The organism is Streptomyces sp. NPDC052236, assembly GCF_044548015.1.
Taxonomy (GTDB): Bacteria; Actinomycetota; Actinomycetes; order Streptomycetales; family Streptomycetaceae; genus Streptomyces.
Genome location: NZ_JBIUBL010000019.1, coordinates 113,180 through 170,850, shown reverse-complemented (window position 1 = coordinate 170,850; position 57,671 = coordinate 113,180). Strand labels below are relative to the sequence as shown.

At 69.5% G+C, this 57,671-nt stretch carries 42 protein-coding genes (2 of these 42 running past the window's edge); 17 read left to right on the top strand and 25 right to left on the bottom strand.

Annotated elements, in window-relative coordinates; translation table 11 throughout:
• Window positions 1-592, bottom strand: the 5' portion of a protein-coding gene (locus tag ACIHCQ_RS28490; RefSeq protein ID WP_399668214.1) for an LLM class F420-dependent oxidoreductase. The gene continues 299 nt to the left of window position 1, outside the view; the window shows 592 of its 891 coding nt (coding positions 1-592); the start codon lies at window positions 590-592; its stop codon lies beyond the left edge, outside the window.
• A 263-nt stretch (window positions 593-855) separates the two neighbouring features.
• Between ACIHCQ_RS28490 and ACIHCQ_RS28485 the strand changes: the two genes are divergently transcribed.
• Window positions 856-1,983 (top strand): cytochrome P450, encoded by a 1,128-nt coding sequence (locus tag ACIHCQ_RS28485; RefSeq protein WP_399668210.1) that lies wholly within the window; start codon window positions 856-858, stop codon window positions 1,981-1,983.
• A gap of 114 nt (window positions 1,984-2,097) precedes the next feature.
• Entirely contained in the window at window positions 2,098-11,142 is a 9,045-nt protein-coding gene (locus tag ACIHCQ_RS28480; RefSeq protein ID WP_399668207.1) for an amino acid adenylation domain-containing protein, read from the top strand.
• Window positions 11,143-11,230: 88 nt separating this feature from the next.
• On the opposite strand, the gene ACIHCQ_RS28475 is transcribed toward ACIHCQ_RS28480, so the two are convergent.
• The gene (locus ACIHCQ_RS28475; protein ID WP_399668204.1) at window positions 11,231-12,460 is read right to left on the bottom strand and encodes an alpha-hydroxy acid oxidase; all 1,230 of its coding nucleotides are present in this window, start codon (window positions 12,458-12,460) and stop codon (window positions 11,231-11,233) included.
• A gap of 201 nt (window positions 12,461-12,661) precedes the next feature.
• Between ACIHCQ_RS28475 and ACIHCQ_RS28470 the strand changes: the two genes are divergently transcribed.
• Window positions 12,662-14,944, top strand: coding sequence for an ATP-binding cassette domain-containing protein (locus ACIHCQ_RS28470; protein WP_399668201.1), 2,283 nt, complete (start codon window positions 12,662-12,664; stop codon window positions 14,942-14,944).
• 210 nt (window positions 14,945-15,154) lie between these two features.
• On the opposite strand, the gene ACIHCQ_RS28465 is transcribed toward ACIHCQ_RS28470, so the two are convergent.
• From ACIHCQ_RS28465 to ACIHCQ_RS28430, 8 genes are all read right to left on the bottom strand, one after another.
• On the bottom strand, window positions 15,155-16,048 hold the full coding sequence (locus tag ACIHCQ_RS28465) for an anchored repeat-type ABC transporter permease subunit (RefSeq protein WP_399668198.1): 894 nt from the start codon (window positions 16,046-16,048) through the stop codon (window positions 15,155-15,157).
• A complete protein-coding gene (locus ACIHCQ_RS28460; RefSeq protein ID WP_399668194.1) occupies window positions 16,045-16,788 on the bottom strand; it encodes an anchored repeat-type ABC transporter ATP-binding subunit in 744 nt (247 codons plus the stop codon). Before ACIHCQ_RS28460 ends, ACIHCQ_RS28465 begins: the two co-directional genes overlap by 4 nt.
• Complete coding sequence (locus ACIHCQ_RS28455; protein ID WP_399668191.1) at window positions 16,785-18,380, bottom strand: choice-of-anchor M domain-containing protein; 1,596 nt, start codon at window positions 18,378-18,380, stop codon at window positions 16,785-16,787. Before ACIHCQ_RS28455 ends, ACIHCQ_RS28460 begins: the two co-directional genes overlap by 4 nt.
• 5 nt (window positions 18,381-18,385) lie before the next feature.
• Window positions 18,386-19,918 carry an anchored repeat ABC transporter, substrate-binding protein gene (locus ACIHCQ_RS28450; protein WP_399668188.1) on the bottom strand — a complete coding sequence of 511 codons (1,533 nt, stop codon included), beginning with the start codon at window positions 19,916-19,918 and terminating at the stop codon, window positions 18,386-18,388.
• A complete protein-coding gene (locus ACIHCQ_RS28445) occupies window positions 19,915-20,991 on the bottom strand; it encodes a choice-of-anchor M domain-containing protein (protein WP_399668186.1) in 1,077 nt (358 codons plus the stop codon). The genes ACIHCQ_RS28450 and ACIHCQ_RS28445 overlap by 4 nt, the downstream gene beginning before the upstream one ends.
• Window positions 20,992-21,095: 104 nt before the next feature.
• Window positions 21,096-21,755, bottom strand: a complete 660-nt coding sequence (locus tag ACIHCQ_RS28440; RefSeq protein WP_399668183.1) for a choice-of-anchor M domain-containing protein — start codon at window positions 21,753-21,755, stop codon at window positions 21,096-21,098.
• Between the two features lie 220 nt (window positions 21,756-21,975).
• Window positions 21,976-22,911 (bottom strand): hydroxymethylbilane synthase, encoded by a 936-nt coding sequence (hemC, locus tag ACIHCQ_RS28435; RefSeq protein WP_399668180.1) that lies wholly within the window; start codon window positions 22,909-22,911, stop codon window positions 21,976-21,978.
• 67 nt (window positions 22,912-22,978) lie between these two features.
• Entirely contained in the window at window positions 22,979-23,998 is a 1,020-nt protein-coding gene (locus ACIHCQ_RS28430) for a GlxA family transcriptional regulator (protein ID WP_399668177.1), read from the bottom strand.
• Window positions 23,999-24,069: 71 nt separating this feature from the next.
• On the opposite strand from ACIHCQ_RS28430, the gene ACIHCQ_RS28425 reads away from it, so the two are divergent.
• The 3 genes from ACIHCQ_RS28425 (at window position 24,070) to ACIHCQ_RS28415 (ending at window position 27,178) form a co-directional block, all read left to right on the top strand.
• Window positions 24,070-25,302 (top strand): MFS transporter, encoded by a 1,233-nt coding sequence (locus tag ACIHCQ_RS28425; protein ID WP_399668174.1) that lies wholly within the window; start codon window positions 24,070-24,072, stop codon window positions 25,300-25,302.
• A gap of 62 nt (window positions 25,303-25,364) precedes the next feature.
• Entirely contained in the window at window positions 25,365-25,979 is a 615-nt protein-coding gene (locus tag ACIHCQ_RS28420; protein ID WP_399668170.1) for a TetR/AcrR family transcriptional regulator, read from the top strand.
• On the top strand, window positions 25,976-27,178 hold the full coding sequence (locus ACIHCQ_RS28415; RefSeq protein WP_399668167.1) for a cytochrome P450: 1,203 nt from the start codon (window positions 25,976-25,978) through the stop codon (window positions 27,176-27,178). The genes ACIHCQ_RS28420 and ACIHCQ_RS28415 overlap by 4 nt, the downstream gene beginning before the upstream one ends.
• A 95-nt stretch (window positions 27,179-27,273) precedes the next feature.
• Here the strand turns inward: ACIHCQ_RS28415 and ACIHCQ_RS28410 are convergent, their stop codons facing one another.
• Both ACIHCQ_RS28410 and ACIHCQ_RS28405 read right to left on the bottom strand, forming a co-directional pair.
• Window positions 27,274-30,624, bottom strand: coding sequence for a S8 family peptidase (locus ACIHCQ_RS28410; RefSeq protein ID WP_399668164.1), 3,351 nt, complete (start codon window positions 30,622-30,624; stop codon window positions 27,274-27,276).
• Between the two features lie 148 nt (window positions 30,625-30,772).
• Window positions 30,773-31,549, bottom strand: a complete 777-nt coding sequence (locus tag ACIHCQ_RS28405) for an SDR family oxidoreductase (RefSeq protein ID WP_399668160.1) — start codon at window positions 31,547-31,549, stop codon at window positions 30,773-30,775.
• Window positions 31,550-31,673: 124 nt separating this feature from the next.
• On the opposite strand from ACIHCQ_RS28405, the gene ACIHCQ_RS28400 reads away from it, so the two are divergent.
• Window positions 31,674-33,308, top strand: a complete 1,635-nt coding sequence (locus ACIHCQ_RS28400) for an alkaline phosphatase D family protein (protein WP_399668158.1) — start codon at window positions 31,674-31,676, stop codon at window positions 33,306-33,308.
• Here ACIHCQ_RS28400 and ACIHCQ_RS28395 read toward each other — a convergent pair.
• Window positions 33,295-34,323: a Gfo/Idh/MocA family protein gene (locus ACIHCQ_RS28395; protein ID WP_399668156.1), complete on the bottom strand. Its 1,029-nt coding sequence runs from the start codon at window positions 34,321-34,323 to the stop codon at window positions 33,295-33,297. The genes ACIHCQ_RS28400 and ACIHCQ_RS28395 overlap by 14 nt on opposite strands.
• Before the next feature lie 66 nt (window positions 34,324-34,389).
• Here ACIHCQ_RS28395 and ACIHCQ_RS28390 point away from each other — a divergent pair, with 66 nt between their 5' ends.
• Window positions 34,390-35,727 (top strand): multidrug effflux MFS transporter, encoded by a 1,338-nt coding sequence (locus ACIHCQ_RS28390; protein ID WP_399668153.1) that lies wholly within the window; start codon window positions 34,390-34,392, stop codon window positions 35,725-35,727.
• Between the two features lie 60 nt (window positions 35,728-35,787).
• On the opposite strand, the gene ACIHCQ_RS28385 is transcribed toward ACIHCQ_RS28390, so the two are convergent.
• A complete protein-coding gene (locus tag ACIHCQ_RS28385; RefSeq protein ID WP_399668149.1) occupies window positions 35,788-37,131 on the bottom strand; it encodes a hypothetical protein in 1,344 nt (447 codons plus the stop codon).
• Window positions 37,132-37,213: 82 nt separating this feature from the next.
• Between ACIHCQ_RS28385 and ACIHCQ_RS28380 the strand changes: the two genes are divergently transcribed.
• Window positions 37,214-38,251 carry a small ribosomal subunit Rsm22 family protein gene (locus ACIHCQ_RS28380; RefSeq protein ID WP_399668146.1) on the top strand — a complete coding sequence of 346 codons (1,038 nt, stop codon included), beginning with the start codon at window positions 37,214-37,216 and terminating at the stop codon, window positions 38,249-38,251.
• A 4-nt stretch (window positions 38,252-38,255) separates the two neighbouring features.
• Here ACIHCQ_RS28380 and ddaH read toward each other — a convergent pair whose 3' ends face one another.
• Window positions 38,256-39,092 carry a dimethylargininase gene (gene ddaH, locus ACIHCQ_RS28375; RefSeq protein ID WP_399668143.1) on the bottom strand — a complete coding sequence of 279 codons (837 nt, stop codon included), beginning with the start codon at window positions 39,090-39,092 and terminating at the stop codon, window positions 38,256-38,258.
• 229 nt (window positions 39,093-39,321) lie between these two features.
• Between ddaH and ACIHCQ_RS28370 the strand changes: the two genes are divergently transcribed.
• From ACIHCQ_RS28370 to ACIHCQ_RS28360, 3 genes are all read left to right on the top strand, one after another.
• Window positions 39,322-39,690: a hypothetical protein gene (locus tag ACIHCQ_RS28370; RefSeq protein WP_399668140.1), complete on the top strand. Its 369-nt coding sequence runs from the start codon at window positions 39,322-39,324 to the stop codon at window positions 39,688-39,690.
• 99 nt (window positions 39,691-39,789) lie between these two features.
• Entirely contained in the window at window positions 39,790-40,419 is a 630-nt protein-coding gene (locus ACIHCQ_RS28365) for a TetR/AcrR family transcriptional regulator (protein ID WP_399668137.1), read from the top strand.
• 151 nt (window positions 40,420-40,570) lie between these two features.
• A complete protein-coding gene (locus ACIHCQ_RS28360) occupies window positions 40,571-41,323 on the top strand; it encodes a bifunctional DNA primase/polymerase (protein WP_399668135.1) in 753 nt (250 codons plus the stop codon).
• Window positions 41,324-41,428: 105 nt separating this feature from the next.
• Here the strand turns inward: ACIHCQ_RS28360 and ACIHCQ_RS28355 are convergent, their stop codons facing one another.
• The 4 genes from ACIHCQ_RS28355 to efeO form a co-directional block, all read right to left on the bottom strand.
• Complete coding sequence (locus tag ACIHCQ_RS28355) at window positions 41,429-42,394, bottom strand: hypothetical protein (RefSeq protein WP_399668281.1); 966 nt, start codon at window positions 42,392-42,394, stop codon at window positions 41,429-41,431.
• Window positions 42,312-43,319 carry an iron uptake transporter permease EfeU gene (gene efeU, locus ACIHCQ_RS28350; protein WP_399668132.1) on the bottom strand — a complete coding sequence of 336 codons (1,008 nt, stop codon included), beginning with the start codon at window positions 43,317-43,319 and terminating at the stop codon, window positions 42,312-42,314. Before efeU ends, ACIHCQ_RS28355 begins: the two co-directional genes overlap by 83 nt.
• A gap of 84 nt (window positions 43,320-43,403) precedes the next feature.
• Window positions 43,404-44,672: an iron uptake transporter deferrochelatase/peroxidase subunit gene (gene efeB, locus ACIHCQ_RS28345; RefSeq protein ID WP_399668129.1), complete on the bottom strand. Its 1,269-nt coding sequence runs from the start codon at window positions 44,670-44,672 to the stop codon at window positions 43,404-43,406.
• A gap of 11 nt (window positions 44,673-44,683) precedes the next feature.
• Window positions 44,684-45,826, bottom strand: coding sequence for an iron uptake system protein EfeO (efeO, locus tag ACIHCQ_RS28340; protein WP_399668126.1), 1,143 nt, complete (start codon window positions 45,824-45,826; stop codon window positions 44,684-44,686).
• A gap of 339 nt (window positions 45,827-46,165) precedes the next feature.
• Here efeO and ACIHCQ_RS28335 point away from each other — a divergent pair, with 339 nt between their 5' ends.
• Window positions 46,166-46,507: an ArsR/SmtB family transcription factor gene (locus tag ACIHCQ_RS28335; RefSeq protein ID WP_399668124.1), complete on the top strand. Its 342-nt coding sequence runs from the start codon at window positions 46,166-46,168 to the stop codon at window positions 46,505-46,507.
• The gene (locus ACIHCQ_RS28330; protein ID WP_399668121.1) at window positions 46,504-48,240 is read left to right on the top strand and encodes a SulP family inorganic anion transporter; all 1,737 of its coding nucleotides are present in this window, start codon (window positions 46,504-46,506) and stop codon (window positions 48,238-48,240) included. The genes ACIHCQ_RS28335 and ACIHCQ_RS28330 overlap by 4 nt, the downstream gene beginning before the upstream one ends.
• A gap of 113 nt (window positions 48,241-48,353) precedes the next feature.
• On the opposite strand, the gene ACIHCQ_RS28325 is transcribed toward ACIHCQ_RS28330, so the two are convergent.
• The 3 genes from ACIHCQ_RS28325 to ACIHCQ_RS28315 form a co-directional block, all read right to left on the bottom strand.
• Window positions 48,354-48,761, bottom strand: a complete 408-nt coding sequence (locus ACIHCQ_RS28325) for a hypothetical protein (RefSeq protein WP_399668118.1) — start codon at window positions 48,759-48,761, stop codon at window positions 48,354-48,356.
• Between the two features lie 206 nt (window positions 48,762-48,967).
• Complete coding sequence (gene mtnK, locus ACIHCQ_RS28320) at window positions 48,968-50,227, bottom strand: S-methyl-5-thioribose kinase (protein ID WP_399668115.1); 1,260 nt, start codon at window positions 50,225-50,227, stop codon at window positions 48,968-48,970.
• 29 nt (window positions 50,228-50,256) lie between these two features.
• Window positions 50,257-51,945: a flavin monoamine oxidase family protein gene (locus ACIHCQ_RS28315; RefSeq protein ID WP_399668112.1), complete on the bottom strand. Its 1,689-nt coding sequence runs from the start codon at window positions 51,943-51,945 to the stop codon at window positions 50,257-50,259.
• Between the two features lie 70 nt (window positions 51,946-52,015).
• Here ACIHCQ_RS28315 and ACIHCQ_RS28310 point away from each other — a divergent pair, with 70 nt between their 5' ends.
• Together ACIHCQ_RS28310 and ACIHCQ_RS28305 are read left to right on the top strand one after the other, a co-directional pair.
• On the top strand, window positions 52,016-52,735 hold the full coding sequence (locus ACIHCQ_RS28310) for a hypothetical protein (RefSeq protein ID WP_399668110.1): 720 nt from the start codon (window positions 52,016-52,018) through the stop codon (window positions 52,733-52,735).
• Window positions 52,732-53,898, top strand: a complete 1,167-nt coding sequence (locus ACIHCQ_RS28305) for a hypothetical protein (RefSeq protein WP_399668107.1) — start codon at window positions 52,732-52,734, stop codon at window positions 53,896-53,898. The genes ACIHCQ_RS28310 and ACIHCQ_RS28305 overlap by 4 nt, the downstream gene beginning before the upstream one ends.
• A 303-nt stretch (window positions 53,899-54,201) precedes the next feature.
• Here ACIHCQ_RS28305 and ACIHCQ_RS28300 read toward each other — a convergent pair whose 3' ends face one another.
• From ACIHCQ_RS28300 to ACIHCQ_RS28290, 3 genes are read right to left on the bottom strand one after another with little or no spacing between them, the layout of a single operon-like run.
• Window positions 54,202-55,038 carry a heme ABC transporter ATP-binding protein gene (locus tag ACIHCQ_RS28300; protein ID WP_399668104.1) on the bottom strand — a complete coding sequence of 279 codons (837 nt, stop codon included), beginning with the start codon at window positions 55,036-55,038 and terminating at the stop codon, window positions 54,202-54,204.
• Window positions 55,035-56,219, bottom strand: coding sequence for an iron chelate uptake ABC transporter family permease subunit (locus ACIHCQ_RS28295; RefSeq protein WP_399668101.1), 1,185 nt, complete (start codon window positions 56,217-56,219; stop codon window positions 55,035-55,037). Before ACIHCQ_RS28295 ends, ACIHCQ_RS28300 begins: the two co-directional genes overlap by 4 nt.
• Before the next feature lie 2 nt (window positions 56,220-56,221).
• Window positions 56,222-57,220, bottom strand: coding sequence for a hemin ABC transporter substrate-binding protein (locus tag ACIHCQ_RS28290; RefSeq protein ID WP_399668278.1), 999 nt, complete (start codon window positions 57,218-57,220; stop codon window positions 56,222-56,224).
• 162 nt (window positions 57,221-57,382) lie between these two features.
• Between ACIHCQ_RS28290 and ACIHCQ_RS28285 the strand changes: the two genes are divergently transcribed.
• Window positions 57,383-57,671 carry the start of an HtaA domain-containing protein gene (locus tag ACIHCQ_RS28285; RefSeq protein WP_399668099.1) on the top strand. Its footprint extends 1,121 nt past the window's final position, so only the first 289 of its 1,410 coding nucleotides appear in the window; it begins with the start codon at window positions 57,383-57,385; its stop codon lies beyond the right edge, outside the window.

The following is a 57,671-nucleotide window of genomic DNA, read 5'->3' as shown; positions in this document are numbered from 1 at the left end:
GCTCGCTGAGCGCCTCCGGGGTGGACAGCTGCGGAAGCCCGTTGGAGCCCTTGGCGATGCCGGTGAAGCCGATGATGTCGGCGCGCTCGGCAGCCAGTCGCAGCACCCGGTCGCCATTGCCCGCCACCAGCAGGGGCGGCCCGTCGGGCCGGGCGGTCTGCGGCTTGTGCTCGGGATCGGCGAACAGCCTGCGCAGCTCGGCGACCGTACGCCCGAGCTGGTCGACCCGCTCGGCCGGAGACGGGAACGGCACGCCGTCCGAGCCGGTCCCCTCCCTGATGGACCCGGCCGACAGGCCTATTTCGAGCCGGCCGTCGGTCAGCGTGTCGGTGGTGGCCACCTCGCGGGCCAGCAGCACCGGATTGTAGAAGGCGGAGTTGAGCACAAAGGTGCTCAACCGCACGTGGTCGGTGGCTTCCGCGGCCGCCACCAGAGCCGGGAAAGGGGCCGGCGCACCCAAATGGTCCGGTACAGCCAGCACGTCGAAGCCGAGGTCCTCGGCCTTCCGTGACTTCTCGGCCCACTCGCGTCGCGGACTGGGGCTGACGAGAGTGACGCCGAATCGGAATGAGCGGTTCTCTGATTCCGTCATGTGTTTGAAGATAGCAGCGCGCATGCTTTTCAGCTGCACCGAGCGTCGTGCATCGAGCGCCATGCACCGGGCCTGCTGCATATACGAGTCCGACAGGCCGTCCCTTGACAGACACACGCCCGTGATCGAGTCTCGGATATGAATGAGAGGGGACCCCTGTGGAGCTCAATCAGGGAAAATCAGAAATGACTCCGGGATCGATCCCACCGCCTCCGCCTTACTCACTCGACGACGGACGAGCACTGCACGCATGGCTGCGCACCATGCGTGATGAAAACCCTGTATTCCTGGATCCCGCGACCGGAGTCTGGTCGATTCTTCGCTATGCGCATGTGGCGGCGGCGAGCGCGGATCCGGTCACGTTCTCCTCCGAGCTCTGGCGCGCGTATCCCGCCGAGTGGGGCAAAGGGAGCGAGTGGGGTCAGGGCAGGCTGACCGAGATGGATCCGCCCCGGCACCGGGTGCTGCGCTCCCTGATCAGCAAGGCGTTCACCACCAGGACGGTCACGAAACTCGCCCCGGAGATCGAGGCAACCACCAACGAACTGCTGGACGCTCTCGACGGACAGGACGAGATCGATGTGGCCCGGGATCTCGCCGATCCCCTCCCCGTCATGGTCATCGCCGAGCTGATCGGACTCCCGCGCGAGGACCGCGACCTGCTGCGCGGCTGGGCGGCCGGCCTGCTGGCTTTCGAGTCCGGAGACCTCCAGGGCGAGAGTCTCGTGAAGGCGATAGACGCGGCCAGCGCGGAACTGCTTGAGTATCTGCGGAAGCACTACCGCCGTCGGCGGTCCGCCCCTCAGGACGACCTCTTCAGCAGGCTGGCCACGACCGAGGTCGACGGCGAGACCCTCACCGAGGACGAAGTCGTCAACCTCGGCAAACTCCTCCTCATCGGCGGTCACGTCACCACGGCGTGTGTGCTCGCCAGTCTCGTCTTCTCACTCGTCGAGAACCCCGATGCGATGACGGAGATCCGTCATGACGAAAGTCTGATCCCCGGCGCGGTCGAAGAAGTTGTCCGCCACCGGCCGGCCGTCGTGAACAGCCTGCGGCTGACCACCAGGGAGACCGAGATCGGCGGGACCGTCATCCCGGCCAAGCAGTTCGTCTCACTGTCGACGCTGTCGGCCAATCACGACGAGCGCCAGTTCCCCGACCCGGAGCGCTTCGACATCCACCGGCAGCCCAACCAGCACATCGGTTTCGGCCATGGAGTCCACTACTGTCTGGGCGCACCGCTCGCCCGGATGGAAATCCGCATCGCCCTCACCGCGCTGCTGAACCGGTACGGCTCGCTGGAGCGGACCGACACACCACTGCGCTACTACAACAACCCGAGCCTGGCCGGGCTCAAGGAGTTCCGCCTCGCGGTGAGCCGCGCCTGAACGCGACTTCCTCACGTCGTCCGAACGTTGATCGGCGCCCTGCATTCCATCAAAACGGTCATACAAGAATCCTCGTGCGGCCTTCGGTGAGCAGCGAAGGGCGGACGCTCCGACGTGCGCTCCGACCGGGGCCGCGAGGATTCGAAGATCCTCAAGGGGAGCGATTTCTTCATGGGACATGTCGACGAGCCGGCAGTGGGCGCGCGCTCCTCCAACCAGCGCACCGAGGTCGTTCCCTTGTGGGAACGCCTCGGTGCGACCTGGGCGAGGAACGGCCACGAACTGCCCGTGGTGACACTGCCGGACGTGTTCGACGCGCAGGCGGCGGTCACACCGCGAGCCGTCGCGCTGACAGGCGGCGACGTCTCATGGACGTACGCCGATCTCGGGGCGCGAGCCAACCGGATCGCCCGGTGGCTGATCGGCCGAGGCGTCGGACCGGAAGACGTGGTCGCGGTCGCCCTGCCCCGCGACACCGGCCACTTCGCGGTGCTGCTCGGCATCATGAAGGCCGGCGCCGCATACCTGCCGATCGACACCCGCCTCCCCGCGGAACGCATCGCGTACGTCCTGGGCGATGCGGCACCCACGCTGGTACTCACCCGCCGCTCCCTCGTACCGCTGCTCCCCGCCGACCGCGCCGACCTGGTCCCCGTCGACGACCCGTCAGTGGCCGAAGCCTGGGCCCGGGGCACGGACTCGTCACCCGGCGACGCCGACCGGACGCAGCCCCTGTCGGCCCTCAACCTGGCCTACCTCGTCTACACGTCGGGCTCCACCGGTACGCCCAAGCCCGTAGGCGTGCCCCACACCGGAATCGCGAGCCTGGTGACGACGGTGGTGCGCCGGTACGCGTCGAATGACCCCATCAGGGTGCTGCAACTTGCCCCGCTGACCTTCGACGTGGCGATCTGGGAGCTGCTGACAGCCTTCGCCACCGGCGGTACGTTGGTGCTGCCCGACCAGGAACAGCTGGTCGGCGACGAGCTGGCGGGCGCCCTGTCCGCGCAGCGCATCACACATGTCACCATCCCGGCATCCGTACTCGCGACCTTGCCGCCGGGAACCGAGGCGAACCTTCCGTCCCTGCGGACTCTCAACACTGGCGGCGAGACATGCCCGCCCGAGGTCGTACAGCGGTGGTCAGCACACCAGGAACTGATCAACGGATACGGCGCGACCGAATGCTCCGTCGCCACCACCCTGAGCGAGCCGCTGTCGGGACGGACCCCCGGCCAGGCGCCCATCGGCTTCCCCATCACCAACACCACGGTGCACCTCCTGGACGACCTCCTGCGGCCGGTCCCGGTCGGCGAGCCCGGCGAACTGTACGTGGCGGGCCCCGGGGTGGCACGTGGCTACCTCGGACGGTACGGCCTGACCGCCGGCCGGTTCGTGGCCAACCCGTACGGCCCGGCCGGCGAGCGCATGTACCGCACCGGGGACCTCGGACGGTGGACCGAGGACGGCCAGATCGTCTACGTCGGCAGGACCGACGACCAGCTGAAGATCCGCGGCTTCCGGGTCGAGCCGGGCGAGCTCGAAACAGTGCTCCAGCAGCGACCCGGCGTCACGCAGGCCGCGGTGGTGGCCCACGAGACCCGCCGGGGAGACCACCGACTGGTCGCGTACGTCGTCCCCGCCACAGGCACCCTCCTCCCGGACGACGTACGTGCCGAACTGCGCACCCTGCTGCCGGACTATCTGGTGCCAGAAGTCGTCACCGTTCTTCCCGAGATGCCGCTGACCTCCAACGGGAAGATCGACCGTGCCGCGCTTCCGGAGCCCGAATTCACCCGCGCCTTCGGGCGCAGGGCCAGGACGGCACGCGAAGAGGTCCTCTGCACGCTCTTCGCGGACGTGCTGGGCGTCCCGGACATCGGCATCGACGACAGCTTCTTCGATCTTGGCGGTCACTCGCTGCTCGCCACCCGGCTCATCAGCAGAATCCGCGCGGTGCTCGGTGCCGAGGTGTCCCTGCGCACCGTCTTCGACGCTCCGACCGTGGCCGCCCTGGCGCACCGGCTGACCGACAAGACCGACACGGCCGACATGGCCAGGGCAGCCCTGGTGCCGAGGCCGCGACCGGAGGTGCTGCCGCTGTCGTACGCGCAGCAACGGCTGTGGTTCCTGCACCGCTTCGAGGGCCCGTCGGCCACGTACAACATGCCGCTGGCCCTCTGGATGGAGGGAGAGGTCGACCGCGACGCGCTGGAAGCCGCGCTGAACGACCTGGTAGAGCGGCATGAACCCCTGCGCACCGTGTTCACCGAGGCCCAGGGCATGACGCAGCAGCACATCCTGCCTCCGGACCAGGCGAGGATCGACCTTCAGGTCACCACCCGGATCGACAGGAACGACCTCGACGCCGCCGTGCGGAAGGCGGCCCGCTACGAATTCGACCTCGCCACGCAAATCCCGGTGAAGGCATGGCTGTTGGTGGCTGATTCGGGTGATTCGGTGTTGGTTTTGGTGTTGCATCATATTGCGGGTGATGGGTGGTCGATGGGGCCGTTGGCGCGGGATGTGGTGGGTGCGTATTCGGCTCGGTTGGGGGGTGTGGGGCCTTCTTGGTCTGCGTTGCCGGTGCAGTATGCGGATTACACGTTGTGGCAGCGTGAGTTGTTGGGGGATGAGTTGGATGGGGGGAGTTTGTTTGCGCGTCAGTTTAGTTATTGGGAGGAGCGTTTGGCGGGGTTGCCGGTGGAGGTGACGGTTCCGTTGGATCGTCCGCGTCCGGTGGTGGCTTCGTTTGCTGGTGATGTGGTGCGGGTGGGTTTTGATGCGGGGGCGCATGCGGGTTTGCGGGAGTTGGCGCGTGGGTCGGGTGCGACGTTGTTCATGGTGTTGCATGCGGGGTTGGCGGCGTTGTTGACGCGTTTGGGTGCGGGTTGTGATGTTGTGGTGGGGAGTGGGGTGGCTGGTCGTACGGATGAGGGTCTGGATGATTTGGTTGGGTTTTTTGTGAATACGGTGGTGGTGCGGACTGATACGTCGGGGGATCCGTCGTTTGTTGAGTTGTTGGCTCGGGTGCGTGAGGTGAGTCTTTCGGCGTTGGTGCATCAGGATGTGCCGTTTGAGTTTGTGGTGGAGAAGCTGAATCCGGTGCGGTCGAATGGGCGGCATCCGTTGTTTCAGGTTGCTTTGGTGTTGCAGAACACGGAGGATGCCGGTTTTGATTTGCCGGGTTTGCGGGTGCGTTCTGAGTCGATGGTGACGGGGACGTCGAAATTTGATGTGACGGTGAGTGTTGCCGAGACCTTCGACGCCGAGGGGAATCCGGCGGGGGTGACGGGGTTCATCGAGTACGCCACCGATCTGTACGACCGGACGACGATTGAGGCGTTCGGTGAGCGGTGGGTGAGGCTGCTGGGTGCGGCGGTGGCCGATCCGGGCCGTCCGATCGGAGCGCTGGAGATTCTCGCCGCCGGGGACCGGGAGCGGCTGCTCGAGGGTTGGGGCCGGTGTGAGCGGGACGTGGCGGAGCTGACCCTGCCGGCGTTGTTCGAGGAGCGGGTGCGTCGGGCGCCGGAGGCGGCGGCGGTGGTTGTGGCGGGCGGGGAGGATCTGTCGTACGGGGAACTGAACGCGCGGGCGAATCAGGTCGCGCGGTGGCTGATTGCCAGGGGTGTGGGTCCTGAGCAGCTGGTCGGGATCGCTGTTCCGCGTTCGTGTGCGCAGATTGTGGCGGTGCTGGGTGTTCTGAAGGCGGGGGCGGCGTATCTGCCGATCGACCCGGAGTACCCGGCCGACCGGATCGCGTACATGTTGCGGGACGCGGCTCCGTCGTTGGTTCTGGCCTGCGGTGATGTGGTGGGTGACCTGCCGGTGGATGCGGTGGCCGTGGACGATCCGGGGACGGTGGCTGCGTGGGATGCGTTGTCGGCGGACGATATTGAGGATGGTGAGCGGGTTGTTCCGTTGCGGGTGGATCATTCGGCGTATGTGATTTATACGTCGGGTTCGACGGGGGTTCCCAAGGGTGTCACGGTGACGCATGCGGGTGTGGCGGGGCTGGCTGCGGTGCTGGGTGAGCGTGGTGAGGTCGAGGCGGGTAGCCGGGTGTTGCGGGTGGCGTCGTTGAGTTTTGATGCGTCGGTGCTTGAGTTGCTGATGGCGTGGGGTTCGGGTGCGGCTCTGGTGGTGCCGGGTGGTTCGGCTCTGGTGGGGGATGAGCTGGAGGGCGTGCTTGCTGCGGGTGGGGTGACGCATGCGTTTTTGCCGCCGTCGGTGGTGGCGACGTTGTCTCCCGGTGCCCCCGAGCGGTTGGGGGGTCTGCGGATGCTGATGGTGGGGGCGGAGGCGTGCCCGCCGGATCTGGTGGAGCGGTGGTCTGCGGGCCGTCGGATGATCAACGCGTATGGTCCGACGGAGATCACGGTGGCCGCGGCGATCAGCGGGCCGCTGGAGGGGGCAGCCGCTCCGATCGGCTCACCGGTACCCAACGCCCGGCTGTACGTACTCGATGAGCGTCTTCGTCCGGTCCCGACGGGTGTCGCGGGGGAGCTGTATGTCTCGGGTTCGGGTTTGGCGCGGGGTTATCTGGGGCGGGCGGGGCTGACCGCGGAGCGGTTCGTGGCGTGCCCGTTCGGTGCTGCGGGTGAGCGGATGTACCGCACCGGGGACCGGGTTCGTTGGAACCCAGACGGCCAACTCGGCTTTGTCGGCCGCGGTGATGATCAGGTCAAGGTGCGTGGTTTTCGCGTCGAGCCGGGCGAGATCCAGGCGGTACTGGAGCGTCAGCCAGGAGTGGCACAGGCCCTGGTCGTCGCCCGCACGCACCAGGACCATGACACGCGCCTGGTCGCCTACGTCGTGCCCGAGGACCGGTCCGCCTTCTCCGCAGCGGCGACGCGCGACGCGCTCCGCGAGCATCTGCCCGCACACATGGTGCCCTCGGCCGTCGTCGCGCTCGACGAGATACCCCTGACCCCGAGCGGAAAGGCCGACCGCGCCGCGCTGCCGGTGCCCGACTACAGCGGCGCCACGGCACGGGCACCGCGCACCTCGCAGGAGGACATCCTGTGCTCGCTGTTCGCGAGCGTGCTCGGCCTGCCCACGGTAGGCATCGACGACGACTTCTTCGACCTCGGCGGCCACTCGCTGCTGGCCACCCGGCTCATCAGCCGCATCCGTGGCGTCCTCGGCGTCGAACTGCCCCTGCGCACCCTCTTCGACTCGCCCACCGTCGCTGAACTCGCCCGCCGTCTCGGATCCGGTACAGCGCGCACCGCCCTGGCACCGCGGCCCCGGGTGCAGACCCTGCCGCTGTCGTTCGCCCAGCAGCGGCTGTGGTTCCTCTACAAGTTCGAGGGCGCCTCGGCGACGTACAACATGCCGCTGGCGCTCCGCCTGTCCGGAGAGCTGGACGTTGCGGCGCTGGAGGCGGCACTCAACGATGTCGTCGCCAGGCACGAGCCCCTGCGCACCGTCTTCCCCGACGACGAAGGCCACCCCCGCCAGCACGTGCTCGGCCCCGAGGAAGCACGGGTGGAACTCCCCGTGACCGAGGTGCGTGCGGAGCAGGTCGGTGAAGAGATCGGCCGGATCGTACGGCACGGCTTCGAACTCGACCGGGAGATACCGGTACGGGCCGGCCTGCTGACGACAGGACCGCAGGAGTCGGTGCTCGTCGTGGTGATCCACCACATCGCCGGTGACGGCTGGTCCATGGGTCCGCTGGCGAGCGATCTGGTGGCCGCCTACACCGCCAGGCGGGACGGGAATCCGCCGGACTGGGCGCCGCTGCCGGTGCAGTACGCGGACTACACCCTCTGGCAGCACGAACTGCTCGGTGACCACACCGACCCGGACAGCCTGTTCGACCGCCAGTACCAGTACTGGGCCGAGCACCTGGTCGGCCTGCCCGAGCAGGTCACCCTTCCCACCGACCGGCCACGGCCGCCCATCGCCTCGTACCACGGTGATGTCACGCAGTTCACGCTCGACGCGCGCACGCACGTCGGTCTGCGGGAGCTGGCACGGTCCTCGGATACCACCCTGTTCATGACGCTCCAGGCGGGCCTGGCCGCACTGCTGACCCGGCTCGGCGCCGGCAACGACATCATGGTCGGCTCACCCGTCGCCGGCCGCGGTGACGAGAGCCTGGACCACCTGGTCGGCTTCTTCGTCAACAACCTCGTACTGCGCACGGACACATCCGGGGATCCGGCGTTCCTCGAACTGCTGGGCCGGGTACGGGAGACGAGCCTGGCCGCGTACACGAACCAGGACATCCCGTTCGAGTACCTGGTGGAGAAACTCAACCCGCAACGGTCCACCGCCCACCACCCCCTGTTCCAGATCGTGCTGGTGCTGCAGAGCGGCGCGGACGTCCGCTTCGACCTCCCCGGGCTGCGGGTGCGCACAGCGCCGATCGGTGCCGGCTCCGCCAAGTTCGACGTGTTCGTCAGCATGAGCGAGACCTTCGACGCGGACGGGAACCCGGCAGGGCTGACCGGCATCATCGAATACGCCACCGACCTCTATGACCCGGTCACCATCGACGCGTTCGCCGGCCGGTGGGCACGGCTGCTGGATGCCGCCGTCGACGATCCGAGTGAGCCGATCGGTGCCCTGGAGATCCTCACCGGGGACGAACGAGCCGCGTTGCTGGAATGGTCCGCCGCCGACCGGTCCGGTGCGACGCCGGCACCGGTGACCCTGCCGGCCCTCTTCACGGCGGCGGCCCGGCGGGCGCCGGAGTCGGTGGCGTTGATCTCCGACCAGGGTGAACTGTCGTACGCGGAACTGGACCGCTGGTCGAACCGGATCGCGCACCATCTCCTGGGGCGCGGTGTCGGACCGGAGCGGCGAGTGGCCCTCCTGATGCACCGGGGACCGGCTCTGGTCGCGACCATCCTCGGCGTACTCAAGACCGGCGCGGCGTACGTCCCCGTCGATCCCGACTATCCGTCCGAGCGCATCGATTACATGCTCACCGATGCCGGCCCGGCAGTCGTCCTCGACGACGCGTGGGCACGGCAGGACTTCAACGGTTACCCGGACAGCGCCCACGGCACCGCCATTCACCCGGCCCACACCGCGTACGTGATTTACACCTCCGGCTCCACCGGTCGGCCCAAGGGGGTGGAGGTCACCCATACCGGCATCGCCAACCTGGCGAAGGCCCAGCTCGACGCCTTCGCCCTCGACGCGCACAGCCGGGTGCTGCAGTTCGCCTCGCCGAGCTTCGACGTATCCGTGTGGGAGCTTGTCATGGCGTTCGCCGCGGGTGGCGCTCTGGTAGCGGCTTCGGCCGACGCGCTCGCCGGCGAGGCCCTGCGGGCGACGCTGGCCACACACCGCGTCACCCATGTGACGCTGCCGCCCTCCGTGGTGGCGACCCTGGAGGGCCACGGTGAGGGCGGTGAGCTCGCGGATCTGGCGGTGCTGCTGGTGGCCGGCGAGGCGTGCCCGCCGGACCTGGTGACGCGCTGGGCCCCGGGGCGACGGATGATCAACGCGTACGGGCCGACGGAGTCGACGGTCGGCGCCGCGATGAGCACCCCGCTGACGGGCCGGGAATCCGGCGTGGTGCCGATGGGGCGCCCGCTGTACGGCCTGTCGGGATTCGTCCTCGACGATGGCCTGCGGCTCGTACCGCAAGGTGTGGTGGGAGAGTTGTACATCGCGGGGGCCGGTCTGGCGCGCGGTTACCTCGGCCGCGCGGGATTGACCGCGGAACGGTTCGTCGCCTGCCCCTTCGGCGGTCCCGGGGAGCGGATGTACCGGTCGGGTGACGTCGTACGGTGGAACGCGGACGGCGATCTGGAGTACCTCGGCCGTGCCGACGACCAGGTCAAGATCCGTGGTTTCCGGGTGGAACCCGGCGAGGTGCAGGCGGAGTTGCGGCAACAGCCCGGGATCGTGCAGGCGGTCGTGATCGCCCACCAGCACCAGAGCAACGACACCCGCCTGGTCGCCTATGTGGTGCCCGAGGAGCCCGAAGGCTTCGATGTGGCGGCGGTACGTGATGCCCTGCGAGAGCGTCTGCCCGGCTATATGGTCCCCTCGGCGATCATGGTGCTGGACGAGCTGGTGCTCAGCCCCAACGGGAAGGTGGACCGCCGGGCACTGCCCGCGCCCGATTACGGCGGCGGCGCGTCCCGTAATCCCCGCACCCCGCAGGAGGAAGTGCTGTGCACGCTGTTCGCCGAGGTGCTCGGCCTGGCCACGGTGGGCGTGGACGACGGTTTCTTCGACCTCGGTGGGCACTCGCTGCTGGCGGCCAAGCTGATCAGCCGCATCCGCGGCGTCCTCGGCGTCGAGCTGCCGCTGCGTACGCTGTTCGAGGTCCCCACCGTCGCAGGACTCGCACACCGACTCGGCGACGAGGATGAGAGGTCCACGGCCTTCGACATCCTGCTGCCGCTGCGTACGCGAGGCACTCAGGCGCCGCTCTTCTGTGTCCACTCCGGCGGCGGAATGTGCTGGAACTACGCGAGCCTGCTGCCGCACATCGGCGCCGAGATCCCGGTCTACGGTCTGCAGGCGCGCGGCCTGGCGAGCCCGGACGATCTGCCGCGGACCATCGAGGAAGTGGCGGACGACTGCATCACACACATGATGCGGGTCCAGCCCCAAGGGCCTTACCGCCTGATGGGACATTCGTTCGGCGGGATCGTGGCTCACGCGATGGCGGCTCGGCTGCAGGACCGTGGGCAGCAGGTCGCTCTCCTCGTCTGTCTCGACGCCAAGCCTGCGAGCGACGAGGAGGTGGCGGAGCACGGGCACGAGGAGTACTACCGGGGCATTCTCGAACTGCTCGGCGTCGACACCGCCGACCTCACGGCCGAGGGGCTGACCTTCGAGGAGTTCGCCGACGTCGCCCGCGGCACGAACACCGTCCTCGGCAGCATCGAGGAGAGCGAATTCCTCACCATCATGCGCGTGATGGAAAACAACATCGACATCGCGGCGAAGTACCGGCACACGAGGGTCGCCACTCGGATGACACTCTTCGCGGCCACAGAGGAGACCGAGGCCGTACTCGACGAGGACACCTGGCGGGAGTACATCGATGGCCCTGTCACCACGCATCGGGTGCCCTGCACGCACGCCGGCATCCTTAAGCCGGAGATGCTCAGCAGGATCTGCTCGATGGTCCAGGAGGAACTGCGCGCGACGTCCGGGACACCTGTGATGGACCGCGAGTAGGACAGCGGTGCCGCTCCCCGGCCGTATGACCCGGCCGTATGACCCGGCCGTATGACCCGGCCGTACGACCCGGCCGGGGGGCAGTCCCTCAACGCGGACGAAGCCGGACCCGTTCCGCTCTGAGCTCGTCGGTCGAGGTGACGCCGAGCAGTTGCATGGTCCGGTGCACTTCCGCGGACAGGATGTCGAGGACCCGGCGGACCCCCGGCTCGCCGCCCGCCATGAGTCCGTAGAGGTAGGCCCGGCCGACGAGTACGGCGTCGGCGCCCAGGCACACCGCCGCCACGGCATCCGCACCGGAGAGCACACCGCCGTCGACATAGACCTCCGCGCGGCCGTCGACCGCCCGCACCACCGAAGCCAGTTCCTCAAGCGGGACCGGGGCCCGGTCGAGTTGGCGTCCGCCGTGGTTGCTGACCACCAGCGCGTCCGCACCGGCGTCCACGACCGCGCGGGCGTCCTCCTCGTTCTGAATGCCCTTCACGATGAGTTTGCCGGGCCACACCTCTCGGAGCCACGCGATGTCCCGGATCGTGGCGGCGGGGTCGAACATGTGGTCGGCGAGGTCGGCCACCGTACCGTTCCAGCTGTGGAAAGAGGCGAACTCCAGCGGCCGGGTTGTCAGTAGGTTCACCCACCACCACGGCCGCATGGCACCGTCCAGGAAGGTCTTGGCCGTGAGAGCGGGCGGAATGGTCATACCGTTGCGGACGTCGCGAAGCCGCTGACCGGCGACGGGGGTGTCGACAGTGAGCATCAGCGCCTCGTAACCGGCCGCCCCGGCATGACCGATGAGCTCCAGGCTGCGCTCGCGGTCCCGCCAGAGATAGAGCTGGAACCACCGCCGTGTGCCGGGCGCCGCAGCCGCCAGCTCGGCGGCCGAAGTGGTGCCCATAGTGGACAGCGTGTACGGGATACCGGCTCCGGCGGCGGCTCGGGCGACGGCGATCTCTCCCGCATGGTGCATCATCCGGGTGAAACCTGTCGGGGCCAAGATGATCGGCAGCGCAGAGGGGCTGCCCAGTATCGAGGTCGAGGCGTCGACCGTGGACACATCGCGCAACACGCTCGGCCGGAACTCGATGCGCCCGTATGCCTCTCGGTTGCGGGCGAGGGAGATTTCGTCGCCCGCCCCGCCGTCCGTGTAGTCGAAGACGGCCTTCGGTGTCCGTCGGCGGGCCAGAGCGCGCAGGTCCGCGACGGTCGCGGCGGCGGCGAGTCTGCGCGGTGCACCGCGGAGCGCCATTGGCCGGGGACGCAGCAGCGGAGCCAGTTCCGTCCAGCGGGGGAGCCCGCGTCGAAGGTGGTTCTCGGTCATGCTGCCTCTCCCCATCCCTCGTGCAGCGGTGTGTGATCATCCGAGTCCGACCCAGTGAATCACCCGACACCACGCCCTGTCCCGTGCGATCCAGGCGTTGTCAGTGCTCGGTGCCATCATGGGGCGCCGGCGCGATCTGTGGGCACAGACCCGCACTGCCGCACGCGCACGCGCACGCCGTACCCAGTAAAGGACGTATGAATGCCCGCCGCACCCTCCAGCGACCACATACCCGCGGACGGCCACACCGCGATCCAAGTCCGCGGAGCCCGCGAGAACAATCTCCAGAACGTCGACATCGACCTGCCCAAGCGCCGCCTCACCGTCTTCACCGGCGTATCGGGTTCCGGCAAGTCCAGCCTCGTCTTCGGCACCATCGCCGCCGAGTCGCAGCGCCTGATCAATGAGACATACACCGCCTTCCTCCAGTCGTTCATGCCGAGCCTGGGCCGCCCGGACGTCGACGCCCTGCACAATCTCAGCGCCGCGATCGTGGTGGACCAGGAGCGGATGGGCGCCAACTCCCGCTCCACCGTGGGCACCGCCACCGACGCGTACACCATGCTGCGGATCATCTTCAGCCGGCTCGGCACGCCCCACATCGGCACCTCCGGCGCCTTCAGCTTCAACGTGCCCGAGGGCATGTGCCCCAAGTGCGAGGGGCTCGGCCAGGTCACGGACATCGATGTTGACCGGCTGGTGGACCGGAGCAAATCCCTGAACGAAGGCGCCATATCCGTCCCGGGCCACGCCGTTGACTCCTGGCCCTGGTCGATCATGGCCGCGTCCGGCTTCTTCGACCCGGACAAGAAGCTCGCCGACTTCACCGACCAGGAGTGGCAGGACCTCCTCCACAAGGAGCAGATCAAGGTCAAGGTCGGCACCAGCAACCAAACCTACGAAGGCCTCATCGGCAGGATTCGGCGGAGCTGGCTCGTCAAGGACCGCGAGGCGCTGCAACCCCATATCCGCGCCTTCGTGGACCAGGCCGTGGTCTTCACCGCGTGCCCGGAGTGCGGCGGCTCGCGGCTCACCCGCGCCGCCCTGTCCTCGAAGATCGACGGTGTGAACATCGCCGACTGCTCGGCGATGCAGATCAGTGCGCTCGCCGAGTTCGTACGCACCATCGACGACGCCGGCGTGGGCCCGCTGCTCACCAATCTGCGCCACCTCCTCGAATCCCTGGTCGAGATCGGGCTCGGCTATCTCAGCCTGGACCGGCCCGCCTCCACGCTCTCCGGCGGCGAGGCGCAGCGCGTGAAGATGGTGCGGCACCTCGGCTCCAGCCTCACGGACGTGACGTACGTCTTCGACGAGCCCACCATCGGCCTGCACCCGCACGACATCCAGCGCATGAACGACCTGCTGCTGCTCCTGCGCGACAAGGGCAACACCGTGCTCGTGGTGGAGCACAAGCCCGAAGTGATCGCGATCGCCGACCATGTGGTGGACCTGGGACCCGGCGCGGGCGAGGCGGGCGGCGAGATCTGCTACAGCGGGGACGTCGCCGGGCTGCGCGCCTCCGACACGCTCACCGGACGCCATCTGGAGCACCGGGCTCAGCTGCGTAGTCACGTCCGCGGGCACCGGGGACAGCTGTCCATCAAGGGCGCCGACCTGCACAACCTCAAGGACGTCACCGTCGACGTCCCGCTCGGCGTCCTCACCGTGGTCACCGGAGTGGCGGGCTCCGGAAAGAGCTCGCTGATCCACGGCTACCTCGCGGGCCGCGAGGGCGTGGTCACCGCCGACCAGTCGCCGATCCGCGGTTCGCGCCGCTCGAACCCGGCGACGTACACCGGTCTCCTGGGCCCGATCCGGACCGCCTTCGCCAAGGCCAATGACGTCAAGGCCGCGCTGTTCAGCGCCAACTCGGAGGGGGCGTGCCCGAACTGCAACGGGCTCGGGCTTCTCTACACCGACCTGGCGATGATGGCGGGCGTGGCGTCGGTGTGCGAGGCGTGCGAGGGCAAGCGGTTCACGCCGGAGGTGCTCACGTACCTCCTGCGCGGCAAGAACATCAGCGAGGTTCTCGCGATGTCGGTCGCCGAGGCCTACGAGTTCTTCCCCTCGGGGCAGGCACACACGATTCTCGGGCGGCTGAACGATGTCGGCCTGAGCTATCTGCGCCTCGGCCAGCCGCTCAACACGCTCTCGGGCGGTGAGCGGCAGCGGCTGAAGCTGGCCATCCACATGGCCGAGAAGTCCTCGACGTACATCCTGGACGAGCCCACCACCGGCCTGCACATGGCCGATGTGGACAAGCTGCTCGCCCTGCTGGACCGGCTGGTGGACGAGGGCGCCACGGTCGTCGTCATCGAGCACCACCAGGCCGTGATGGCGCACGCCGACTGGCTGATCGACCTGGGTCCGGGCGGCGGCCACGACGGCGGGACGGTGGTGTTCACCGGCACGCCGGCCGAGCTCGTGGCCACCGCGGACACCCTTACGGCGCAGCACCTGCGCGAGTACGTGGGGGCCTAGGGCGTGTTTGAGAAGTAGCGCCGTCCGCCCGTAGGGCGGGCCCTGCGGCGTCTGGTGCGTGCAGTCGCAAGGCGGTGGGGGCACCCCCAGGCGGAGCTCTGGGGGAGTACTTGGGCGACTCCGACAACACCGCGAGTGCGCGTGCCAGGCGTCGCGGGGCTGGGGGTCCCCCCGGACGAAGTCCAGGGGGAGGGACTTCTCAAACACGCCCTAACCGCTGAGAACGGTGCGGTCCCCGGTCCGGGGGCCGCCCGTGGCGGTCGTACGCATCCGGGCCACCAGCCCGTGCCGTGGCGCCAGCACCCACGCGATCGCGAACATCCCGGTCAGGACGACGACGACGGAGCCGCCTGCCGCCAGGTCGTACGCGTAACTGACGTACAGCCCCGCCAGGCTGCCCACGCAGCCGAACACCGAGGCCATCAGCGTCATCGCCCACAGCCGCTCGGTCAGCAGCCGGGCGGTGGCGGCCGGGGTGATGAGCAGGGCCAGGACGAGAATGTTGCCCACTGCCTCCAGCGACATCACGATGGTCGCCGTCACGACGATGTACAGCGTCAGGTCCAGACGCAGGACCGGCAGCCCGGCCGCGAGGGCCGTCTCGCGGTCGAGGCTCACCGCGATCAGCTCCTTGCGCAGGGCCAGCACGACCGCGACGAGCACCGCGCCGATGATCGCCACCCGCCATACGTCCGACGCGTCGACCGCCAGGACCTGCCCGAACAGGAACGACGACAGGTCCGTCGTCCAGCTGTCGCGCGTCGAGACGAGCACGATCCCGAGGCCGAAGGCGAAGGCGAAGAAGACGCCGATGACGGTGTCCTCCTTGAGCCGCCGGTTCTGCGAGACGAAGGCGATCAGCACGGCCGTCGTCACTCCGGCCGCCGCGCCGCCGAGCAGGAGATTGCCTTCGAAGGCGTACGCGATCGCCACCCCGGGAAACGCGGAGTGGGCCACCGCGTCGCCGATGAACGCCATGCCGCGCAGTACGACGTATACGCCGACCACTCCGCACACCAGGCCCACGATCGCGGCGACCGCGAACGCGCGCCGCATGAAGGGAAGTTGCCAGGGGTCGGTGAAGAAGGCCAGCAGCTCGGTCATGCCGCGGCCCCGGTCCCGGTCCCGGCTTCTGTGGTGATCGCGCGGTCGAGGCCGAAGGCGCGCAGCATCTGCTGCGGGTCGGCCAGCAGCTCGGGCCCGCCCTCGGCCACGACCGTACGGTTCAGCAGCACCACCCGCGTACAGGTGCGTGCGGCGGCGGCCAGGTCGTGGGTGGTCATCAGCAGTCCCTTGCCATCTGCGGCCAGTCGGCCGAACAGCTCATTGAGCAGATCCTGAGTGGGCACATCGACACCCGTGAACGGCTCGTCCAGCAACAGCAGCCGGGGCTCGGCCGCGAGCGCCCGCGCCACCAGGACGCGCTGGCGCTGCCCGCCCGAGAGTTCGCCGATGGGGCGGCGGCGCAGGCCGGTCAGACCGGCCAGCTCCAGCGCCTCATCGGCCGCCGCGCGGTCGCGCGCACCGGGCCGCCGGAGCCAGCCGATGGTCCGGGTGCGCCCGCTGAGCACGGCGCCCGCGACATCGATGGGGAAGTCCCAGGCGAAGTCGTGCTGTTGGGGCACATAGCCGACCGGTCCGGTGGCGGTGACGCTGCCGGACGACGTGGCGGCGAGCCCGAGTACGGCGCGCAGGATGGTCGTCTTCCCCGCGCCGTTCGGGCCGAGCAGACCGACCAGCTCTCCGCCGGACACCGTCAGCGACGCGTCCTCCACGGCCGTACGACCGCCGAGGGCGACGTGGACGGAATCGACCCGCAGTAGCGGCCCGTCAGAGGCGGTCATGCGGTACGCCTGCCGGTTCGGCGGTTTCGGCGGGTGACGTAGACGAAACCGGCGCCGACGGCGGCGAGCGCGGCGGCCGTGCCGCCGATGAGCAGGGGGGAGCCCGCGCCGGTGGACGCCATGGAGCCGCCCCCGGTGGAGCCGCCGGTGCTACCCGTAGTCGTACCGCCCGTGGTGCCGCCCGTGGTGCCGCCGTCCGTACCGCCGCCGGTCGAGGATCCGCCGGTCGACCCGGAGCCGCCCGTCGCGGTGCCCCCGGTGGAGGAGCCTCCCGTGCTACTGCTGCCTCCCGTCGAGCCGCCCACCGGTACCGAGTTCGGGTCGGTCGCGCCGACCGCGAAGGCCAGCGTCTCCGTGTCGCTCACCTTCGTACCGTTGGCCAGAGTCCCGGACATCGCGAGCGTCAGCTTGTACACGCCCTCCTTGCCGAAGGCCCAGCCGCCGTGCGCGTGCGTGTTCTGCGGTACACCGAAGGCGTCCGGCACCCCGTCCCGGCTGTTGAACCTGACCGTCGCACCCGAGAAGCCGTCATAGTTGAACAGTGCGAAGTTCCCCGGCCCCTCGGCCTTCGTCAGCTTGAACTCCACCTCGCCCTTGGCCGCGCCCGCCGCGATGTTCTCCGTGGACCAGCCAGGCCACAGCAGATCCGGCTGCTGCACCTGGTCGAGCAGCCACACCGGATCGCCCGCCTTCCCCAGGAACGCGAAGTCCTTGGACGCCGGAACCTGCTGCTTCGCCGCCGGCTTGACATGCAGGACGACGGACGACGGCTCGCGCCATGTCGTCTTGCCCGGGACTGTGCCGTCCTTGATGTGGATCTGCATCTTCCCGTCGACCACCCGTGCGGCGAGGTCGATATGTCCCTGGTCGAGGACCTTCTTCGCGGTCTCCACCGGCTCGGCGGCTGCGGCCGTGACAGCCTTCGGGACCGTGCGTACGCCGTTGACGGGGGCGGGCGCGGGGGCGGGCGCAGGTGCGGGCTGCTCGGCGGGCGGGGCCGTGGGGTCGGCCGGGACGGGGACCAGGGCCGCGTCCCCCACCCGTACGGTGTACCGGGTCTCGGCGGCCAGGGGCCGGCCCTCGCTGTCCGCCTCTGCCGTGAATATCAACTGGTACGTGCCTGCGGTGTCGAAGGCCCAGCGCGTCTCCCCGCGACCCCCCGCGGGCAGGTCGTAGCCGTCCGGCAGCCCGTCCGTGCTGTCGAACCGTACGACGGGCTCCTCACCCTCACTCTCACCCTCATACACCTTCAGCGCGCCAGGACCCTCCACACCGGTCAGCGACCAGCGCACGCCGTCGCCGCGAACCGCGCCGAGCGGCACGCCCGTGGTGTCCCAGGCGGGCGTCAGCTCCCAGTGGTCCGTGCCGTCCGGCCCCGCCACGCGGTGCGTGTCGTCAATGTCGAGTACGCCGCCGGTCCCCAGGCTCAGCGCCCCGTCGACCAGGGCAATGGGCGCCACGACGGGCGCCACGACCGGTGACGCGATGCTCTCCTCGTCCGGCGGGGCGGCCGGGACCGTCATGGCCGTTCCGCCGAGGGCCAGGGCGCCCGCCGCCGCGAGGGCGACCCCGCCGTTCCGTACGAGCCTCATCGGGCTCAACTCCCTTCCTGGCCCAGACAGCGGGCCAGTTCCTTCGCGTTGTGGCGCATCATCGAGACGTAGTCGTGGACCTTGTCGTCGAAGGAATCGCCGTAAATGGTGCAGATGTCGACGTTCTCGTCCTCGGCGACCCGGCGCAGAATGTCCGCCCGCGCCGCGAGATTCGGCTCCAGGAAGACCGCGGGGACCTTCTTGTCGCGGATGGTGTCGCGGAGTCTTTCGACCTCCGCCGCGCTCGGCTCCCGGTTCGGCACGGGCACCACGAAGCCCGCGATCTCCATGCCGTACGCCTTCGCCAGGTAACCGAAGGCGTCGTGCGTGGTGATGAGCTTGCGGTTGGCCGTGGGCACGGCGGCCAGCTTCGCGGCCACCTCGTCGTCCAGTTGGGCCAGCTGCTTCAGATACCGCTGGGCGTTGCGCCTGTACTCCGCCTCGCCCGCCGGGTCGGCCTTGATCAGCTCGGCTTCGATCCGCCGTACGTACGCCTCGGCGTTGGCGACGTCCTCCCAGGCATGCGGATCCATTTCGCCGTGGACGTGCTTGCCGATGACCGCCTGCGGAAGCACCCAGATGTCCGCGCCCGGCTTCCCGAGGAAACGGAACGCGCCCTCCTTGGGGACGGTCTCCTTGGCCCGGTCCGGTACGGACAGCACGACCGAGTCGGCCGGATGGTTCGTCCGCTTGCCCGTCGTGGGGTCGTCGGAGCGTACGTACACGGATTTGGTCTGCGCGTTGAGCGCGACGTCCGCGTGCCCGCCGTCGAGCACGGCCTTCCCGGCAGCCGGAGCCTTGCCCGTGCCGCCCACGGCGAAGGTGACGGTACCGCTGCCGATCGGCGCGGCCTTGCCGTCCAGGGTCTCGGTCTGGCCCCGCACGGTGAGTTTGTACGTGCCCGGCTCGCTGAACACCCAGTTGACGTGGGTGTGGGCCTCGGGCGGCAGCGCGAACGAGTCCTTGGCGTCGAAGCCGTCGGTGGAGTCGATATAGCTCTTCGGATTGCCCAGCGTGTCCGACAGGTAGACGTGCAGGTCGCCGGGTCCTTCGAGCTTGGTGGCGGTCGTACGGACCTGGGAGCCGTCGCCCGCGACCTCGCCCTCGACGGCCCAGCCCAGCCACAGCACATCGAGCCCGAGATCCTCCTTGAGCTTGATCACCGTGCCGCCGTACTGCTCCAGCTTCTCGCTGATCGGCACCTTCGGCGTGCGCTTGGGGGCGTTGGTGTGGATCAGCTTCATGATCCCGGGTTCTTCGAGGAGCAGCCCGTTGCTGAAGACGAGATCCGCCTTGGTGACTTTGACCGCGTCGCCGGGGCTCGGTTCGTACGAGTGGGGGTCGCCGTGGTGCGGCACCACGGAGGTCACATCGACGCGGTCGCCACCGACGTTGCGGACCAGGTCGGCGATGATCGCGGTGGTCGTGGAGACCGTCAGCTCGGCGTTGCCGGAGCCGTTGTCCGACGACGCACCGCAACCGCCGGCCAGCAGGGCGGCGGCGGTGACGGCTGCCGCGGCGGCTGTACGGCGGTTCATCGAGCCGCTCGCTTTCCACGGGTGAACAGGACGGCCACGCCGCCTGCCATCACCGAGGCGACGGCGATCCCGGCGGGCAACGCCACACCGGTGCCGGTTGCCGCCAGGCTGCCGCCCGCAGGCGCGAATCCTCCGATGGCCGACAAAGTCGCGCTCGCGCTCACGCTCGCACTTGGTGTCGGCGAGGGCTGATCCGTCGGCGACGGAGTCGGTGTTGGCGTCGGTGTTGGCGTCGAGGTCGTGGTCGGCGTCGGCGAGGGAGGCGGCGTCGAGGGCGGGGTAGTAGAGGGCGGGGTAGTAGAGGGCAGAGGCGGCGTCGGGCGCGGTATCCCGTCACCCGGTACGACCGTCGACGGGTCCACATCCCCGACAGCCACGGCCAGCGTCTCCCGGTCAGTGACCGTGACCCCCGAAGGCAGGGTGGCGCTCAGCTCCATCGTGATCCGGTAGACGCCCTTGGCATCGAAGATCCACAACGGATGGGCATGCGTGAACGCGGGCAGCTCCACCGAGCCCGGGTCGGTCTTGGCACTGTCGATGGTGATGCCGATACGGGTGCCCCACTGCGGGTCTTCCTCGAACAGGCCGAGGATGAACCGTCCCGGCCCCTCGATTTTCGGGAAGGTGACCTTGACCGGTCCCGTGATGTCGGCGGGCAGGATCTCCGTGGTGTTCCAGCCGGGCCACAGCAGCCCTTCCTCCACCTCGAAGTCCTTGTCGACCCAGAGGGATTCGCCGGGCTCGCCGATCCCCTCGAACTGGGGCACGTCCTCGCGCGGCGGGACCACGATCTCGTGCCGCGGATCGAAGTGCAGCAGGACATCGGAGGGCTCGCGCCACACCGGCGCGCCCGCGACCGTACCGTCCTTGATCCGGTACTGGAGCTGTCCGCCGCCGATCCGGGCGGCCATGTCCAGGTGGCCGCCGTTGAGCACGGCCCGCTCTCCGGGCGGTGCTTCCCTCGGCGGGGTTTCGGCTGCGCCCGCGAGCGCGAGCGGTGCGGCGGCGAGCAGGGACAGTACGGCCGTCAGAGCGGCGGCTCTCGCGGTACGTCGCGATAGTGAGGCCCGCATACGGGGCGTCTCCTTCGAGCGTGAGTTCAGTGGACCACGGCCGCGGCCGGGGAGCGGGCCCGCTCCCCGGGCACGGAGGCGGAGGGACCATGTGGTCCCTTGGGTCAGGAACCGACCTTGAAGGTGTAGGTCGCCGACGCGGGGGCGACCGTCGCGCCGTTCGTCAGGGTGCCGCTGACCTCGAAGGTCGCGGTGTACGTACCGGTCTTGGTGAAGACCCAGTTGGCGTGGTCGTGCTCGCCCGCCGTGACGTTCCTGGTGTTGGTGAGGGCGGCGTCGGTGCTGTCGTAGTAACGGTTGCTTCTCGGGCACAGACCGTTCTTGTAGACGGTGAGCTTGCCGGGGCCGGCCACCGAGACGAGCTTGACCTGCACCCGGTCGCTCTGGAACACGCCTCCGGCGAGGTGCTCACCGGAGATGCCCGGCCACAGCAGGTTCACGTTCTCGGTCTGCGGCAGGCGGTAGACGGTGGAACCGGCGGTGCCGAGGTGGCTGTAGCACGTGCCGCTCGGGACGGTGTACGCCGAGCCCGGCAGCGCCTGGAGGACGGCATCGGCGGGCGCGTACTCGACGTCCGGGGTCACCGACTCGTCGTGTACGTGCAGTTCGAGCTCGCCATCGGCGTACTCGACGTCGAGTACGTCGACGTGGCCCTTGGTCAGCGTGACGGCGGCGGCTGCCGCGTGAGCGGAGCTGAGTCCGGCGACAGCGATGGCTGCGGCGACGGAACCGGCGACGGTGAAAGCGCGCGTGAAGGTACGCAAAAGAAGCCCCCCTTGAAGCGAATGATGCGATGCGTGAGACGACGCGTTGAGTGTCCGCGATCAACCGCAACGATAATCGTTTTCATTTATAAGTTGCAAGGGGGTACTGCGGGATGGCGGACGTCTGATGGTGGCTGTGAAGGAGTTGTGACCCGGCGCCGGGTCTGCGTCAGGCCGGGTCCTGCGTCAGGTCGGGTTGTGTGTCAGGCAGGGTCCCGCGTCAGTGGGCGATGTGGTCGATCAGCTCGCGGGCGCCCTGGCGCAGCAGCGCGACGGCCACCGAGGTCCCGAGCGTCGCCGGGTCGAGCGGGCCCGCCCACTCGTGCGCGTTGAGCACCGTCTTGCCGTCGGGTGTGAAGACGCGGGCGCGCAGCGACAGATCGCCGCTGCGTTCGGCCCGCGCGTACCCGGCGATCGGCGAGTTGCAGTGGCCCTGCAGGACGTGGAGGAACATCCGCTCGGCGGTGGCCTCCCGGTGGGCGGCGGGGTCGCCGAGGCCGCTGACGGCGTCGATCGTCGCCGTATCGTCCTCGCGGCACTGCAGGGCGAGGATTCCCGCGCCGATGGGCGGGCACATCGTGTCGACCGACAGGACCTCGGTGACGACGTCCATGCGCTCGATGCGCTCAAGCCCGGACACCGCGAGCAGCAGCGCGTCCGCCTCGCCGGACGCCAGCTTCTCCAGGCGGCGGTTGGCGTTGCCCCGCATCGGCACGCACTCCAGGTGCGGGTGGGAGGCGGCGAGCTGCGCGATCCTGCGGACCGAGGATGTGCCGATACGGGTACCGGCGGGCAGCTCGTCCAGCGTCAGGCCGCCGGGGTGGATCAGGGCGTCGCGGATGTCGTCGCGCTTGAGGAAGGCGGCGAAGGTCGTACCGGCCGGGAGGGGGCGGTCGGCGGGAACGTCCTTCACGCAGTGCACGGCCAGATCGGCTTCTCCGGCGATCAGGGCGGCGTCCACTTCCTTGGTGAACGCGCCCTTCCCGCCGAGCTTCGCGAGGTCGCCCATCCACCGGTCGCCGGAGGTCGTGACGGGGACGACCTCCGTACGGATGCCGGGGTGCTGGGCGCTCAATTCGGCGCGTACGCGCTCCACTTGGGCCAGTGCCATGGGCGAGGAGCGGGACACGATACGGATCAGCTCAGGCGCGGACATGCCCTACACCATAGGCGGTGCGCGAGGGCATCGCGTGCGCGGCCGGGCCGAGCCGGGCGTTTCGGGATCACGATGCCGGGTGGGCCGGGTGGGCCGGGTGGGCCTGGGCCGCGTGGGCCGGGTGGGCCGGGTGGGCCGCGCCCGCCATCCGGAACGTACGCCGGTACGCCCCCGGTGTCGTCGCCAGCGCCCGGTGGAAGTGCTGGCGCAGACTGTCCCCGCTGCCCAGGCCGCTGCGCTCCGCCACCGTGTCCACCGGCAGGTCCGTCGTCTCCAGCAGCTCCCGCGCCCGGGCCAGCCGCTGCTGGTTGAGCCACTTCAGCGGGGTGGCCCCGACCTCGTACGCGAAATGGCGGCCGAAGGTGCGCGTGCTCATCCCGGCCCGGGACGCCAGCTCGCCGATGGTCAGCGGCCGGTGGAGCCGGGCCAGCGCCCAGTCCAGTACGGGTGCCAGACCCGGCCCGCCCTCTGTGCGGGACGGCGGCGCGGGGATGCCCGGCGGAGCGTACTGGGTCTGGTCGCCCTCCCGGTGCGGGGCCACGACCATCCGGCGGCCCACCTCCGCCGCCGCTGCCGTGCCGTAGTCGCCGCGCACGATGTGCAGGCACAGGTCGATGGCGGCGGCGGTGCCCGCGCTGGTGAGGACCGAGCCGTCGTCGACGTACAGGGAACGGTCGTCGACCTGTACGTACGGGTAGCGGCGGCGCAGCTCGTCCGCGTACATCCAGTGGGTCGCCGCCGGGCGGCCGTCCAGCAGCCCCGCCGCGGCCAGCACGAACGCGCCCGAGCAGAGCGAGGCGATCCGCGCCCCGCGCGCGTGGGCCTCGCGCAGCGCGTCGAGGAGCTCGCCCGGCGGCTCATAGCCGTCCATCATGCAGGCCGGGATCACGATCAGATCCGCCTCGCGGAGTGCGTCGAGCCCGCGCTCGGCCGTGAGGCGCAGACCGCCCGGGGCGCGCTGCTCGCCGCCCGGAGCGGTGGCGCACAGCACCAGTTCGTAGCCCTCGCCCGCGAATACCGCGCAGGGCACGGCCAGCTCGAACAGCGAGGTCTTCTCCAACAGCGTCACTGCCACACGAAGTGCCATGGCGTAAATCTAGGGGAAGCTGACGTTTACGCCAATGGTGCGGCCCCGGCCCCGGCTCGGAGGGTGGAGACATGGCAACAGCAATGAACTCACGCACCGACTCACGCACCGAGTCCGCGCCGGGCCGGCTGGCGCTCGCGGGGGTCTCGGCGATCGGCGTGACCTTCGGCTTCGCGCGGTACGGCTACGGGCTGTTCCTCCCCGAGCTGCGCAGCGAGTTCGGGCTCTCCGTCTCGCTCGTCGGGCTCATCGGCAGCGCGACCTACGCGGGCTACCTGGCGGCATTGCTGCTGGTCGGCGGCCTTGTGGCGCGTTTTGGCCCGCGACCGCTCGTTCTCGTCGGCGGGCTCTCCGCAGCTGTCGGCATGGGTCTTGTCGCGCTCGCCCAGGGGCCAGGGCTGCTGATCACCGGGCTCGTGCTCGCCGGTACGAGCTCCGGCTGGGCCTGGGCCCCGTACTCCGACGCCGTCGACCGGATGGTGCCCGCCGGGCGTCGGGAGCAGGTCATGGGCACGATCGCCAGCGGCACCGCCTTCGCCGTCGTGATCGCGGGACCGCTGGCGCTGCTGGCACTGCTCGTGCCCGGCACGGGCTGGCGCTACGTCTGGCTGCTTTTCACCCTCGCGGCACTGGCGGCAAGCGCGTACAATGCGCGCGTCCTGCCGCGGGGTGCCATCCGTACGACGGCGAGGGCGGGCCGGCCGGCGTACCGCCGAAGCGCGCTGCCGCTGCTGCTCACCGCTGTTCTGTACGGGCTGGTGGGAGCCGTCTACTGGTCCTTCGCCGTCGAGGCGATCAGCGGGGCCGCGGGGACGGGCGCGGCGGGGACGGGCGCGGCAGGGACCGGCTCGGCGACCGCGCCGCTGTTCTGGTCCCTGATGGGCGCGGCGGGCACGGCGGGCGCGCTGACCGGGCACGCCGTCACCCGATACGGGCTGCGCCGCGTCCATATGGGCCTCTTCACCGGCATCGCCGTCGCGGTCGCCCTGCTCGGCCTCGCCCCAGGCTCGCTGCCCGCCGTCGCCGCTTCCGCGCTGCTGTACGGGCCGTGCTTCATGGCAGGCTCCGGGGTCCTCGCGGTGTGGAGCTACCGCGTCTTCCCCGAACAGCCGTCCGCAGGCTTCAGCGTCACCGTCTTCTTTCTGGGGCTCGGCACCATCGCGGGACCCGCGCTGGTCGGCACGTATGCCGAAACCTACGGACTGCGCGCTGCGTTTCTTCTGACGGCTGGTGTCGCGGCCCTGGCTTTGATCTGTGCCCCAAGGCGTGTCTTCCCTGTGTCTTCCCCGCGCGAGAAGGGTTGACGACCCGTCAGATCGGTGAGTGACTGGGATATATCGTCGGACCGATATTTCCCGGGGGCCCCGTGGCGCGTACCCAGGCAGAGCGCAAGTCCGAGACCCGCGCGCGGCTCATCGACGCCGCCGCCGATCTCTTCGCACGCAAGGGATTCCACGGGGTCTCCGCCGAGGCGGTCGCGGACGCGGCGGACCGGACCACCGGCGCGCTCTACAGCCACTTCGGGGGCAAGGAGGGGCTGCTGCTCGCCCTCCTCGAGGTGTGGAAGGAACGCACCGTCGGCCAACTGGCGGGCGCGCTCTCGCGGGCGCCGGACCCCGGCACGCACTTCGCCGCGATGTGGCAGAGCATCACCCGCCCCGCCGAGGACCGCGGCGACGCCTGGCTGCTGCTGGAGGTCGAGCTCTGGCTGTACGGGGCCCGGGACCCGCTCGTCGGCGCGCGACTGGCCGAGCGCTATGCGGAGATACGTGCCGAGCTCGGCGAGGGGCTTGCCGACTGGGCCGCCGCCACCGGAACCGTACTGCCCCGCTCGCCCGAGGAGACCGGCGGTCTGGTCCTCGGCGCGCTCCTCGGTTGCGCGATGCAGTACCGGCTCGAACCGCGAGCCATGCCACAGCAGTTGATCATCGACGGGCTGAGCGGACTGCTCGGCCTCTCCACGAGAGGAGCAGAGCCGTGATCGACCTCCTTGAGGACACCTGGGCGAGGGAAGTCCCGCACGAGCAGTTCGCGCGGCTGCGCCGCGAGGACCCGGTCCACTGGCACGAAGTACCCGACAACCAGGGCTTTTTCGCCTTCACCCGGCACGAGGACATCATCGCCGCGAGCCGCGACCCCGAACTGTGGTCGGTGGAGCTCGGCTCCTTCTTCATCCGGGACCAGACACCGGCCGCGCTGGAGAGCCTGGGGCTCACTCTGGTGGGGATGGACCCGCCCAAGCACACGCGCTACCGGAGGCTGGTGTCCACCGCCTTCTCGCCGCGCATGATCCGCAAACTCTCCCAGGACATCCAGCGGCGGGCGGCCGAGCTGGCCTCTTCCGTGGCGCGGAAGGGGTACGAGGTCGACTTCGTCGAGGAGCTCGCGGCCCGGCTGCCGTTGCAGATGATCTGCGAAATGGTCGGCGTCCCGGAGGCGGACGAGGACCGGGTCTTCGAGTGGAGCAACCGGATGGTGGGCTTCCAGGATCCGGATTTCAGTACCTCGCCGGAGGACGGGCAGAACGCTGCCGCGGAGATCTACGCGTACTGCGACGCGCTCGCGGCGTCGCGCCGTGAGTCCCCGCGCGACGACATCCTCAGCGCGCTCGTCCATGGGGAGGTGGAGGGGGAGCGGCTGAGCGCGCACGAGATCGACATGTTCTTTGTGACGCTGTGCGTGGCGGGCAACGAGACGACGCGCAACCTGCTGGCGGGGGCGGCCCTGACGCTGATCGAGCAGCCGGAGGCGCGGGCGGAGCTGGTGGCGGGGCTGGACGACGAGGCGCTGTGGACGACGGCGACGGAGGAGTTCCTGCGCTGGAACGGCTCGATCCACAACTTCCGGCGGACGGCGACGCGGGACACCGAGATGCGGGGCGTGCCGATCAAGTCGGGGCAGAAGGCGGTGCTGTACTACACCTCGGCGAACCGTGACGAGTCGGTGTTCCCGGACGGGGACACCTTCGACCTCCGCCGCACCCCGAACGAGCACTTGACCTTCGGGGGCGGAGGGCCGCACTTCTGCCTGGGGGCGGGGCTCGCGCGTACGCAGATCAAGTCGCTGACGCGAGAGCTGCTGCGCAGATATCCGGCGATGGAGCTGACAGGGGAGCCGAAGCGGATGCGGTCGGACTTCATCAACGGCATCAAGTACTTGCCGGTGCGGTTCGGGGAGTAACGCGCTTCGACATGCCCTGACGAGGAGCGGCCCGGCGGAGTCGCGCTCCGCCGGGCCGCCCTTGGTGTCATGTCACGGGTGTCATGACCTGGAGGTCATTTGCCCAGGTAGGCGTTGCGGATGGTCTGCGTGAGGGTGTTGCCCTGCTTGTCGGAGAGGGTGGCCCGGAAGGAGATGCCCTGTCCGGCCTTGGGGTTGAGTACGAGCATCGCTCCCTTGATGACGGGGACCTTCTTCCAGGTCTTGCCGTCGTAGCTGGCTTCGATGGTGAGGGACTTGAGGTTCTTGCCCGCCGCCGGACCCTGGACCGTTATCGGGACCTTGGTGAGTGCCCCGGCCTTGGCCGTGGAGTCGGCGTCGAGTCGCGGTGTGAAGCGGACCACGGAGATGGGCAGTGCGGTGCGGGCCGTCGTCTGCTGGGAGTTGAACGTCCAGGTGGCGGTGACCTCGGTGGAGGTTGCGGCGATATCGTCGCGCCGGGTGGCGGTGGAGGTGAGGCGATAGTTCGCCTTGTCCGCGGTTACCCTGAAGGGCTTGCTCTGGCAGTCCATCGGCTCCGCGACGGATCCGACCTCGACGCCCTCGCGGTAGAGGGTCGTCTTCCCCGCGTCAGAAGCTGAATACTGGCCTGTGCTGCCGTCGCTGTCCGCGAAGAAGGGCAGGCAGCCGGTGATCGCGTCGCCCTCGCGGAAGACTCCCCGCCAGTTCCCGACTGTTGGCCCGAAGACGCCGATGCCGAGGTCCTGCCGGTACCTCTTCCCCGCCTCGTACGTCTTCGGTTCGGTCTGGTACATGGTCTCAGGCAGGGTAAAGGGATTGTTGGAGCGTTGTTCCAGCCAGAACTCCCAGGTGGTGCCCGCGGTGTTCACATACGACGTCGTGACAGCCGGCAGTTGCTGACTCCTGCTGGTACCGAGGGAGCTGCCGTTGGAGCCGTCGTCCTGGGGCATCAGGAGCAACCAGCCGGTCTTGCCGGGGACGGACGCACCGGACCTCACCGTGACTTCGGCGAGGTCGCCGGCTTCGGCATGGCGCTGGTAACCGGAGGCCAGCCGAGTCACCAGTCCTCCGTAGGCGAGTTGATATTCCTTCGAGTCCTTCTCCGAGTTCGTCCTGAACTGCTCGTACAGCGTGCTGTCCGCCAGGGCCAACTCCGGGCCGAGGTGTGCGCTGCCGTAGTTTTCGAATGAAGCGGTCACATGGCCGCTCATGAACTCGAGGCCGGGGGTGACCAGATCGAAGTAGGTGGTGGCGCTCCTGCTCGCGGCAGCGGGGTCGGGTCCCGTGACGTTGACGGGCTTGGTGGTCCGGGCGTCCAAGGTCACCGTGGTGTCCTCGGAGACCACGAAATTGGGCGCGTAGATGCGGTCGGAGCGATAGGCGTCATCCCCGATGAGGGTCCAGATCGTCCCCCCGAGGACGTAGACGCCCTTGGGCACCCGTACCGTGTAGCTGCCGTCGCTGTCGTAGTCGGCGTAATCCTTCGCGGTGCCGGGCCCGGTAAGGCCGGAGAACGCGGCTACGTAGTCGTCGGACGGTTTGCCGTTGCGGTCCACGTGATTGACCGTCACGAGGTACGACGCCACTTGTCGCTCCACCGCCGCCGCGGTGCGTATCGTCTGGCCCCCGCCCGTGGCCGTCACGGTCGCGCCGTACTCACCGTCGAGGTCACCGCCCAGCCGGGTGTCGGCGGTCAAGTCGACCTCGGCTGTGCCGCCCGCGGGGACGGTCACCTGCTGAGCCGCCAGCGTGAACATGCCTGCGATTGCCGGCTTGCCGTCGGGGCCTACGGTCGTTATCGACAGGTCGAGGGAGATGGGCTCGCTGCCGAGATTGCGGTACGTGACCTTCTTCGTCACCGGCTCGTCGTCGGTGTGCGGGTAGGACTGCGTTCCGAAACTGACCGAGGCGGGTTCGGCGATGACGGTGGCCTTCAGCGCCGCGGCCACGTCGACGCGGCCGTTGCCCTGGGCGAACACGTCTGCGTCACCCGGCTTGGCACTGTTGGCAAGGGCCGCCTTGAGCTCTCTGCTCGTCCAGTCCGGGTGCTGCTGCTTGAGCAGCGCGGCGGCGCCCGCCACATGCGGCGTTGCCATGGAGGTCCCCGAGAGGGCGACATAGCCCGGCGGGTCCTCGCCCTCCTGCTCCGCGATGATGCTGCCGGGTGCGGAGGCGGCGACGATGTTCACACCGGGCGCTGTGATGTCCGGCTTGAGCGCTCCGTCGCCGAGGCGCGGCCCACGGCCGGAGAAGCCCGCGAAGAAGTCGTTCTTTTCGACGGCGGCCACGGTGAGCGCGGCGTCCGCGCTGCCCGGCGAGCCGATGCTGCCCGGCTTGGGGCCGGAATTGCCCGCGGCGGTCACGAAGAGGATGCCGCGTTCGGCGGAGAGCTTGTTGACGGCCTCTTCCAGCGGGTCGAGTTCCGGAGTGTCAGGGCCGCCGAGGCTGAGGTTGATCACGTCGGCGTTCTGGGCGGCGGCCCATTCCACGCCGGCGAGAACGCCGGACGTCCATCCGTTGCCCTTGTCGTCCAGCACCTTTCCGTCGAGAATGCGGGCGCCGGGAGCAACGCCCCGGTACTTTCCTTCCGACTTGGCGCCCGTCCCGGCGGCGATCGAGGCCACATGGGTGCCATGGCCGACGCGGTCCTTGGCGTCCGCCGCGTCGGAGAAGTTCTGCTCGGCTTCCTGCCGGCCCTGAAGGTCCGGATGGGTTTCGTCGACTCCGGTGTCCAGGACCGCTATCCGCACGCCCTTCCCGTCATATCCCTTCGCCCACGCCTCGGGCGCGCCGATCTGCGGAACGCTCTTGTCCAGACTGGCCTTCTGGATGCTGTCGAGCCAGATCCGCTCGATGCCGGGGGCCGTACCGGACCCCGAAGCGTCGATGAGTGTCTCCCAGACACTTTCTGTCTCCTTGGCGGGAACGCTCACCGTGTCCGCGTTCAGCCGCGGGAAGGACCGGTCGACCTTCGCCGCGTCGTTGGCGCGGAGCCGGGATTTCGCGGCTTCGGAGGCTTTTGCCTGGGTCGACTTACTGCCTGAGCCTTCGTAGCTGACGATGAGCGGCAGTCCGGTTCTCTCACGCTTCCGGTACTCGGCTTTGCCGAGCTCGGCGACGTCGAACAGCCGGGCGTCGACGCGGCCCTCGTTGATCAGTCGCTGTGCGTCGTGCGGGATGACGAGCGTGCTGTCGTTGGTCCGCTGGATGCTGATGGGAATGGACTCGCGTCCCTTGCCATGGACGATCTGGACAGGCTTACCTTTCGCGTCGACGGCCACCGTGTCGCCGGTGAGCAAGGTGATCCAGCGTGTGGCGGTGGCGGTGGCGGTGGCGGTACCGGTGGCCGTGGCCGTGTCGCCCGGCTTCGTCTCCGCGGGTGCGGCGGCCAGTACCGGAGTGGTCAATCCGGCGGTGAGCGCCAGCGCCGTCACGGCGACGGCCACACCAATGAGGCTGCGTTTCGTGTGCTGCAACTTTCACCCTCGTTGCTGTTGTTGAGCGCAGAGGGGACCAAATGATCCCAGTGGGAAGAGTCCAAGGCCCGTGCGGAACGTTGTATGTCACTTTCCGTCCGGCCGGAAAGAGCCGCTGTCAGCCCCGCCCGATGTACGGCATCCCCGTCGCCATCACCGTCACGAACTGCACATTCGCCTCCAGCGGCAGCTCCGCCATATGACGCACCGTTCGCGCCACATCCCCCGCGTCCATCACCGGCTCCGCCGCCAACTCCCCGTTCGCCTGGAGGATTCCCGTCCGCATCCGCGCCGTCATCTCCGTAGCCGCGTTGCCGATGTCGATCTGACCGCACGCGATCCCGTACGCCCGCCCGTCCAGCGACAGCGACTTCGTCAGCCCCGTCATCGCATGCTTCGTCGCCGTGTACGGAGCCGAGTTCGGGCGCGGCACATGCGCCGAAATCGAGCCGTTGTTGATGATCCGGCCGCCCTGCGGCGTCTGCTCCTTCATCGCCCGGAACGCCGCCTGCGCGCACAGGAACGCGCCCGTCAGGTTCACGTCCACCACTTTGCGCCACCCCTCGTACGTCAGGTCCTCGAACCGCACGCCCGCCGGCCCCGACGTGCCCGCGTTGTTGAAGAGCAGATCCACGCGGCCGTACCGCTCCCGTACCGCCGCGAACAGCGCGGCCACCTCCTCAGGCGCCGTCACATCCGTGGGCACGCACAGCACTTCCGGCCCCCGCCCCACCAGCGCCGCCGTCACCTCCAGCGCCTGTGCCCGGCGGCCCGCCAGTGCCACCGACCAGCCGACCTCCGCCAGCGTCAGTGCGACGCTCCGGCCAATGCCCGAGCCCGCTCCCGTAATTACCGCGACCCTCGCGTCCCTCGCCGTTGAAGCCATTGAATTCATGAACGCGCAGCGTACCGGCGTGTGGATGGCATCCGGCGGCCACCCGGATGTTGTGTCCTTGACAACCTGTGGTCGTCGCGCCCCACTCCAATGCGACTGACAAAACACCACAGGGGAGGGGCACATGACTCACTCGCAGAGCCGCGACACACACGCACCCGAGTTCAGGGCCGCCGCACGCCACATCGGCCGCCGCAGGTTCCTCACCGTCACCGGCGCCGCCGCCGCGCTCGCCTTCGCCGTCAATCTGCCCGGCACGGCCCAGGCGGCCGAGCTCGACGCCAAGAAGATCACCGAGGATCCCTTCACGCTCGGCATCGCCTCCGGCGACCCGCAGCCCGGCTCCGTACTGCTGTGGACCCGCCTCGCCACCCGCCCGTACGAGCCCGACAGCGGCCTGCCCCAGGCCAGGATCCAGCTGCGCTGGGAGCTCGCCCACGACCCCCGCTTCACCCGCATCGCGAGACGTGGCTCCGTCACCGCCCACCCGGAGTTCCACCACAGCGTCCACGTCGAGGTCGGCGGCCTCGACAACGACCGCCCGTACTACTACCGCTTCCGCGCCGGTAACTGGATCAGCCCGACCGGCCGGACCCGCACCGCCCCCGCCCGCTCCGCCCGCATCAGCGAACTGCGCCTCGCCGCCGTGTCCTGCCAGGCGTACCACGACGGCTACTTCACCGCGTACAAGCATCTCGCCGAGGAAGAGTTGGACGCCGTCTTCCACCTCGGCGACTACCTCTACGAGTACGCCGTCACCGCCGTCGGCGGCGCGCGCAACTACACCGACCGCCGGCTGCCCGCCCACTTCAACCGCGAGACAGTCACCCTGGAGGACTACCGGCTGCGCTACGGCCTCTACAAGTCGGACCCCGACCTCCAGGCCGCGCACGCCGCGCACCCCTTCGTCCTCACCTGGGACGACCACGAGACCGAGAACAACTACGCGGACGGAATCCCCGAGAACGACGTACCGCCGGAGGAGTTCCTGCTGCGCAGGGCCGCCGCCTACCGCGCGTACTGGGAGAACCAGCCGCTGCGCAGCCCCCAGCAGCCCGACGGTCCCGACATGCGCCTCTACCGCCGCCTGCACTTCGGGCAGCTCGCGCAGTTCGACATCCTCGACACCCGCCAGTACCGCTCCAACCAGGCGTACGGCGACGGCTGGCAGACCCCGGGACCCGACACCGCGGACCCCTCGCGCAGCATGACCGGAGCGGAGCAGGAGCGCTGGCTGCTGGACGGGTGGCAGAGCTCCCGCGCACGCTGGAACGTCGTCCCGCAGCAGGTCGTCTTCGCGCAGCGGCGCAACCTGCCCACGCCCGTCTTCAATGTGAGCATGGACGCCTGGGACGGCTACACCGCCTCGCGCGACCGCCTGCTGGCCGGCGCGGAGGCGGCGGGCATCGAGAACCTGATGGTCCTCACCGGCGATGTGCATGTCGGATACGGCTTCGACCTGAAGAAGGACTGGAACGACCCGGCCTCACGGACCGTCGGCACCGAACTCGTCGCCACGTCCATCACCAGCGGCAAGGACGGCGCCGACAAGCCCGCCAACTGGGACAACCTCACCCAGGCCAACCCGCACCTGCGGTTCTACAACGGCCGCCGCGGCTATCTGACCATCACGCTCGGCGAGCAGCAGGCGCGCACCGACTTCAAGACCGTCACCGCCGTCACCACGCCGGGGGCGCCCCTCACCACCGCCGCGTCGTTCGTGACCGAGGCGGGTGACCCGGGCCTCAAGCCCGTATAGCCCCCATAGCCGGCACTGCCCGGTCCTCTGTGGCCTCTCCCGGATAGCGGACGCCGATGCGGTCACGTACCGCGTCGAGCGTCCGCATCACGGCCAGGGTGCCGTCCAGCGGAACCATCGGCGACTCCGTCTCGCCCGCCCGCACACAGCGCATCACCTCCGCTGCCTCGTAGTGCAGGCCGTCGTGCCAGCCCTCCGTCACGATCTCCTCCGGCTCCCGCCCGTCGCGGTGCAGCGTGAACCGGTCCGCGAAGAAGAAGCCGTGCGGCAGCTCGATACGGCCTGTCGTGCCCGTCACCGAAGCCGTCACCGGTGTCCCCGCCGTGATCGAGCAGGAGAGCAGCGCCGTCGCGCCCGAGTCCCAGCCGAGCAGCATGCCCGTATGGAGATCGACGCCCTCGGGGGAGAGCAGTGCTTCCGCCTGTACGCGGTCGGGCTCGCCGAGCAGCAGTTGCGCGAACGAGACCGGGTAGATGCCGAGGTCGAGCAGCGCGCCGCCGCCCTGCGCCGGGTCACGCAGCCGGTGGTCAGGCGCGAAGGGGCCCTGCAGACCGAAGTCGGCCTGTACGGCACGGACTTCGCCGATCGCCCCGTCTCGTACGAGGTCCGCGACAGCGCGGATCACCGGGTTGCAGTACATCCACATGGCCTCCATCAGGAAGCTGCCACGCTCCCGCGCCAGGGCGACGAGCTCCTCCGCTTCGGCGGTGTTCAGCGTGAACGGCTTCTCGCACAGCACCGCCTTTCCGGCCTCCAGGCAGAGCCCGGCCGCCGCGCGGTGCGCCGAGTGGGGGGTCGCCACGTACACCACGTCGACGTCCTCGTCGGCGGCGAGCGACGCCCAGTCTCCGTACGCTCTGGCGATCCCGAATTGATCGGCGAACGCCTTGGCGGACGCTTCGGTGCGGGATGCCACCGCCACCACCTCTGTATCCGGCAATCGCAGCAGATCAGCCGTGAACCTTGCCGCTATCCCGCCCGTCGCCAGCACACCCCAGCGCACAGTCCTGCTCATGCCCACCCCAAAATACGGTCTCGACCATTCCGGATGAGCTGAGAGCATAGATGCGCATTCAAGGAAATGGAGCTGTTGATGCCGGAGAGCGGCCGAACCACGCCAGGACACATATCCCACGCCGACCGGGCACCCGATTCCGCATCCGCATCCGCTCCCGAACTCGCACAGGCCGCGGCCCCGCCCCTCGTCGCAGCCCGCCGCGCCGGTCTCCTCGTCACCTTCGTCCTCGGTGGCCTCTCCGCGCTGACTCCGCTCTCCATGGACATGTACCTCGCGGCCCTGCCCGCGGTGACCGAGTCCCTCGACGCGAGCGCCGCGACCATTCAGCTCACCCTCACCGCCTGCCTCGCCGGCATGGCCCTCGGCCAGCTCGTCGTCGGCCCGATGAGCGACAAGTGGGGCCGCCGACGCCCGCTGCTCACCGGCATGGTCCTGTACGTCGTCGCCACCGCCATGTGCGCGTTCGCCCCCACCGCCGAACTCCTGATCGGCTTCCGGCTGCTGCAGGGGCTCGCGGGCGCGGCCGGTATCGTCATCGCCCGCGCGGTGGTCCGTGACCTCTACGACGGCGTGGAGATGGCCCGGTTCTTCTCCACCCTGATGTTGATTTCCGGCGTCGCGCCGATTATCGCGCCGCTGATCGGCGGCCAGGTGCTGCGGTTCACCGACTGGCGCGGCATCTTCGTCGTCCTCACCGTCGTCGGCATCCTGCTCACCCTCGTCGCCGTGAAGTGGCTGCACGAGACCCTGCCCCCGGAGCGGCGGCACAGCGGCGGCGTCGGCCAGGCACTGCGTACGATGCGCGGACTGCTGGCCGACCGGTTCTTCACCGGTTACCTGCTCACCGGCGGCCTCGCCTTCGCCGCGCTCTTCGCGTACGTCGCCGCCTCGCCGTTCGTGGTGCAGGAGATCTACGGCGCGTCCCCGCAGGCCTTCAGCCTGCTCTTCGGCCTCAACTCCATCGGCCTGATCGCCGGCGGCCAGATCAACGGCAGGGTGCTGATGGGCCGGATCAGCATGGACAAGGTGCTCGGCTTCGCGCTGGCCGCCGTCGCGCTGGCCGCGACCGCGCTGCTGCTGATGACCACTGGGGTCTTCGGGAAGGTGGGCCTCTTCCCCGTCGCCGCGGCCCTGTTCGTACTGATGTCGGCGATGGGCGTGACGCTGCCCAATACGAACGCCCTGGCCCTGACGCGTACCGGGCACGCGGCGGGCTCGGCGTCCGCACTGATGGGCACGGCCTCGTTCCTCATCGGCGCCGTTGCCTCCCCGCTCGTCGGGATCGCGGGGGAGGAGACGGCGGTTCCGATGGCCGTGGTGCAAGTGGTGTGCGCTCTGGGCGCGCTGGGCTGCTTCCTGGGGCTGTGCCGTCCGTGGGAGCGCCGCGCCCAGGCGATATGAACACTGCTTCATGAAGCGGTAGTTCATGAACTACTGCTTCATGAACTACCGCGTCATGAACTACTGCTTCCGGCGCGGGTATCCGATCAGGTGCAGCCGGTCCTTCGAGTCCGTCCAGCTGAAGAGGCCGACGCCCGCGACCTCCGCGGCCGGCAGCCGGACATTGGGGGACAGCGCCTCGGGCACCGCGGCGGCCAGGTCCAGTTCGATCGGCGCACCGCCGCCCGCCAGCGCGTCCGCCGGGCTGCGCGCGCTCGTCGCGCCGTACGCCACACCCGAGTCGGTCACCGTCGTCAGGGTCAGCGGCTTCGAACCGTCCGACTGCTCGAAGCAGTACGCCTTGCGCCGCTCCAGGTCGAACGCGAGATTCCCGGCGACCAGATAACCGCCCCCGGGCGAGAGCACCGCCTGCGGATACACGCCCGGCTCGATCGCCGGTTTGTGGCACTGCGCCTTGGCCAGCGCCTTCCCGCCGGCCGCCTCGTGCACCGCCCAGATGTCGTACGCGGCGGCTTCCTTGCTGCCCTTCACCGGCTGCCACTTGGCGAGTACGTATCCGGGGGCGACCGACGTCGGCACGCCCGAGGCGCGATCGGTGCGGGAGGGCGCCGACCTGCCGCTGTACCAGCCGCCGCGGACCCAGAAGCCGGTGTCCCCGCTGACCAGCAGCCCCTTCTCGGTCACTCCGCGCACCTCGGTCAGCCGGCGGCAGCCCGCACAGCCCCTGGGGTAACCGAGCGACGCCTCCGGGATCTGGGTCACCTCACCGGAGACCGGGTCGACGACCGCGCTGCGGGCGCGGCCGTCGGAGACGACGATGCCGGGGCCTGTGCCCGAGACGGTCGGCGCGGCGGGCCACGGGAGCTCGACCCGCCGGCGGGCGCCGTCGGCTGCGTCGTACACGTCGAGCGTGACGAAGGTGCCCGCGGTGGTCAGCGCGTCCTCGTCCACCGTGCCGAACGACCAGGTCACGAAGTACTCCCGGCCGTCCTTGGCGACGGACAGCAGGCGCGGGAAGGTGTCCGGGGCGCTGTCGGGGGAGGGGGAGGCGGGCGGATGCCAGGGCTGCCCGGCCCAGCCGGGCTTGCCGGTCGCCGCGTCGAGCGTCCGGAGCCGGAACCGCGATTCCGCGACGCGTTCCAGATACGCGATACGGCCGCTGTCCCGCGCGATGGCGTACTCGGGCGAGGCGTCGGGGAGTTCCCAGCCCCGCCGGGTGTCGTAGGCGGAGGGGACGGTGAGCCGGGTCAGGGGGGCCGCGCTGTGCCGTACTGGCGCGGGGGAGTTGTCGCCGTCGCTTTTGCTGCCGCCCCCGTTGCCCCCACCACACATGCTGGCCAGGAGCAGCAGCGCCAGTACGATCAGCCCGGCGAGCAGGGCCACACGTACGACCCTCTGTCTCATGGTCCCCCCGTGAGCGGTGTTGCACCGAGCGTGTCCGGCGACGGCCGTCAGCGTAGCAACGCCATGGGGATAAAATCTGTTGGTGAACGTCACTCTCTCCACCGCGGAATCCCTGCGCAGCGCCCTTGCCGGGCTGCTGGACGGGCTGCCGCCCACGCAAGCGGCACAGGCCGTCGAACGGCTGATCGCCAGCTACCGCGGTGACACCCCGACCGACGCGCCCGTGCTCCGCGACCGCTCCGATGTCGTCGCGTACGCCGCGTACCGGATGCCCGCGACATTCGAGGCGGTACGGTCCGCGCTCGCCGCTCTGCGGGCGGCGGCCCCCGAGTGGGCCCCGGCCACCCACACCGACATCGGCGGCGGCACGGGCGCGGCGACCTGGGCCGTAGCCGAGGCGTGGGAGGGCGAGGCGCAGGAGGGTGGGAGCGGGGGCGGCCCGCGCACCATCGTGCTGGACTGGGCGGAGCCCGCGCTGGCACTGGGCCGGGAACTGGCCGGAGCCTCGGGGGTTCCGGCGCTGGCCGACGTCGAGTGGCGGCGCTCGCGGATCAGCGCGGCGATCCGTATCGAGAGCACCGATCTCGTCACGGTCTCGTACGTGCTCAAGGAGCTCACCGCGCAGGGCCGTTCCGCGGTCGTCGCCGAGGCCGCGCGGGCCGCCCAGGCCGTCGTGATCGTCGAACCGGGCACCCCGGACGGCTACGCCCGGATCATTGAGGCCCGCGCCCAGCTGATCGAGGCGGGCATGACGATCGCCGCGCCCTGCCCGCACAGCGCGGACTGCCCCATCGAACCGGGCACGGACTGGTGCCATTTCGCGGCCCGGGTCAGCCGCTCCTCGCTGCACCGCCAGGTGAAGGGCGGCTCACTCGCGTACGAGGACGAGAAGTTCAGCTACGTGGCGGCGACCCGTTTTCCGTCCGTCCCGGCACCGGGGCGCGTGACCCGCAAGCCCCAGATCCGCAAGGGCCTGGTCCTGCTCGACCTGTGCACGGCGGAAAGCCCGGAGGCCCTGGGCCGCGAAACGGTCACCAAACGCCATGGCCCGCGGTACCGGGCGGCGCGGGATGTGGCGTGGGGCGACGAGTGGCCGCCGGAGCCCACGCCAGGGGCCTGAGGCGTCAGGCGCGCAGCTCCTGCGTACAGCACTTCACGCTGCCGCCGCCCTTCAGCAGCTCGCCCAGATCCATGCCCATCGGCTCGAACCCGCGCTCCCGCAGCGGCCCGAACAGCCCCACCGCCGTCTGCGGCAGCAGCACATGGCGGCCGTCGCTCACCGCGTTCAGGCCGAGCGCCGCCGCCGCGGGCTCGTCCGCGATCAGGGCGTCGGGGAAGAGCCGCGCCAGTACGGAGCGGCTGCCCGCGGAGAACGCGCCCGGGTAGTACATGATTTCGTCCGCCGCCTCGTCCAGAACGCTCAGCGCCGTGTCCAGGTGGTAGTAGCGCGGATCCACCAGGTCGAGACCGATGACCGGGCGGCCGAAGAACTCCTGCGCCTCATCGTGCGAGAGCGGACTGGAGCGGAAGCCGCGCCCGGCCAGGAGATAGGAGGCGGTGACCGCGAAGTCGCCCTCGCCCTCGTTGATGTGCGCGGGCTCGTGGATCTCGGTGAAGCCGTGTGCCCGGAACCAGTCGAGATGGACCGCGGCCTCGGCCGCCCGCTCCGGATGCGCGAAACGCGCGCCCAGCACCCGGCCGTCGATGACCGTAGCGCCGTTCGCCGCGTAGACCATGTCGGGCAGCCCGGGGCGCGGGTCGAGGAGTTCGACGGTGTGGCCGAGCGAGCGGTAGCGGTCCCGCAGGTCCTCCCACTGCGCGAGCGCGAGCCGTAGATCCACCGGCTTCGCGGGATCCATCCACGGGTTGATGGAGTACGTGACCTGGAAGTGGTCCGGCGGGCACATCAGATAGCGGCGCGGCGAGGCGTCACGCGACGACGACGAGCGCGATGGTCTCAATGAGGGCTCCTCACGTACGACGGCTGGCACGGGGCACAGACGGGACACAGACGGGACACGGACGGGACGCAGACCGGATGGTCCGCGTGCAGCCATGGTGAGGCCTCTCAGCAGGTTCGCAGATGCCTCCGCGCACCGCAGAAGGCTGGTGTCGTACACGACTTGTACGGTGGCCAAGGCAGGGCACTCATCACGAAGAGGCACGAAGAGGCACGAAGGGGGGACGGCAGTGCTCAGGCACTACTACCGTCTTGTGTACTGGAGACGACGACTGACCCGGGGCATACGCAGGCCCGCCCGACTGGCGGCCGCCGCCGCGGCCTTCATCGCCCTCTCCGGATACGTCGCCACCGAGTTCATCAAACAGAGCGCACCCTCCGTTACGCCCCCGTCGCCGTACGCGTCACAGGAACCGGTCGACTGCCTCACAGGGAAACTCGACCCGGTCCACTGCCCCATCAGTGACGGTGAATGCCACACACCCGCGCCCAGCAGCGCGGAGCCCCGCCGCCCCCCGTCCTTTGTGCCCGACGCGGACCTGTTGTCGAAGGGCCACGCCGTCCTCTGCGCCGTGGTCAGGGCCGTACCCGCAAACTGACCGGCACCCGGACGGCCACCCACCGGGACGGCCACCCACCAGGACGGTCACGCGTCCGAGACGATACGTCTCGATCCGGGCCGTTGGTAGATTGACCTCATGACCCAGCCGCCGCCCAAGGCGCCCGACTCCACTCGCCGCAGCGAGCGCTCCCGCCGCGCCATCTACGACGCGGCCCTCGCCCTCGTCGCCGAGACCGGCTACGCCAAGACGACCATCGAGGGCATCGCCGCCCGCGCGGGCGTCGGCAAACAGACGATCTACCGCTGGTGGCCCTCCAAAGCGGCCGTCCTCCTGGAGGCCTACCTCGACCTCACCGCCCAGGCCGCCGACGTCGGCGACGACGGCGGCGGCGAGAGTGAGATCCCCGACACAGGCGACCTCGAAGCCGACCTCAAACTCGTCCTCCGCGCCACCGTCGACGAACTGAACAGTCCCGCCTACGACGGCCCCACCCGCGCGCTCGCCGCCGAGGGCATGGTCAACGCCGAGCTCGGCGCCCAGTTCGTGGAGAAGCTCCTCGAACCGCAGCTCCAGCTGTACGTGAAGCGCCTGCGCTCCGCCCAGGAAACCGGGGACGTACGCCCCGGAATCGACCCCCGTACCGCCCTGGAACTGTTCACCGGACCGCTCACCGCCCGCTGGCTGCTGCGTACTCTGCCGCTCACCCACGAGTACGCGGACGCGATCGTCGAGTACGCCCTGCACGGCATCGCCGCCAGGCGCTGAGGGCGCACTGAGGGGCGCTCAGGGGCTCATGAAATGCCCCAGGCGGAATGCTCTGAGCACCCCCTCGGTTGGGACTGTGGCGAGCCGGAGACCAGGATGGTGGGACCATGGCAGAGTCCACCGGGCGCGAACTTGAGGTGTGAGGGGATAGATGGGCGACGGTATCGGCCGCTACCGCGGCACGGAGAACAGGCTTCCCCGGGAGAGCAGGCTGCCCCAGTGGCTGCGCCGCCGCCCGAAGAACACCGACGCCGAGGACTCCCGCCGCGAGACCCTGCTGCTGGCCGCTGCCGCCGCCGGACTGCCGCTCGCGCCCGCCGCGTACCCCGTCGCCTACCGATGTTCCTGCGACCGTGTCGGCTGCCCGACCCCGGGTCGCCACCCCGTCTCGTTCGCCTGGCTGACGCAGTCCACGACGGACCCCGCCCAGATCGAACGGTGGGCGGCCGGCGAGCCCGAGGCCAACTTCATCACCGCGACCGGAGTGGTTCACGACGTCCTGGACGTCCCGCTGGAAGCGGGCGGGCGCGCCCTCGCCCGGCTCCTTGAGCAGAACATCGACGTCGGCCCGGTCGCCGAGTCCGGCGGGGACCGGATGCTGTTCTTCACCGCCACCCGCGGCACGCCCGAGGACGAGGACGAGTGGTGGCCCTGCGAGCTGGACTGCCACCCCGAGACGATGGACGAGCACCCGGGGCTGCGCTGGCACTGCCGCGGCAGCTACGTCCTCGTACCGCCGGCCCGGCTCCCCGGTGAGCTGGAGGTCACCTGGCTGCGGGGTCTTGAGCATCCGCTGCCGGACCCGCTGACGCTGCTGGAGGCGCTGACGGACGCGTGCGCGCGGTACGCGGGGGAGAACCAGCAGGTGGACCAGCACGAGGTGGCCTGGCCGCTCGGCCGCTGACCCGAGCGGGAAAGCAGGGGCCGGAGCCGGAATCTCTTCCGGTTCCGGCCGTACTGCTGTGAACTACGGGCTGTGAACTACGGGCTGCGGGCTACGTGCTGCGGGCTACGAGCCCTTGGCCGCGGTCAGGCCCGTCAGCCGGCCCAGCACCTCGACCTTCCCCGGTTCCGTGTCCGCGCCGCCGGCGCCTCCCAGGGGCACCACGGCCGCCTGGCTGGACACCCGCTCCTTGGTGACCGTGGACTTCACCTCACCCGTCAGCAGCGCCTTCACATCCGCGGTCACCTTCAGCCGTAGCCCCTTCGCCGCCGTCTGCCGTTCGAAGTTGCGCACGGTGAAGAAGACCATCGCCCCGCCGTTCTCGGTGGTGAGCGCGAGCGGCCCGTACGGGTCGGTGTCCAGCGGCTGGTCGATGTACTGCGTGGACATCCCCAGCACGGTCGCGTCCTTCTTACGGGAATCGCGCCAGCCCGAGGTGTGCGGGCCGTCCTTGAAGTGCGCGGGCTTCCCGTTCTGCATGTACGAGGCGTACTCCTCGCTCAGATCGCGGGGAGCGACCGTCAGCGTGTCGGTGTCCGCCGGAACCGGCTCGGCCAAGCCGTCCTCGTCGGTCTTGAACACCGGGATCTTGTCCGGGGCGAGGATCGTCAGATACGTCGCCTGCCACAACTGGTCCGGGCTGTGGCGTACGAAGACCAGCACCCAGCTGTTGTTCTCGGCGCCCGTGTCCCGGTCGCGGTTGGAATCCACGTCGGCGACGAACCAGCGCGGCCAGCCTGCCTTCTTCGGGATGGTGTACTTCGCGTCCGTCAACTCCAGCGGCACATGCTGCGGGTTGCCGTCCGGGTAGTTGACGCTCCGCGCGGTCAACCCGGCCTGATTGATGGCGCCGAGCGCACCGGTCACCCGGGCCGCGTCCAGGGCCGGGTCGTACGCCTTGTCGGCAGCGTTGTACGCGTCCGTGAAATCCTTGAGAGCCCGCGCGGCCTCAGACTTCGTTGCCGCCGGTACGACTTCCAGCTCCCCGTGCACCGTCACGCAACCGCTCGCCGTCAGGGACAGCACCGTCATCGCGGCGAGCCCCGTCGCCGCCCGAGCCGGCCTGCTCAGACCCCGGTCCTGATCCCGATTCAGCCTTCTCATCGGCCGCCTTCTGCTCCTTGACCCCGACCCCCACTGACCGTGCGAACCCTACCGGGGTCAGAAACAGCCCGAGCGCCGGGACCAGATACAGGGCCCACACCGTGACCTGGAGGACAGTCGGATTCGGCTGGAAGTTGAAGATGCCCTTCAGCAGAGTCCCGTACCAGCTGTCCGGCGGGATCGTCGCGCTGATGTCGAACGCCTTGTTGGCCAGACCGTCGAGGAAGCGCGCTTCTTGGAGGTCATGCACGCCGTACGCCAGCACCCCGGCCGCCACGACCACCAGCATGCCGCCGGTCCAGGTGAAGAACTTGGCCAGGTTGATCTTGAGCGCGCCCCGGTAGAACAGCCAGCCGAGCAGGATCGCCGTCGCGAGGCCCAGCAGCACGCCGATCAGCGGCTCCTGTGTGCTGTTGTTCTCGTCGGTGGCCGCCCGTATGGACGCCCAGACGAACAGCGCCGTTTCCAGGCCCTCACGCCCGACCGCCAGGAAGGCGGTGGCGGCGAGCGCGCCCGTACCCATCTGGAGCGCGGAGTCCAGCTTGCCGTGCAGCTCGGCCCTCAAGTGGCGGGCGGTGCGCCGCATCCAGAAGACCATCCAGGTCACCAGGCACACGGCGATGATCGACAGCGAGCCGCCGAGCAGCTCCTGCGCCTGGAACGTCAGCTCCTGCGAGCCGTATTCGAGCGCGAATCCGAAGCCGAGCGAGAGGGCGACCGCGACGCCGATGCCGATCCAGATCGGACGCAGCGCGTCGCGCCGCTCGGTCTTGACGAGGTACGCGACGAGGATGCAGACGATCAGGCTGGCTTCCAGGCCCTCGCGCAGGCCGATCAGGTAGTTGCCGAACACGGCGGTTTCCTTCCATCCTCCGGCGTACGAGGTGACGTACGAGCCGACGTACGAGCCGACGTAAGTGCCGACTTACGTGCTGACTTACGAGAACAGCGCCCGGCCCCACCAGTCGCCCGTGTCCCGGACGCCCGGCGGAACCGCGAACAGCGCCGAACCCACATGCTGGATGTACTCGTTGAGATCATCGCTCGCGGCCAGACTGCGCTGCACCGGCACAAAACCCTTGTGGACGTCACGCTGGTACGCGAGGAAGAACAGCCCCGCGTCCAGGCGGCCGAGACCGTCCGTACCGTCGGTGAAGGAGTAACCGCGGCGCAGCAGCTTCGCGCCGCCGTTGGAGTCCGGGTGCGCGAGCCGCACATGCGCGGTCGGCAGCATCGCGGGCAGGAACGGTTCGTCGCGCTCCTTGGCCTTGCCGACCGGTGCGCCCTCGCCCTTGTCCCGGCCGAAGATGTCCTCCTGCTCCTTGAGGGAGGTACGGTCCCAGGTCTCGATGTTCATCCGGATCCGGCGCGCGACGAGGTACGAGCCACCGGCCAGCCAGGCGGGACCGTCCTTCCCGGACACCCACACATGCTGGTCGAGCGCAGCCGCGTCCGTACCCGAGATGTTCCGGGTGCCGTCCTTGAAGCCCATCATGTTGCGCGGGGTCTGCGCGTCGGGCGTGGTCGACGATGTCTTGCCGAAGCCGAGTTGCGACCAGCGCACCGCGACCTTGCCGAAGCCGATCCGGGCGAGCTGGCGGATGGCGTGCACCGCGACCTGCGGATCGTCCGCGCAGGCCTGGACGCACAGGTCGCCGCCGCTGCGGGCCGGATCGAGGTTGTCGCCGGGGAACTTCGGCAGCTCGACCAGCGCCGCCGGGCGGCTCTTCTCCAGCCCGAAGCGGCCCTTGGCGAACAGGGCAGGGCCGAAACCGACGGTGAGCGTGAGCCGCGAGGGCCGCAGGCCGAGCGCCTCGCCCGTGTCGTCGGGCGGGGCCTCGGGGACGCCGCCGTACGCGCCCTCGCCGACGGCGTGCCCGGCGGTCATCCGCTCCGCCGCCCGGGTCCAGTCCTTCAGGAGCTGGACCAGTTCGGCGCGGTCCTTGGTCTTCACGTCGAAGGCCGCGAAGTGCAGCCGGTCCTGTACGGCGGTGGCGATACCGGCCTGGTGCGCGCCGTGGAACGGGACGGCCGCGCCGCTCGCGGCGGCGGGCACGGCGTCGTCCCCATGACCCAGGGCGACGGCCGCGCCGCCGACGGCACTCGCGCCGAGGGCGAGCCCGGCGCCGCCCCAGCCGAGCAGCGAGCGACGGGACGGAGCCCGCCCACTGTTGTCGGTCGCCTCGAAGGACTCCTCGTCCGACATGAAACGCCCCTCTACTTCACAACGGCGGCGGCGAGCTTGGACAGCGGCTCCGCCAGCGCGTTGACCGCGTCGCTGAGCTCCTTGCGCTCCGCCTTGCCGACCTTGTCGTACGAGGTGAACTCGTACGAGGTGGTGTCCTTACGGTACTTGTCGAGCAGCGTGTTCAGCGCGCCGAACTGCTTGTCCAGCTCGGTCACGAGCTGCGGGTCGTTCTTCGACGCGACCGGCCTGAGCAGCTCGAACGACTTCTGCGCGCCCTCGACGTTCGCCTTGAAGTCGACCAGGTCGGTGTGGCTGTAGCGCTCCTCCTCACCGGTGACCTTGCCGGTGGCGACCTCGTCCAGCAGTTCCTTCGCGCCGTTGGCCATGGAGGTCGGGGAGATCTCGGCCGTACCGACCTTCTTCTGCCAGACCGTCAGGTCCGCGATGAGGGTGTCGGCGAGGGTCTTCTCCTCGGCGCCGAGCTTCTTGTCCTGCCACAGCGCCTTCTCCAGGCGGTGCCAGCCGGTCCACTTCTGGCCCTTCTCCAGGCCGTCTTCGCGGAGGTCGACCTTCGGGTCGATGTCACCGAAGGACTCGGCGACCGGCTCGGTGCGCTCCCAGCCGATACGGGAGTCGGCGTACGCCTTCTTCGCGGCCTCGATGTCACCGGCCTTCACGGCGTCGGCGAAGACCTGTGCCTTCGGCAGCGTCTCGTCGGCCTGCGTCTGCGCGTACTTGCGGTACGCGGCGACGGCGGCGTCCATCTCCGGGCTGCGTTTGGCGACCTTGCCGTCGCCGGTGGCGGTGACCTTCTGGCGGATGCCGTCGCCCTTCATGCCGGGCTTGCAGGCGATCTCGTACGAACCGGCCTTCACCTCGGCGGTGAGGTTGCGCTTGAGGCCGGGGCCGATGTTCTCCAGCTCGGTGACGATGCGGTCGTCCGGGAAGAGGATGTAGACCTCGGTGACCTTGGAGCCCTTGTTCTCGATGTCGAGCTGGATGTGCCCGGCGGGGAACTCCTTCTTCGACACTTCGCAGGAGTCGTCGGCCGCAGTGACCTGGATGGCGCTGTCGCCGCCCTTGGCGTCGCTTTTGTCGGCGCAGCCTGTGACGGCGGCCAGGGCGGCGAGGGTGGCCGTGGCGGTGACGGCGGAGAGACGGATGGGGCGCATACGGACTCCACGGCAGTGAGGGCAAGGGTGGCGCGGGAAGTGGTGAGGCATGCCTAACTTAACCGAGGCTTATCTCTCCGATACCTACCCGTCCAGTGATTCAGCTCTCAAAAGTGGGCAAGAGATACGGCCGGATCACGGGGTGTTCATGGCGTCACTATGGCGCGGTCAAGTGACGGCAAAGCCGACCGAGGTAGTGGCTACATGAATTGCAAAGTTTTGCAATTTACTACATTCTGTGTCGGCTGTGTCCGTAGGTGGACGTGGACGTGGACGTGGACGTGGACGTGGCGCCAAGCGACACCCCTGTTCTTGGGGTGATGAGGAGAGTTCGAGATCGTGCCGGTTCCGCTGTATCAGGCCAAGGCCGAGTTCTTCCGGATGCTGGGGCATCCGGTGCGCATCCGGGTGCTGGAGCTGCTGCAGAGCGGTCCGATGCCAGTACGGGAGCTGCTTGCGGCGATCGAGGTTGAGCCCTCCGCCCTGTCCCAGCAGCTGGCGGTGCTGCGCCGCTCGGGCATCGTGACCTCCACCCGGGAGGGCGCGACCGTGGTGTATGAGCTGGCCGGCGGGGACGTGGCCGATCTGATGCGTGCCGCGCGGCGCATCCTGACCGAGATGCTGGCCGGGCAGAACGAGCTCCTGGAGGAGCTGCGGGAAGCCGAGGTCTCCTCGCGATGAGCAGCACGTTCCCTGCCCGGTCCTGGGACCGGGTACGTTCCCTTCTGCCTGCCCGCGCCGACTACGCGGTCATGGCACGCAACCCGCGCCGGGACCTGCTTGCCGGACTCACCGTCGCCATCGTGGCCCTGCCACTCGCGCTGGGCTTCGGCGTGTCCTCCGGCCTCGGTGCCCAAGCCGGGCTGGCGACCGCCGTGGTGGCGGGCGCACTGGCAGCGCTGTTCGGTGGCTCGAACCTCCAGGTCTCCGGTCCGACGGGTGCGATGACGGTGGTGCTGGTGCCGATCGTCGCCCAGCACGGTCCCGGCGGGGTGCTGACCGTGGGGCTGATGGCCGGTGTGCTGCTGATCGCGCTCGCCCTGCTCAAGGCCGGCCGGTACATGCAATACCTCCCGGCCCCGGTGGTGGAGGGCTTCACCCTCGGCATCGCCTGCGTGATCGCTCTGCAGCAGATCCCGAACGCGCTCGGCGTGGCCAAGCCCGAGGGCGACAAGGTCCTGGTGGTGACCTGGCGGGCGATCGAGGAGTTCGCGAAGACCCCGAACTGGACCGCCGTCGCGCTCACGGTGGGTGTCGCTGCCGTGATGCTGCTCGGTGCGCGGTGGCGGCCCACCATCCCCTTCTCCATCGTCGCGGTGATCGCCGCGACCCTTGGCGCCCAGTTGTTCCACCTGGATGCGGCGGCCCCGATCGGCGAGCTGCCGTCCGGGCTGCCCGCCCCATCGCTGGCCTTCATCGATGCTTCCGCGCTGGGTTCGCTGCTTGCCCCGGCCCTGGCGGTGGCGGCCCTCGCGGCCCTGGAGTCGCTCCTGTCGGCCACCGTCGCGGACGGTATGACGGTCGGCCAGAAACACGACCCGGACAAGGAACTGTTCGGGCAGGGCATCGCGAACCTGGCCGCCCCGTTGTTCGGCGGCGTCCCGGCGACGGCTGCCATCGCCCGCACCGCGGTCAATGTCCGCAGTGGCGCCGGCTCCCGGCTTGCCGCGCTCACCCACGCCGTGGTCCTCGCCATGATCGTCTTCGCGGCAGCCCCACTGGTCTCCAAGATCCCCCTCGCCGCGCTCGCGGGTGTCCTGCTGGCGACCGCGATCCGTATGGTCGAGGTCGGTGCGCTGCGCGCGATGGCGCGGGCCACCCGCTCCGACGCCGTCGTGCTGGTGCTGACCGCCGCCGCCACGCTCGCCCTCGACCTCGTGTACGCGGTAATCATCGGTCTGGTGGTCGCGGGCGCTCTGGCGCTGCGGGCGGTGGCAATGCAGGCCCGGATGGACCAGGTGGATTTCCGCCCGGACCTGCCCGGCGAGCACAGCGATGAAGAGCACGCGCTGCTGGCCGAGCACATCGTCGCCTACCGGATCGACGGACCACTGTTCTTCGCCGGCGCGCACCGTTTCCTGCTCGAACTCTCGGAGGTTGCCGACGTGCGCGTAGTCATCCTGCGGATGTCGCGGGTCACCACGATGGACGCCACGGGTGCGCTGGTCCTCAAGGACGCGGTTCACAAGCTGAACCGGCGCGGTATAGCCGTGATGACCTCCGGGGTACGGCCCGGCCAGCGCCAGGCTTTGGACTCCGTCGGCACCCTGGACCTGCTGCGTTCGGAGGGCCGCGAGTACGCCACCACCCCGGAGGCGATCCAGGGCGCCCGCGCCCACCTGCAGCGTGCCGGAATCCTGCCCGTTGCTCCCGCCCAGCTGGGCACCCCCGTCATTGAGGAAGCCGCTCGATGACCATCCCCGTCTCCCGTCTCATGGCCGAGTGCCTGGCACCGGGGCCATGTGGCAACCAGTGGCGCAACCGCTGAACGGGACTATCCGGCCGGATAGTCCCGGCCCCCATCCCGTCAAGCGGCGTCGAGGGCTTCGGTGATCTTGCGGGCCATCTCGGCCATGGTGGGGCTGGGCTCGCCCTGGCAGGTCCGGGCGGCTGCTTCGATGGCGACGATGACGGTGCTGCGGAAGTTGTCGGCCTCTGCCGGATCCTGCTTCTTGAGCAGGCTCATGGTTGCCGTCAGGGCGGGCAGCACGTGGTAGGCGAGTTCGGCTGTGGACTTGCCGTTCAGGTTCTTGATCTTTGTCTTCTCGGCGAGGACGTGCCCGACCAGGCCGGTCGCGGAGGTCAGGGCGATGCTGCCTTCGGTGGCGGCCTTGTGGGGCGAGCCGGCGGCACCAGCGGCGGCCATCAGCGAGACGGCGCCGTACGCGGCGGTCCGCAGGGTGAGCTTGTCCTGGTCGGTAAGGGTGATGGACATGGTTGTGTGCTCCTTCGATCTGTCGCGGCCCCCGGGGGCTCGCGTCGCCTTCCTTCTGGCACAGAGCCTGCGCCCGCCCGCTTTCACGGCGGTCTCACCGCGGTTTCAGCGGACAAGCGGACGATGAGATTCAGTTGAATGCGGGTTGAGAACCCGTCTCCGAACCTCGCTTGACTGTGATGGCCGGTGGTGGGCAGCGAGGTAGGTCAGAACCTGCGAGCGGCAGCTGTGAGGTGTGTTGCGTTCTGGTAGCGGCGAGGGGCGACCACCAGATCGCGGGCGAGCCGCAGGGCGCGGCGCTCGGCGACGGCGCGGCGGGCGGGGTTGTCGATCTCGGTGAAATCTGCGGGGCGGGCGAAGCCGATGACACGTCGCAGGATTTCGGCGCCGCAGAATCCAAGGGTCTCGGTGAAGAGGCGGTTGAGGTACTTCTCGCGTTCTTCTTCGAGCGCGGCATTGGCGTCCGGGGTAGCAAACATGTCTTTCGGGTAGGCGTCGCCGGAGGCATGGGCGCGCCATAGGGCCGCGAACCCTTGATGGAAGCCGTTCCAGACATTTTCGATTGCCCTCAGCAGCCAGTCCGAACCCGGTTGTCCGCCTTGGGCGAAGTAGTTGATGAGCAGGTGGGCGAGCACGTTGCCGATATCGAAACCCATGGGACCGTAGCAGGAGAATTCCTGGTCGATCACATGGACTTCGTCGGTGGAGACCATGATGGAGCCGGTGTGCAGGTCGCCGTGGATGAGTGCGTCGCGGACGGTGAGATAGGTGTTCTTCAGGCGGGAAACAGCGAGCTTGAGTTCGGTGTCCTGACGGATGCGTTCGACGTCCGCGTCGAGTTCGGGACTGGTCCACCGGTTGCGCGGGTGCGGCAGATAGATCTCGGTGAAGACCATGTCTTCCATGATCTGGCACATGGCGGTGTTGGTGTCGAACTGTGCGACCAGCATTCGTTTACGTGGGGCTTTGAGCGCGAGGTCCGAGGTGTAGAAGAGGGTCCGCGCCAGGTATTGGGCAATGTGCCCCGCGAAGTGCGGGTAGCGCGCACCGGCGATGAGCCCATGGCGCATGACGGTGTGGTCGTCGAGATATTCGACGGCGAGGAGATACAAGCGTGGATCCAGGTGCAGCGGCTCCGGGAGGTAGGGGCCGGCGTGGCGGCGGTGTTCGACGAGAGCGCGGTGCTCGAAGATGACGCGTTCCGGTGTCAGCGGCCATTCGGGTCCGGCCACCCGGACGTACGGGACGGCTTGTTTGACGCAGAGGGCGCCGCCGGGTCCTCTGACAGCGAAGACGATGTTCACGTTGCCGTCGCTGACCTCCTGGGCTGTCCAGTCGGCTGGTGTGCCCCCCAGGCGCTGCGCCAGTGCCGGGACGTTCGTCAGATAGCGGAGCAGGCCCTTCCCGTCGAGTACGGGGTAGTCGTCGTGCGGAGCCGAAACGGTGGGCATATGAACTCCGGTCATGTGGGGAGTGGGTGTTGAGGAGAGCGCGTTCAGGGGGTGGGCCGACGGTGCCAAGGCGGTGGGGCGAGGCCGAAGTGGTCCTGAAGAACGCGCTCGGCGGAGTCCAGTACGCCGGGGATGGAGCCAGGGTCCGAGGTCCAGCAGTCGCTGACGATGTGCACGGCCTCCCCGGGGGCGGGGTTGCGCATCCGGGCCGCGATCGTTTCCGGGTGCCGGTCCGGGCGCCACAGGTGCCAGGCGCCGGCGTGCGGGGCGTGGTTCCAGTTCTGCCAGCATGCGGCGACCGGTGGCGGGGTGCGGGTGCGGTGCATCGCGCAGAGCAGCTCGTGAGCATGCTCGACCAGGGCGACGCTCGGACGCGGCGCGGTCTCGTGGAAGGTGTGGAACTTCCCGTCGCCGGTATAACGGGGACCGTCACAGAAGCGGTTCCAGTACGCGGCGGAGGGACCGTTGGGGTAAGCGGCCAGCAACAACGCAGGGCCATTGGTTCCCGCGTTTCCCCCGCTTCCCGCATTCCCCTCAGTTTCGGGCTGCGGGGTCGTACCGCCGTACCAGAGGTGCCGCAGCGGTGTATCGGTGGTGCTGCGCCCGAGGGTCAGACCGTGCTTGCGCCACCATGGCTCGGCGTAGGCGAGGAAGAGTTTGAGGGCGGGCACCGCCTCGACGGCGTCGAGGTCGCGCCGTAGCCGCGGGGTGCAGAGCCGTGTGGTGCCCTCCAGTTGTCGCAACGCGCCTTGCGGCAGCGCGAGGACGACCGTGTGGGCGCGGGTCTGCACACGTTCGCCCGTGTCCCGGCCCGCGCGGTCTTCGAGCGCGAAGGTCAGCGTGTAGACAGGAGCCCGCCGCGGGGTGCGGGCGCTGGGTTCGGTCCGCTCGATGCGGCACAAGCGGTGTCCGAGACGGGTGGTTCCGCCGGCCGACTGAAAGGCCGTGTGCAGAGCGGTGGGAAGCGACTGCATGCCGTTGGACAGCGTGACGTACTCGGCCTGCGGTGGGGTGTGGAACAGGGTGTCGATCCAGGCGGACGCGTTGCCGCTGTGGATGTCGTATCCGGCGGTGTCGTTGATGAATTGTGTCGCTTCACTGCTGAGTGCCGCTTCCAGCACGGTATTCCAGGACGTTTTGTGCAACGGCTGCCCGTGGACGGTGGCGACGTCCCTCATGGCTCGGTAGGTGTGGGTATGGAGCCGGGCCTGGCTCCCCTGACCGTCCTGTGCCGCGCGATGGTAGGCATCGCGTAATCGCCCGAAGCCAGGAATGGCCTTCTCAATCGCCGACAGCTCCAGTGCGTCCGGCCCTCTTCCGCGTTCGGCGGGGCGCAGACGGTATGGCAGGTCCGCTTCGGCATCGTGGAGCTGCCGCTGCCGTAGCAACGCACCCCGGACGTGGGCCAGGTTTTCGTCGCGGCCGAATGCGAAGGGGACGAGTGAGGCACTGAGGCCGATGTGATCGAGCAGGTCCATTACCGAGGTCGCCTGGCGGTGCAGTCGCATGGCTCCCAACTCCGCCCAGCCGCCGCATCCGGCATTGAGCCCGACTGACCAGATGCGGCCGCCGGTGCGGTGGGTCCGCTCGTACAGCGTCACCGGACTGCCGTGCGGAACGGATGCCAGGGCGGCAGTCCCTGCCAGCCGGTACGCGGTATAGCATCCGCCCACCCCGGCGCCGACGACGGCGATACCGGTCGGGTGCCCGTGTTCCACTTCACGCCATTTCATCGAGGCACCCTTTACCCCTGCGCGCACGGTCTGCAACATCGTGTGACGGCGATGTCATCGAGGAGAGCCTGTGATCTTCCGGAAAGACGTAGTTGCCAAAGTGCCCGCGGCCTACGACGGCCTGGCCGAATATTTCCGCGACATCCGGGCCTTTTTTGAGGTCATCAGCGTGCGTTTCGCCATTCCCGAATACGGCGTCAGGCTGCGTCCGCTCGGGGGCAACGAATTGTTCTCCAACGCCAACAGCTACCTACTCACCGATGACAGCGCTTACCCGTACTATCTGTGGCTGCCCAGCTGGCTCGGCCGCTTCTACATCGACCCCGACCGCATCGGGGAACAGCGTCCGCTCGACGACTGTCTGACGGCCGACGCACGGCTGATCGCTTTCGTCTGGCCCTGGCTCGGCTTCAACGACGCCTATGTCCGGGACGCCGACGAGCCGGAATGCTGGTTCGGCGTGACCGACCCCAGGCCCGACGACCCCAAAGAGACCGTACGGGTCACGGCCGAGAGTCTGTTCAACTACTTCCGCGTCGAGCGCACCCTGGACACCGAGGCCGACGGATGGGCCGCCGGCGATTTCGGCGCCCGGGACATCGGCTGCAACCTCGACGGGCGCTGGTACCTGCGGCGCGTACCGTTGTCGTCGTTGACCAGCTACTACGAGGTCGAACAGAACATCATCCGGCCGCTGGGCGAGAAGTTCAGCGAACTCGCCCAAACCTCCGCCACTTCCGGCCCACCCGCTCCGGGGCCTCTTGCCCGGTCGGTCGCCGACGAAGTATGACGAACCCCGCGGCGTCGCACGCCCACGGCGTCACGCCCGAACTCCTCGCCGACCCGGTACTTGCCGCCACCATCCAGGTCGCCGACGAACTGCTTCAGCCGCATGCCGACGAAACCGCCCAGGCAGGAGTCCCACGATCACACCTGGACGCGCTCGCCGCCGCGGGCACGCTCGGTCTCGCCGGCTACCGGCCGTCCCGCGGCGCCCTGAGCCCGGCCGACGAACAACTTCTGCGGGACCGGCTCCTACGGGAGGCGACCGAGGTACTGGCCGCCGCGGACGGCGCCACCTGGTTCGTCGCCGCCCAGCACCACCAGCCCCTGCGCGAGGTCATGAACAGTGTGAACGCCGACCTGCGCGAACAGTGGCTCGACAAGCTCACAACCGGTCGCGCCCTGAGCGGGATCGCCGTCTCCCACCTTGCCAGGACCGGCCCACCGGCCGTCACCGCCACCCCTTCACCGGGGGGTGGCTGGCGGCTGGACGGGCGCATTACGTGGTTCACCGGATGGGGCCTGGCAGACGTCATGCTGCTCGGCGCCGCGACCCCGGACGATCAGGCCCTCCTGGTGCTGCTGCCGTGCGCGACGCTAGCTGTCTCTCCGGGCGTGGTGCATCACCACGACCTGTGGAGCATGCACGCCACCCACGCCGTCAGCATCGACCTGCACGCGATACCTGCCGGCCCCGACCAGGTGGTGGCCTGCCCCACACGCACCGATTGGCTGCGGGCCTACACCCACCGGACCGTCAACACCCACCCCGCCGTGTTTGGCTGCCTGCGCGCCACCACGACCTTCCTGCGCGATCACGCAGCCCGCACGAATCCTGTATGCGCTGATCACGGCGGATTCGCGCAGCTGGCAACCAAGATCACACAACGGGCGGACACCCTACGAGAGCGCGCCTACCACCTGTGCGACCGCGTACCTCCCGGCCAAGCCCATCAAGAACGCCTCTCGGTCCGCGCCGCCTCTGTGGATCTGGCGTTCCGAGCCGCCGGCGCCTGCCTCGCCGCAGTCGGCGCACGGTCCATGCAGCGCAACAGCACGGCAGCACGTCTGGCGGCCGAAGCCTCCTTTCACCTGGTTCACGGCCAGACTTCAGAGGCCAGAAGCCTCCATGCGCAACAACTGTTGATCCCTCCAGGGGGCGGGGCATGAACGCGCGGTAGTCACGCAGGCGCCTTGGTCGGGGCGGTCGGGGGCAGCTGTAGATGGGGGTACGGGGAAGCAGCCGGGTCCACCGCTCGGGAGGGATCCATGGCGTTGAGGCCTGGAGAACGTCCTCTCCTGGCTCAACCTCGCCGCAACAGGAACCCGGCCACTGGTTCTGCGGCGAGGGTTCATGGGCACTGGTTGACGACGACACCGTCTACCAGTGGGGGGCCACGCAGCCTGTACAACGAGGTAATTGAGGCCGCCGCCTGGTGGGAAAGAGCGGGAGGCCCATGAGCTTGCCAGTGGTCACCGCTTGGGGAGTACGAGAGGGGCTCCGGTGCGCGGGTGCGGGAAGACCTCGACGGGCTGGCGGTAGACGCCGCTCAGCAGTTCGCCGTCGAAGACCTCGGCAGGCGGTCCTTCGGCCGCGACACGGCCCGCGTGCAGGATGGCGACACGGTCCGCGTACGCGGCGGCGAGACCGAGGTCGTGCAGTACGACCACGACGGCGTCCCCGGCCGCCGCGCGCTCCCGGCAGATGCGGAGTACCAGTTCCTGGTGGCGCAGATCGAGCGCGGCGGTCGGCTCGTCGAGCAGGAGCAGCGGGGCGCGCTGGGCGAGTACGCGGGCGAGGGCGACGCGGGCGCGTTCGCCGCCGGAGAGCGCGGAGAAGGGGCGCCGCCCGAACTCGGCGATCTCGGTGGCGGCCATCGCCTCCGCCACGGCGTCGTCGTCCTCGTCATCCCGGGCGGTCCCGGCCCAGGGGGCGCGCCCCATACGTACGACCTCCTCCACCGGGAAGGGGAACGAGAGGGCGGCGGCCTGCGGCAACACGGCGCGGCGCAGGGCGAGTTCGGGAGCGGACCAGTCGGCGACGGGGCGCCCTGCTATTCGTACGACTCCCTGCGCGGCGGGCAGATCGGCGGCGAGGGCGGCGAGGAGGGTCGACTTCCCGGCGCCGTTGGGCCCGACGAGGGCGAGTACTTCGCCGGCGCGGGCGACGAGCTCGATGGCGAGGAGGACGTCGCGCTGCCCGAGGCGGACATGGAGGCCGTGCGCTTCGGCGAGGGCGGTGCCGGGGGTGGGGGGCGCGGGCAGTTCCCGGCCGCGCCGCGCGCTGATGAGCCTTCGGATCACGTTCACGCCCAACCACCTTGTCTGCGACGGGTTCTGCGCAGCAGCGCGAAGAAGAACGGGCTGCCGAAGAGCGCGGTGAGGACGCCGAGGGGCAGTTCGGCGGGCTCGGCGACCGTACGGGCCGCGAGATCGCCGGCGACCAGCACCAGCGCGCCGCCGAGGGCGCTGCCCGGGACGAGGAAGCGGTGGCCGGGACCGTTCGCCATCCGCAGCAGATGCGGTACGAGCAGCCCGACGAAGCTCACGATCCCGGCGACGGCCACGGCGGCGGCGGTGAGCAGCGCGACGACCAGCACGAGGACGATCCGCAGCCGCTCGACGTCGACGCCGAGATGCCGGGCGGGCCGCTCCCCGAGGGTGAGGAGGTCCAGCTTCCGCGCGTAGAGAGGCGCGATGGCGAGCCCGACGAGCGCGCACGGCAGTACGGCGAGGACCTTGGGCCAGGTCGCCTGGGAGAGGGACCCCAGCTGCCAGAAGGTGATCTGGGTGATCTGCGCGTTGTCGGCGAAGAAGATGAACAGCCCGATGAGGGCGCCCGCGAAGGCGTTGACGGCGATCCCGGTGAGGATGAGCGTGACGACTTCGGTACGTCCGCCCGAGCGGGACATGGCGTACACGAGCAGGACGGTGGCGAGCCCGGTCACGAACGCGCACACGGTTACGGTCCAGTTGCCGAAGAAGCTCAGCCCCAGCGCGATGGCCGCGACGGCGCCGACGGCGGCACCGGCCGAGATCCCGATGACGCCGGGCTCGGCGAGGGGATTGCCGAAGACACCCTGCATGAGCGCACCGGCGCACCCGAGGGACGCCCCGACGAGCAGGGCGAGGACGACACGCGGCAACCGGACGTTCCACAGGACGCTCTCCCCGACCCGGTCGAGGCTGCGCCCGCCCAGCCCGAGGCGGTGCTGGAAGGAGGCGAGGATGTCGCCGAGGGGGATGTCGTAGGCCCCGAGCCCGGCGGAGAGGAGGGAGAGGAGGAGCAGGGCGAGGAGGAGAGAGGCGGTCAGGACGTACGCACGGGGGCGGGCGGGGGGTTGACCGGCCGGGGGCTCAGTGCTGGTGGCAGGCGGTTGCCTTGTCGCCGTGTCCGGGGCGGTCGGTGCGGATGTGGTCGCGGGCGTAGGCGGCTCTCCGGGTGACGTCCGCGTACCCTCCCCCGACGTATCCGTCATCGGCGTCGGCATCGTCACTTCCCGTTCGCGTAGAGCTGCTCGACCAGCGACTTCAGAACCTGGTCCGTACGCGGGCCGTAGTTCAGCAGCACACCGTCATCGACCGACACGACCCTGCGGTCCATGCCCGCCGGGGTCTGTGCCACGCCCGGGATCTTCACCAGGCCCTCCACGCCGCCCACCGAAGCAAGCCCCTTGGTCATCACCAGAATCGCGTCCGGCGCCGCCTTCACCAATGCCTCGCTAGTGATCGGGGTGAAGTCCTTCCGCAGGCCCGACTCCTTGCCCGCGTCCACCGCCCCCGCCGCCTCCAGCATGGACGCCGCCCCGGATTCGCTGCCGCCGAGCAGATAGACAGCCGCCGAGCCCCGCACATACAGGAATGCCACCCGTGGCTTCTTCCCGTCATCGCGCCCCGGCTTCGGAATGGTCTTCTGGACCGTGGCGATACGGGACTCCGTCCGCGTCTTCAGCCGGTCGCCCGACGCCTTGACGCCCAGCGCCGCCGCCACCACGTCGATCCGCTTCCCCACGTCCGCCAGGGACTTCGCCGCGTCCACCACCACCAGCGGGATGCCCGCGTCCCGTATCTGGTCGATCGCCTCCGCCGGGCCTGTCGACGTGTCGGCCAGTACGACCGTCGGCTTCAGCGACAGCACGCTCTCCGCCGAGACGTCGTGCGCCCGTGTCACCACCGGCAGATCCCCGGCCTGCTCGAACGTCGCGGTGATGTCGCGGGCCACGACCTGTTCGCCGAGGCCGAGCGTGAACACGATCTCGCTCAACGAACCGGTCAGCGGCACGATCCGGTCGGCCGAGGCGACCGTCACCCGCGTCCCGTCCGCCGATGGCACCGTGACCGGCAGTCGAGGCTGCTGTTGCGCGCCGTCCAGCGGCTCGACCCGGTCGGCCGTCGTCGTCGTGGGCCCCGGAGATGGGTCCGTACCGCCGCAGCCCGAGACGGCCGCCAGGATCAGGGCAAGGACGAGCGCGGGAAACACCGCACCCGCCAGGCGAGGTGTACGCGTACGCACCGGAGCACCGTCCTGTCATTCAGTCGCGTGGAGCGGGGAGTTGGGGTTCCTGAGACCGGAGGGCTACCGGCACAGGCCGAGGTTAGCTTAGGTTAGCCTTACCTTCGCTCGCCAGACCGCGGCTTAACTTCGGGGGGTCTCATGCCGCCGTTCAGACCGGCCCGCGCGTTCGCACTCGCGCTCTTCCTCGCACTGCTCGGGGCCCTGCTCCCGGCCACCGCCGCCCACGCGGAGAGCCGTACCGTCCAGGGCGGCAGGCTCGACTGGGGCATTAAATCCTCCTTCCAGAGCTACATCACCGGGCCTGTCGCGAACGGCAGTTGGAGCCTGACGGGCGGTGCCGCCACCGTCGGCGGCAGTCAGTTCCGGTTCCACTCCGCCACCGGCTCGTACGACCCGGAGACCGGGGCCTTCAGGTCCGGCTTCTCCG

Bases quoted from the DNA above. Each gene is read 5' to 3' on its own strand.
- ACIHCQ_RS28445 (WP_399668186.1), bottom strand. From the start codon at position 20,991: ATGCGGGCCTCACTATCGCGACGTACCGCGAGAGCCGCCGCTCTGACG.
- ACIHCQ_RS28400 (WP_399668158.1), top strand. From the start codon at position 31,674: ATGACTCACTCGCAGAGCCGCGACACACACGCACCCGAGTTCAGGGCC.
- ACIHCQ_RS28390 (WP_399668153.1), top strand. From the start codon at position 34,390: ATGGAGCTGTTGATGCCGGAGAGCGGCCGAACCACGCCAGGACACATA.
- ACIHCQ_RS28295 (WP_399668101.1), bottom strand. From the start codon at position 56,219: ATGCCGACGCCGATGACGGATACGTCGGGGGAGGGTACGCGGACGTCA.
- ACIHCQ_RS28455 (WP_399668191.1), bottom strand. From the start codon at position 18,380: ATGAGGCTCGTACGGAACGGCGGGGTCGCCCTCGCGGCGGCGGGCGCC.
- ACIHCQ_RS28360 (WP_399668135.1), top strand. From the start codon at position 40,571: ATGGGCGACGGTATCGGCCGCTACCGCGGCACGGAGAACAGGCTTCCC.
- ACIHCQ_RS28355 (WP_399668281.1), bottom strand. From the start codon at position 42,394: ATGACGGTGCTGTCCCTGACGGCGAGCGGTTGCGTGACGGTGCACGGG.
- ACIHCQ_RS28305 (WP_399668107.1), top strand. From the start codon at position 52,732: ATGACGAACCCCGCGGCGTCGCACGCCCACGGCGTCACGCCCGAACTC.
- ACIHCQ_RS28395 (WP_399668156.1), bottom strand. From the start codon at position 34,323: ATGAGCAGGACTGTGCGCTGGGGTGTGCTGGCGACGGGCGGGATAGCG.
- mtnK (WP_399668115.1), bottom strand. From the start codon at position 50,227: ATGACCGGAGTTCATATGCCCACCGTTTCGGCTCCGCACGACGACTAC.
- efeB (WP_399668129.1), bottom strand. From the start codon at position 44,672: ATGTCGGACGAGGAGTCCTTCGAGGCGACCGACAACAGTGGGCGGGCT.
- ACIHCQ_RS28325 (WP_399668118.1), bottom strand. From the start codon at position 48,761: ATGTCCATCACCCTTACCGACCAGGACAAGCTCACCCTGCGGACCGCC.
- ACIHCQ_RS28425 (WP_399668174.1), top strand. From the start codon at position 24,070: ATGGCAACAGCAATGAACTCACGCACCGACTCACGCACCGAGTCCGCG.
- ACIHCQ_RS28365 (WP_399668137.1), top strand. From the start codon at position 39,790: ATGACCCAGCCGCCGCCCAAGGCGCCCGACTCCACTCGCCGCAGCGAG.
- ACIHCQ_RS28470 (WP_399668201.1), top strand. From the start codon at position 12,662: ATGCCCGCCGCACCCTCCAGCGACCACATACCCGCGGACGGCCACACC.
- hemC (WP_399668180.1), bottom strand. From the start codon at position 22,911: ATGTCCGCGCCTGAGCTGATCCGTATCGTGTCCCGCTCCTCGCCCATG.
- ACIHCQ_RS28465 (WP_399668198.1), bottom strand. From the start codon at position 16,048: ATGACCGAGCTGCTGGCCTTCTTCACCGACCCCTGGCAACTTCCCTTC.
- ACIHCQ_RS28460 (WP_399668194.1), bottom strand. From the start codon at position 16,788: ATGACCGCCTCTGACGGGCCGCTACTGCGGGTCGATTCCGTCCACGTC.
- ACIHCQ_RS28430 (WP_399668177.1), bottom strand. From the start codon at position 23,998: ATGGCACTTCGTGTGGCAGTGACGCTGTTGGAGAAGACCTCGCTGTTC.
- ACIHCQ_RS28330 (WP_399668121.1), top strand. From the start codon at position 46,504: ATGAGCAGCACGTTCCCTGCCCGGTCCTGGGACCGGGTACGTTCCCTT.
- ACIHCQ_RS28385 (WP_399668149.1), bottom strand. From the start codon at position 37,131: ATGAGACAGAGGGTCGTACGTGTGGCCCTGCTCGCCGGGCTGATCGTA.
- ACIHCQ_RS28450 (WP_399668188.1), bottom strand. From the start codon at position 19,918: ATGAACCGCCGTACAGCCGCCGCGGCAGCCGTCACCGCCGCCGCCCTG.
- ACIHCQ_RS28475 (WP_399668204.1), bottom strand. From the start codon at position 12,460: ATGACCGAGAACCACCTTCGACGCGGGCTCCCCCGCTGGACGGAACTG.
- ACIHCQ_RS28405 (WP_399668160.1), bottom strand. From the start codon at position 31,549: ATGAATTCAATGGCTTCAACGGCGAGGGACGCGAGGGTCGCGGTAATT.
- ACIHCQ_RS28315 (WP_399668112.1), bottom strand. From the start codon at position 51,945: ATGAAATGGCGTGAAGTGGAACACGGGCACCCGACCGGTATCGCCGTC.
- ACIHCQ_RS28485 (WP_399668210.1), top strand. From the start codon at position 856: ATGCGTGATGAAAACCCTGTATTCCTGGATCCCGCGACCGGAGTCTGG.
- efeO (WP_399668126.1), bottom strand. From the start codon at position 45,826: ATGCGCCCCATCCGTCTCTCCGCCGTCACCGCCACGGCCACCCTCGCC.